Genomic DNA, 57,671 nt, shown 5'->3' with positions numbered 1-57,671 from the left:
TTTTCGCCCCGCGGAAGAGGAAGTCCAACCGTTCGCGCAGATTGCCCGATTCCACGACTCTTCTGAGGCTCTCGAAGGACATCCCGACCGCCCCGACTTCCGTCGGAAGATCGCTACCGAACTTCCGGTAGTCCGCGCCGTTGTGCAGGGCAAGGACCCAGTACGCCTGCACCACCCTCGCGAACTCCGCGTTGATCCGCTCGTCGGCCGCCAGGTATGTGGCCAGCCGCTGCTCGTAGTCGAGGGCTTCCTCGGCATAGCGGATACGCGCCATGTCCCAGGGCGACGCGGGGGACGCCTCGGCCGGCACGGGCTCCTCGGACTCCTCGGGCGCGGAAGGCATCCCGGCGTTCAGGAACGACTCGAAGTCCGGGAACGACGCCGGGTCCGGGAACAACACGAGCGGCGCCACAGGGGCGGTCGTCGCCTCCGGCTTCTCACCCGCCGGTGTGGCGGAGGAGGCGGCAGCGAGCCCTGACGGAGCTGCCGAGCCCAGAGCCGTCGGTCTGGTCGTCGTGGCCGTGGCCGTAGTGGGCGGAGCCGTCGTGGAAGCAGCAGGCCCCAGGAGCCTGGAGCCCGGGAGCGGGTACGGCTGCGGGATGGGGCGCGGGGCGTTGGAGACGGGCGGCTGCGGGGCCTCCACCTCCGCCTTCTGCCAGACGGCGTCGGAGGCGGCGAGCACGGTGAGCACCGACCGGTTCTGATCATCCGTGCCGGACAGGTCCGTCGGGGTGTCGGTCCAACCCACTTCACGGCCCACCCGCTGCGCCAGCCGCCTGGCCACCTCGCCGATGCCGGGAGCCGGCCAGGCGTGCGACAAGACGATCAGGGTGTCCTCTTCCTTGTCGGTCAGGGTGAGGTCGTTCGCCAACAGCTCCAGGAACTCACGGACCGGCATCTGGAGCATGCTATCGCCGATGATCAGCTGGATGCTGTCGGGATCCAGCTCGTCCAGTTCGATCCGCACCAGGTAAGGGGCCGGCTCGGTCGCCTGCTGGTTCGGGCCCACGTGCCGCCACGGCGCGTCCTTCAGACCGCCGGGCGCAAGGATCTGCGCCAGGCTCACCACCCCTGACCGCGGCTGCCCCGTGAAGTCACGACCGCTCCCCCGGGCCCCGTCCTGGACCGTGTGCAAGCCGGTGCCCGTGAACGCCCCGTACTCCTCCTCCAGGTCGTATGCGGCCGCCACGTCCGGGTCGGACGCGTCCCGCCCCATCGCGAACGCCTGGGTGAGCCTGACCCGCAGGCGCTCGCGATGGTGCGGCTCGGCGTCGAAGTCCGGGTCCAGGTGGAGCACCCGCACGGCCAGCTTGTTCACTTCATCCACGTCCATGCCGGGTGCGCTCAGCAGATCCATGGTCTTCACCCACGCCCAGAACATCCGCGACCGCTCCACCTCGCCCAACTGCCGCTCCGGGCCGGATAGCTTCAGGGCGTCGACGGCCTCGGACTGCGCACCACCCCCGTTCAGCCACCCCGCGGCCAGCCATACCACCGGCAGCTCCACGAAGTCCCGGAACGGCACCCCCGCCTTCCCCGCCGTCGCCGCCGCGGCCAGCACCCGGCGAACGACGTCCTGATCCACCATGACCCCGGGCCCGGCATGTGCCGCGATCACCCGCCGCAGCAGATCCAGCGTCAGCGGACCCGCCTGCTTGAAGTCGTCGTCCGCCAGCCACATCGACTCCACCGCCGCCACCCCCCGAAGCAGCTCCCCGAAGTCGGCACGGTCCTGCGCATGGACCCCGAACATCGACTTCAGCGCCCGCAACCCATGCAGCGTCCGCTCCAGCACCTCCGCCGGCACCGCGCCAGGCCCCGAGTGCAACTCGGCCACCCGCGCCAGCCGCTCCAACTCCGCACCCTCCGGCTCCGGCCGCAGCAGATCCCACCCCCGGGCCCGCCCCTGGGGGTCGGCGAACAGGGCCCGCATGTACGTGCCGTTCTCCTTCCCGAACCCCTGCGGGCCGTGGGAGACACGCGCCCAGCGCCGCGCCCCGTTCACGATGTGCTGCCCCACGGACACCACCCGCAACGGATCGGCCACGAACACCTCGGGAGCGAAGTAGCCCCTCGCGGCGGGACCCGGCCTGTTGCTGTCCTTGGGGGACCCGATCCAGCAGCAGGAGATGTCCAGCCAGCGGTCCTTGGGCAGCCGGGACACCAGCCACGTCACCCACGCCACCGCCTCACCCCCGCCGACGAAGCGTTCGACCACGCCGCTCCCGCTCGACACCGTCAGCACCATGTAGCCCGGAATGCCATGCAGGGTGATGCGGTACGCGTCGGCCTCCGGGAACGGACTGCCCTCGGGACCCGGACGCGGCAGCTCCAACTCCGGCCCCAGATCGCCCAAGACGAAGTGGTAGTCGAAGTACGTCGTCATCTGGTCGCTGTGGCGGCCCGGCTTCTCGAAGTCCTCCGCGTACTCGGCGGGGTCGAACGAGGCGTCGCCGATCCGCTCTCCGCTCGCCTCGCTGACCGTCGGCAACATCACCACGTCGGGGTACCAGTCGGGCTCGCTGCCATCGAGAACCGGCCCCTGGCCCGGCCGGAGCGGGAACCAGTCGCCCGTGGGAACCCCCGGCCGCCCGGCAACCGTGTCGATACCGCCCCGCTGGGAGACCTTCACCTCACCGCTGTGCGGCCACACCACCAGACCCGTACGGTCCGCAAGCCTCTGCAACAGCGCACTGTGACGGCCCAGGAAGGGAACGGCCACCACGATCGGGGTGCCCGGCGCCAGCCCCGCCCGCGCCACGTCCGCCGCCACCAGCTCCACGAACTCCTCGACGTCCACGTCCCGCGTCGAACCGTCCGGCAGCCGCACCACCACCTTCTTCTTGTCCTCGCGCCAGTCGGCCCCGACGACGTACGGCCACTTCCCCTTCGGCCACGGTGTCTCCCGCCTGGGGCGGCCGATGGGGGCCATGGAACCGTCAGGCCGCGGCGTCAGGACCTCGCTGAAGTCCGTGTCCAGCTCCAAGGCGTCCGACCCCAGCCAGTTCAGACCCGGAACCCCGCGCCCCCACAGCGTGAAGTGGCCACTCCGGACCGACCCGGTCGCCCCCAGCCTCTCCAGATGGAACGCCCCCAGCTCCGCCAGACTCCCCACACGGCCATCCGCCTCCGCATCCCGCACCAGCCCGAACAGCTCCGCACGCACCGTCTGGTCCACCGGCGCGCCCTTCGGCAGCCGCAGCACATGACGGGCCAGCACGTCCACGTCGAACGGACCGCTCCGGAACCGCCGGTCCCGCCCGTGCACAGCCTCCAACAGCCGCTCTGCCGCCGCTTCGTCCGGGGACTGCGACGCGGCGGCTGTCTCCGGGGCGAGCGGGGCTGGGGACTCGGCCGTCTGCGGGGCGACCGGCGCGACGAACACCCGCGAAACGGAGTCCCCCGGCGCGGATGTGGACGGCCCCGACGGCGCCCGCTCCGGGCGGGCTCCGCCGGCGGGCGGTGCACTCTTGGTGGGCACACCGCGGGACGTCGTCGTCCCACCCGCGCCCGCCAGGGCCGCGGGCGCGGTCGCGCCGCCCACGTCGGACTTGGGGAGCGGGCGCGGGACAGGGTACGGGGCGTCCTCGGCGAACTGCGGCGCAGGAGGAGCCTCCTCCCGCCAGCCTCCGTCAGGGGCGGATCCGGCGGGCGCGGTGAGCACCGGAAGTCCCTCGTCGCCCATCTCGGACAGGCTCGTCGGCACATCGGTCCACCACACGTGACGGCCCAGCCGCCGCGCCAGCCGCCGCGCCAGGGCGCCCATGCCGGGCCCCGGTTCGGAGAACGAAAGGACGACCCGAGTAGCCAGGGCACGGGACATCAGGTCGCGGTCGTTCGCCATCACCTCCAGGAACTCAAAGACCGACATCTCCTCTGTCCGGTCCCCGAAGGTCACCTCAAGACGGTCCGGGTCCTGCCCGTCCGGCTTGACGCTCACCAGATAGGGGACCGAGGCGTCCTCCCGCCACGGCGCGTCCACCAGACCAGCGGACGTGTGGATCTCCGCCAGATTCACGTCCTCCGGCCGCTCACCCGTGAAGTCGCGGCCGCCCCCCGGGTCCCCGTCCATGTCCGTGTCCACGGCGGTGACTTCGAAGACCTCGTGCTCCTCCAGGTCGTACGCGGCCGCCACGTCCGGGTCGGACGCGTCCCGCCCCGCCGCGAACGCCCGGGTGAGCAGCAGCCGCAGGTCGTCACGTTCCGACGGGTCGACGTCGAAGTCCGGGTCCAGATGGAGCACCCGCACGGCGAGTTCGTCCACGTCCGCACCGGGCTCGTCCAGCACCTCCCCGGCCTTGACGCGCGCCCAGAACATCCGCGACCGCTCCGCCTCACGCACCTCGCCGGGACCGGAGAGCCGCAAGGCGTCGACGGCCGCGGCCTTCGCGTCGGGAGAGCGCACCCACGTGGCAGCCTCCTGGAGCGCGGGCAGCGTCACGAACTCGCTCAACCGGGCCCCGCGCAGCCCGGCATCGCGCCGTGTGGCCCGCTCTTCCGCCGCCTTGGCCAGCACCCGGCGGGCGGTCTCCTGGTCCACTCCGGCCCAGGGCTCCGCATGCGCCGCCACCACCCCCGTCAACAGATCCAGCGTCAGCGGACCCGCCTGCTCGAACTCCGGATCAGCCCGCCACATCTCGTCCACCGCCGCCACCCCACGCAGCAGCTCCCCGAAATCCGCACGGTCCTCCACATGGACCCCGAACATCGACTTCAGCGCCCGCACCAGCCGCAGCGTCCGCGCCCGCACCTCCGCCGGCGCCTCGCCACCGCCCGAGTGCAGCCCGGCCACCCGCGCCAGCACATCCAGCTCCGCACCCTGCGGCTCCGGCCGGAACAGAACCCACGCCCGGTACCGCCCCTGGGGGTCGGCCGTCAGGGCCCGTACGTACTTGCCGCCGACCGTGTCCATCCCCTGCGGGCCGTCGGAGGCGCGCACCCAGCGTCGCGTCCCGTTCGCGATGTGCTGCCCCAAAGCGACCTCGTCCAGCGGATCGGGCACGAACACGCCGGGCAGGGCCTCACTCGCCGTGTTGGGGTTCGGCACGGCACGGTTCTTGGGAGACCCGACCCAGCAGCAGGGGAGGTCGATCCAGTGGTCCTTGGGCAGTCGGGACGTCATCCAGATCGCCCACCGGACTGCCTCGTCCTCGCCGACGAGGCGAGTGCCGAGCTCGCCAGTGGCCCTGTCCCGCACCACCAGCGAGAGGTAACCCGGTATGCCGTGCGAGGTCAGACGGTACGCCTTGTCCTCGGGGAACGGATGGGCCTCAGGACCCGGGCGCGGCAGCGCGCGCTCCGAGGTGACCGCGTGCAGGGCACGGTTGTAGTGGACGAACGTCGTCGCCTCGTCGAGGTGGCGGTCGCTCGCCTCGAAGTCCTCCGCGTACTGGGCGGGCTCGAACGAGGCGTGGCCGATCAGCTCGCCCGTCGACGCGCTGACGACGGGCTGGATCACCACATCGCGGTACCAGTCGGGCGCGTCATCGTCGAGCACCGGCGTCTGCCCCGGCCGGTACGAGACCCAGGCACCCATGCGAGCGCCAGGCCGTATCACCGTGTCGATCGTGCTCGGCCTGTCGCGGTGCGGGCTGATCGTCACCTCGCCGCTGTGCGCCCGCACCACCAGACCGGTACGGTCCGCGAGCCTCTGCGGCAGGTCTCCGTACTGGCCGTCGGGGAAGGAACCGGCCAGCACGATCAGGGTGTCCGGCGGCAGACCCTCCCGCTCCACGTCCGCCGCCACCAGCTCCACGAACTCCTCGGCACCCACCTCCCGCGTCGAACCGTCCGGCAGCCGCACCACCAGCGCGTCGCGAAGCCCGGAGGTCGCCACGACGTACGGCACCGTCCCCTTCGGCCACGGCGGCTCCTGCGCGTCATCGAAGCCGAGCGAACCATCCGGCTGCGGCACAAGGACCTGACTCCAGGTGGTGTCCAGATCGACAGCCGCCGGTCCGACCCAGTTCAGACCCGGAACGGGGCGACCGTGAACCGTGAAGTGGTCACGCCGGCCCGGACCGATCACCCCCAACTCGGCGAGGTGAAACACCCCCAGCTCTGCCAGGCTCCGTGCCCGGCCGGCGTCCTCGGCGTCCCGCACCAGTTCGAGCAACCGCGCCCGCGCGGCCTGGTCCACCGGCACGCCCTCCGGCAGACCCAGAACATGACGGGCCAGCGCGTCCACGTCGAGCGGACCGTTCCGGAACCGCCGGTCGCGCCCCCGCAGCACGTCCAGCTTCTCCAGCGCCGCCGCGTCCTCGGACAGGGTCACCCCCACCGTCGCCCGCCGCACCAGGTCCTCTTGTGGCACACCGGCGAGTTCGGCCGCCTCCTCGGACGGCCACCCGGAAGCCTGCACGGAGAACGCGAAGTCCCGTACGTCCAGTCGATGTTCGCCCTCGGGCAGCCCCTGCTGAAGAGTGCGCAGCGCGTCGTCCAGGAAGCCGGTGAACGCCCGGTGCGCGGCCCGCGCACGCGCCTCGTCCTCACTGCCGGTGCCGTACCCGGTGATGTCGATCCGCGGCAGCGCGACGCCCGCCCGCCAGTTCCGCATACCGGCCAGCGCCACCTCGAACGCCAGCCCCCTGAGAGTCTCCCGCTGCTCCCCGAGCAGATGCTCCGTTCCCTGGGCCCAGAACACCACCGGGGTCAGCACCGGCAGCGCCCGAAGCGGCCCGTCCACCCGCGACGCGACCGACGGTGGGTCAACCGGTGCGGTGAACACCCGCCGCGGGGCGGACTCCTCCAGACTGGGCATCTCCTGCCCCGACGACGCCCGCGCCACCGGCCGCGCCTCGCCCGCGTCCCTCAGCGGCTCCCACGCCGCCACCTCGTCCGGCAGAGTCGGCATAGCCGTCGTGGCCGGAGTCGTCGCGGGAGCGGCAGGCGCGGGGGGCCTGGGGTTCGGGAGCGGGTACGGCCGCGGGGCCGGGAGCGGGGCGTCCTGGACGACTGGCGGGCTCTCCACCTCCGCCCGGTGCCAGACGGCGCCGGAGGCGCCGAGCACGGTGAGCACCGGCGCGCCCTGATCGTCCGTGCCGGACAGGTCCGTCGGGGTCTCGGTCCACCACACAGGACGGCCCAACCGCGTCAGCCGCCTGGCCACCGCGCCGATACCGGGAGCGGGCCGGGCGTGCGAAAGGACGACGGTGCTGCCCGGCCCCTTGTTCATCAGGGTGGGGTCGTTCGCCATCAGCTCCACGAACTCACCGACCGGCATCCGGAACACGCGGCTGCCGATGAACAGCGTGATGATGTCCGGGTCCCGCTCGTCCAGTTCGATCCGCACCAGGTCGGGGACCGGAACGGTCGCCTGCTGGTTGCGGCCCTGGGGTGGACGCTGGTGCCGCCACGGCGTGTCCTCCAGACCGTCGGGCGTACGGATCCGCGCCAGGTTCACCTTCTTGCTCGGCTTCGGCTCCCCCGTGAAGTCACGACCGCTCCCCTCGACTCCGTCCAAGGCCGTGTCCATGGCGGTGTCATCGAACGCCCCGTACTCCTCGACGTCGTACGCGGCCGCCGCGTCCGGGTCGGACGCGTCCCGCCCCACGGCGAACGCCCGGGTGAGCACGACCCGCAAGCGCTCACGTTCCCGCGGGTCGACGTCGAAGGCCGGGTCCAGGTGGAGCACCCGCACGGCCAACGCGTCGCGCTTGGTCTCGTCCATACCGGGCGCGTCCAGCACCTCCCCGGCCTTGACCCGCGCCCAGAACATCCGCGACCGCTCCGCCTCCCGCACCTGACCGGGGCTGGACAGCTTCAGGGCGTCGACGGTCTCGGACCGCGCACCATCCCCGTTCAGCCACCCCGCGGCCTCCCGCACCACCGGCAGGACCACGAAGTCCCCGAACGGCACCCCCGCCGCCCACGCCGTCGCCGCCTCGGCCAGCACCCGGCGGACCACATCCTGGTCCACCCCGACCCCGGGCCCCGCACGCTCAGCGATCACCCGTCCCAGCAGATCCAGCGTCAGCGGACCCGCCCGCTCGAAGTCGTCGTCGGCCCGCCACATCGAATCCACCGCCGCCACACCGCGCAGCAGCTCCCCGAGGTCGGCGCGGTCCTCCGCATAGATCCCGAACATCGACTTCAGCGCCCGCAACGCATCCAGCGTCCGCACCAGCACCGCCGGCGGCACCGCGCCGGGGCCCGAGTGCAGCCTGGCGACCCGCGCCAGCCGGTCCAGCTCCGCACCCTCCGGCTCCGGCCGCTCCAGGGCGAACTCCCGCGGCCGCCCCCGGGCATCGGTGGTCAGGCTGCGCATGTATTTGCCGTTCTTCCGCCCCTTCCCCTGCGGGCCGTAGGAGACGCGCGCCCAGTGCCGCGTCGCGTTCACGATGCGCTGTCCCACAGACACCTCCCGCAGCGGATTGGCCACGAACACATCGGGAGCGAAGACGTCCCTCCCGGCGGGCCCCGGCCTGTTGCTGTCCTCGGGAGACCCGATCCAGCACGCGGGGAGGTCCAGCCAGCGGTCCTTGGGCAGCCGGGACACCAGCCACGTCACCCACGCCACCGCCTCACCCCCGCCGACGAAGCGGTTGACCACGCCGTTCCCGCTCCACACCGACAGCACCATGTAGCCCGGCACGCCATGCATGAAGATGCGGTACGCGTCAGCCTCAGGGAACGGACTGCCCTCGGGGCCCGGGCGCGGCAGCTCCAACTCCCGCCCAGCGGCGCGCAGGGTGAAATAGTCGTTGACGTACGTCGTCATCTGGTCGACGTGGCGATCCGTCTCCTCGAAGTCCCGCGCGTACTCGGCGGGGGCGAACGAGGCGTCGCCGATCTGCTCCCCGGTCGCCTCACTGACGATCGGCCACAGCACCACGTCGGGGTACCAGCCGGGCACGCTGTCATCGAGAACCGGCCCCTGGCCCGGCCGAAGCGGGAACCACGCACCCTCGGGAACCCCCGGCCGCCCGACGACCAAGTCGATGCCGCCCTTGTCGTCAGGCCGCGGGCTGACCTTCACCTCACCGCTGTGCGGCCACACCACCAGACCCGTACGGTCCGCCAGCTTCTGCAACAGCAGACTGTGACGGCCCAGGAAGGGAACGGCCAGCACGATCGGGGTGCCCGCCGGCAGCCCCGCCCGCGCCACGTCCGCCGCCACCAGCTCCACGAACTCCTCGATGCCCGCGTCCCGCGTCGAACCGTCCGGCAGCCGCGCCACCAACCTGCCGTTACTGCCGTGCTTGCCGTCCCGCCAGTCGGCCCCGACGACATACGGCACCCACTCCTTCGGCCACGGCGTCTCCCGCCTGGGAGCGCCGCCCATGGCCAGGGAACCGTCCGGCCGCGGCATCAGGACGTCGCTGAAGTCCATGTCCAGCTCCAGGGCGTCCAGGGCCCCCAGGGCCTCCGGCCCCAGCCAGTTCAGACCCGGAACCCGGTGGCCCCCCACCGTGAAGTAGCCGCTCTGATCCGGCCCGGTCGCCCTCAGCCGTTCGAGATGGAACGCCCCCAGCGCGGCCAGACTCCCCGCCCGCCCAGCCTCCTCGGCCGCCCGCACCAGCCCCAGCAGCTCCGCGCGCACCGCCTGGTCCACCGGTGCACCCCCCGGCAGGTGCAGCACCTGACGGGCCACCGCGTCCGCGTCGAACGGGCGGCTCCGCAGTCCCCGGTCCTTCCTCTGCAGAGCCTCCAGTCGCTCCGCCGCCGCCGCGTCCGGAGAAAGGGTGAACCCGACCGTCGCCTGCCGCTCCAGCACCGCACGCGGCACACCGGCGAGCGCGACCGCCTCCTCCGAGGGCCCCTCGGGAGCCCACCGCACGGAGAGCGGGAAGTCCTCCGCGGCCAACCGCCCCGCCCCCTCGGGCAGGCTCCGCTGAAGGATGTCCAGCACCTGGTTCAGATGCCCGGTGAACGCCGCGCGCAGAGCCCCCGCGCGCCACTCGCCACCATCAGCGACGCCGGCGCCGTACCCGATGATGTCGGTCCGCGGCAGCGCGGCGCCCGCCGGCCGGTTCCGCAGACCGGCGGTCGCCACCTTGACCGCCAGCGTCCTGATGGCCATCTGCCCGTCCGGGGACGGGCCCGTCTCACCCGGCCCGAACTCCACCACGCTCAGCGTCGGCAACTCGGAAGAAGGCGCGGCCGTCCGCGGGGCGGGGGGCGCGGCCGTCGGCGGGGCGACCGGCCCGATGAACACCCGCGAGCCGGATTCCCCCCGGACGGATGCCGACGGCCCCGACGGCGCCCGCGACCCGGCGCCGTCCGCGCCGGAAACCCCGGCCGCCTCCGGGGCGGCACCCGCCCGGTCCGCCGCCGGGGACTCCGGAGCCTGCTCCCACGCCCGCTCGGCGGCGTACCGCGGCGTCAGGTCGAGACCGGTCAGCCCCAGGTCCGTCTCGGTCTCGTCCGCGGCCCACTCCAGGAGCACCGGCAGTGCCTGTGCCAGTGGCGGGGCCGACTGCCCGAGGGAGACGAAGTGCTCGTCGGTCAGGGCCAGCAGACGGCTCCAGGTCAGCGGGGAGTCATCGCCCTGGTCCGCGCGCCACTGGTCCAGCGCCTGGAAACCACGCAGCAGGGCCTCGAACGCCGACTCGTCGTCCTCCTCGGACATCGACTCGTCGTCCTCCTCGGACATCGGCTCGTCGTCCTCCAGCAGCGGCCCGTACACCAGCCGGACCGCCCGCCACCACCGCGCCACATCCCCAGCCCGGTCCCGGTCACCGGTCACCCGCTCGGCCCACGCGGCCAGTTGGACCGACGACGGCTCCCGGCGGAACCCCGCCAGCCAGTCACCCTCCGCCAGCTGAAGCCGCACCACCCGCTTCTGCCGGACCACGCCGTCCTCGTCCGCCACCTCCTCGACATCCGAGGCGAACCCGAACTCCAGGCCCTGGGCGGAGGTCCACACCCACCGGTCGAAGCCCGTACCGTTGGCCAGCACCTGACCCGCCAGCGGCCACTCCAGCGGATCACGGCCACGCGCATGCGGACCCGCCACATCCGCGCCCGCCACCAGCACAGCCGTATCCCACGGCGCCGCCGTCAACTCCGGTGCGCGCGCGAAGAGATAATCCACCACCCGCGGGTAGCCGACTGCCACGCCCGAACCGTCCCGGACCCGCAATTCCGCCGCGGTCCCGTCCCCGTCCATACCGACCAGGAACACCTTGTCGAACGGCGCATCCTCCCGCGGGCCCTCCGCCACCGCCGCCGGAGTCCCGGCCGCGCCCTCGGGCGCCGGCCCCCGCCGCACCCGCGTGACGTACTCCACCTCAGGCAGCAGACCGTAGGACCCCTGTCGATACAGCCACGGTCCGGCTACTACGCCACCCCGCAGCGACACCCCCACCTGCACACCCGACGCATTCAGATGCTGCACGTGCGACACCCGGTCCACCGGAACCCGGGTCCCGTCCAGCGCCTCGATCTCCGCCTTCCACTCGATCGCGGGCGGCGGCGGCCCCTCGCGGACAGCCGTCAGCACCCGCTCCGCGCTCCTGACGGCCCCCTCGACACGCGCACGCAGCCCGGCGGGAACGGTCCCGCTGCCCAGGAGAGCGGACGCCCGCCCCACCGCCGTGGCCATCAGCCGATACGCCTGGCTGTCCGCGGGCAGCCGGATGTGCCCCAGGGCGTAGCGGGCCAACGCCTTGGCCACGGTCATCCCCTCCGCCGCCGTCAGCAGCGGCTGGGGCGGGCCGTCCGCCCGCGGCACCCCATTGGCGGCCAGCCACATGAGCGGGAGGGATCCCCGGACCACCGGATGGTTCACGATCCGTTCCAGCGACCGGATCAGCACCTCGGGCGACAGCGGGACCCGGGCCGCCACCGCCTCCTGGTACATCTGCCGACCGAGTTCCGCCAGTTCGGCGCCGGCCCGCTCGATCTCCTCCTCGGTCATCGTCCTGCCATCGAACCCGTACCCCCGCAGCTCGTCCACCGCCAGCGGGACCGCCAGCGTGCCGTTGCCGGTGTCCAGGCCCGGGAGTTCCTCCATGCCGACCGACTCGTACTGGCCGATCCGCCTCCCCTGGGACGTCAGTCCCGTCAGAGCGGCGGTCAGATGCTCGCGAGGGGGCGGCACTTCGTCGGCGTCGAAGAACCCGTACGGGACGGCCTCGCCCGGCCGGTGGCGCGCGAAGGTGCGCTCTATCTCCTTCGTCAGCGCGGCGTGGGCGATCGCGCTGAGCTGGTCATGACGCTTGTCGAGGAAGTCCCGCGAGTCAGGCCGCAGAGCCCGCCTGACGCTGTCGAGCGCGGACCGGGACACCACCGCCAACCGGTTCTTGAGCAGGTCCGAGGTATCCGTGAACGCGTCGTTGACCGGTCCGGTGGCGACCTGGTTGAACGCCATCCACGCGTATCCCCAGACCTCGTTCACATCCGGAATGGCCGCCAGGAACGGCAGAAGGTCCGCGACCGCCGGGTCGCGGTAGCCGAGCCGGCCCACCAGTTCCTGGGCGGCCTGCCCCCCGAAACGCCTCCCCGCGACGAACAGGGGAAGCGTGTCCTTGCGCCACAGCCGGCCGATGGCGTGATCCCAGAGCATCATGCGGCCCACCGCGGGGGGACCCAGGGAGAACTGCGCGTAGGGGCGGCCGTCGTAGTCCAGAGCGAGGGGATGGACGGTGGTCGCCTGGCCGAGCTCGGTGATCTCCCACCCCGGAAGATCCCCCAGAAGCTCCACCAGCGGCATCGGACGCCCGCCCTGCTCGGCCGTGCCCGTCCGCGCCAGGCGGTCACGGACCAGCTTCCGCTTGGCCTCCGCCGCCGCCCAGGACTGCCGCCGCTCCCCCGGAATCACGGCCGCCGGATCGGTGTCGACCTCCGGGATGAAATGCACGACCCCCTCGAACCTCACCCCCGGGGGCTGTTGCGCCGTCGGATCGAAGAGCCGGTCCGTGGCGCGGTCGAGCCAGAACTCCGTCGCATCGACGGTGACCCTGATTCCGGGGCCATGCGCCAGCACCTCCTTCCGCAGATCGGGCCGCTCCCCCAGGCGCTCCGGGATGCCGAGCCTCCGCAGAAGGTCGGGGGTGACGGAGATGTCGAGCGGATAGCGGTACTCGATCTCCGGGCCGAGGGCCCCGTACTCATCACGCACCGCCCCGTCCAGCACCGCATGCGCCACCGACGACGACTCCACGAACGGCTCCAGCGCGTCCGCCACCACCCGCCCGGACGGACCGACCACCACCGCCCGCGCGTCAAACAACAGCGCCACATCCGGGGGATCCATCGACACCCGGTGCCCCTTGCGCATCGACGCGTCCACCCACACCACACCATCCGCCGTGTGATACGCCGCAAACGCATGCCCCAGCCCGTCCTCCGGCCGCCGCGCCAACACCAACGCCACCGAACCCGGCCCCGCGAGCCGCGCCTTCTCCAGCGCCTCCTCCACCGCACCCCACGACCCCACCCGACCCCACCCAGGACCCACCACCAAACGGGACGCCGCACCCGGCCGATCCAGCACCGAGTCATCCACCACACCCCCGGCCCGCACACCCGAAGGAAGCAACACACCCGGATGCAACTCATCCCGCAACGCACCCAACAACTCCAGACACCGCCGCTCCGACACACCACCCGACGGCAGCCCCACCGCCACACCATCCACAAGGGCCGTCAGCTCCCCACGGGTCAGCACCCGGGGAGCGGAGTCCGGGGCAGCGGCCTGGCCGCCGTGAAGCGCCGCCATCCCCGCCGCCTCCGCCCCGTACCGAGCCACAGGGGGCAGAGTCGTAGTCGTCGTGGGGAGCGGGAGCGGGAGCGGCCGTGGGACCGGCCGCGGGGCGTGCTGGACATTCGGTGGCGGGAGCTCCACCGCCGCCTTCTGCCAGACGGCGCCGGAGGCCGCTCCGGCGGACACGGTGAGCACCGGATTGCCCTGGTCGTCCTTGCCGGACAGGTCCGTCGGGGCGTCGATCCACCACACGGGAGCGCCCAGCCGCTGCGCCAGCGCCCACGCCACCTCGCCGGCGTCGGTACCCAGCCCGGCGTGCGAAAAGACGACCTCGGTGCCCCTTTCCTTGGCTGTCAGAGTGGGGTCGCTCGCCACCACCTCCAGGAACTCACCGATCGGCCCCCGGAAGCCACTGCCTCCGATGGTCATCAGGATGGTGTCCGGGTCCTGCGGATCCAGTTCGGCCCGCACCAGGTGGGGAACGCTCGCGGCCGCCTGCTGGTTCGGATCCTGGTTACGCCATGGCGCGTCCACCAGATCGGGCGTACGGACCTGCGCCAGGTTCACCCTCTTCTGCGGGCGCGGCTCCCCCGTGACGTCACGACCGCTCCCCTTGGCCCCGTCCAGGACCGTGTCCAGGCCGGTGGCGGTGTCATCGAACGCCCCGTACACCTCCAGGTTGAACGCGGCCGCCACGTCCGTGTCGAACGCGTCCCGCCCCGCGGCGAACGCGTGGGTGAGCACGGCCCGCAGCTCGTTGAGGTCCGACTCGTCCACGTCGAAGTCCGGGTCCATGTGGAGCACCTGCCGGGCGAGGTCGTCCATCTCCATCTCGGTTGTGCTCAGCAGTTCCATGGTCTTGACCCGCGCCCAGAGCATCCGCGACCGCTCCGCCTCAGCCATCGGACGGGTGCCGGGCAGCTTCAGGACGGTGACGGCCTCGGCCTCCGCCTCATCGCCGTCCAGCCACTGGGCGGCCTCCCGCACCACCGGCAGGTCCACGAAGTGCCGCAACGGCAGCTCCGCGCGCTCCCCCCGCGGGCCACGGGGCCGTGTCTCCCACGCCGTCGCCGCCGCGGCGAACACCCGGCGGGCGACGTCCTGGTCCACCCCGGACGCGGCCTCCGGACGCGCCGCGATCACCTGCCGCAGCAGATCCAGCATCAGCGGACCCGCCCGCCGGAAGTCCGGGTCGGCCAGCCACATCGAATCCACCGCCGCCACCCCCCGCAGCAGCTCCCCGAAATCGGCACGGTCCTCCACATGGACCCCGAACATCGACTTCAGCGCCCGCACCGCTATCAGCGTCCGCTCCAGCACCTCCGCCGGCACCGGGCCATCCCCCGAGTGCAGCCCGGCCACCACCGCAAGCCGGTCCAGCTCCGCACCCTCCGGCTCCGGCCGGTCCAGGTCGAACTCCCGCAGCCGCCCCTGGGGATCGACGAGCAGGGACCGCACGTACCTGCCGTCCATCACTCCCAGCCCCTGCGGGCCGTAGGAAACTCGCCCCCAGAGTCGCGTCGCGTTCACGATGCGCTGCGCCAGAGAGATCTGCCGCAGCGGATCGGCCACGAACACCTCGGGGGCGAAGACGCTCCTGTGGACGGGACCCGTGCTGTTGCTGTCCTTGGGCGACGCGATCCAGCAGCAGGGGAGGTCGAGCCAGCGGTCCTTGGGCAGCCGGGACACCAGCCACTTGACCCATGCCACCGCCTCATCCTCGCCGAGGAAGCGTTCGACCACGCCGTTCCCGTCCCACAGCGTCAGAACCACGTAGCCCGGCAAGCCATGCATGGTGATGCGGTACGCACCGCTCTCGGGGAACGGACTGCCCTCGGGACCCGGACGCGGCAGCTCCCGCTCCAGGCCATGGGCGTTCAAGGCGCTGTGGTAGTGGGTGAACGTCGTTATCCGGTCCGCGTGTCGGCTCGGCTCCTCGAAGTCCTTCGCGTACTCGCCGGCCCCGAACGAGGTGTAACCGATCTGTTCTCCGATCGCCTCGCTGACGACCGGCCACATCACCACGTCGTGGTACCAGTCGGGCACGCTGTCATCGAGAACGGGCCCCTGACCCGGCCGGAGCGGAACCCAGTCGCCCTTGGGGACTCCCGGCCGTCCGGTGACCGTGTCGATGCCGCCCGTCCCGTAGGTCCGCGGACTGACCTTCACCTCACCGCTGTGCGCCCGCACCACCAAACCGGTACGGTCCGCGAGCTTCTGCAACAGCGCGCTGTGGCGGCCCAGGAAAGGAACGGCCAGCACGATCGGGGTGCCCGGCGGCAGACCCGCCCGCGCCACGTCCGCCGCCACCAGCTCGATGAACTCCTCGACGTCCACGTCCACCGCCCAACCGTCCGGCAGCCGCGCCACCACCTTGCCGTCCCGCCAGTCGGCCCCGACGACGTACAGCCGCGTCCCCTTCGGCCACGGCGTCTGCCGCCCGGGGCCGCCGAGGGCCAGGGAACCGTCCGCCTGCGGCGTAAGGACATCGCTCCAGTCCGTGTCCAGCTCCAGGCCGTCCATCGGCCCCATAACGTCCGGTCCCAGCCAGTTGAGACCCGGCACCCGGTGTCCATCCACCGTGAAGTAGCCGCTCTGGGCCGGCCCGGTCGCCCCCAGCCTCTCGAGGTGGAACGCGCGCAGCGCCGCCAGGCTCCCCGCCCGCCCGGCCGCCCCGGCATCCACCACCAGCCCGAGCAGCCCCGCACGCACCGCCTGGTCCACCGGCGCACCCTCCGGCAGGTGCAGCACACGACGGGCCACCACGTCCACATCGAACGGATCGCCCCGCAGCGCCCGGTCCCGCCGGTGCAGAGCCTCCAGCCGCTCCGCCGCCGCCGCGTCCGGGGGGAGGGCGAACCCGACCGTCGCCTGCCGCCCCAGCACCTCACGCGGCACACCGGCAAGCGCGACCACCTCGTCCGAGGGTTCCCCGGGAGCCCACTGTACGAAGAACGGGAAGTCCTCCGCGGCCAGCCGCTCCTCCCCCTCGGACACCACCTGAAGGATGTCCAGCACCTGCTTCAGATGGCCCATGAACACCGCGTACGCAGCCCGCGCCCGCCACTCGCCACCGCCGGCGACGTCGGCACCGTACCCGGTGATGACAATCCGCGGCAGCGCCGCGCCCGCCTCCCGGTTCCGCAGACCGGCGGACGCCAGCTTCAGCGCGAGCGCCCTGATGGCCCGCTGTCCGTCCCCGGACGGGCCGGTCCAGTCCGGCGCGAACTCCACCACGCTCAACGGCCGAAACTCGGGAGGCAACACGGCCGGCTGCGGAGCGAGCGGAGCAACCGGGGCGGGCGCCTGCGGAGCGAGCGCGGCGGGAGGCGCGGGTAGCGCGGCCGGCTGCGGAGCGAGCGGGGCGGGCGGCTCGGACGTCTGCGGGGCGACCGGCGCGGCCAGCACTCGGTCGGCGAAGTCGGTCGCCTCCCCGGTGAGTGGCCGGGCGGCGGGGAGCTGTGCGACTCCCCTGGCAGCCCCGGGCTCGGACCGCGGCGGGAGGGCTGGTGTGGGCGGTGCGTCCGTCAGCGGGATACGGACCGCTGTGGCACCGGTTTCCCGCTCGTCGGGCACCAGCAGCAGACCCGAGGAATCCGCGGACAGCGTGTACGGCACCGTCGGGAAAGCCTCCAGCACCTCGGCCGCGTTGGCCGCACGCCCGATCCACCCGCTGTCCCCGTACAGCAGCGCACCACTGGGCTCATGCAGGAAATCGGCACCGAACCGCCGCCAGCCCTCCGGCTCCAGCACCCGCCCCACACCATCAGGACCACCGGGAAGCCGGACCCGGCCCGCGTCACTGACCTCGTAACCCAACGGCTCAGAACGAGAATCCGCCCGACGCTCGAAACCAAACCACTCCTCCCGGCCCTTCCCCTTGCCCGCGGACACCCCAGCAGACGCCTCAGCGGACGCCTCGGCGGCAGGCACCTCCACCAGCGCGGCAAACCGCGGCCCCGCCACCGTCACCACACGCCCGATCGGCCAGTGCGCCGCCAGCGGATCCACACCCGCATCCGGCGAACCGCCCCGCAAGCCCCCCAGACGCGAACCCAGCCGCCGCACATCCGACCACCGTGGAAGGCCACGGCGCCCGGGGCCTCCCGGCCCACCGGCGGTACCCGCCCGGCCCGCCACCGAGGACTCCGGGGCCTCCTCCCACGCCCGCCGGGGTTCATACCGCGGCGTCAGATCGAGGCCAAGGAGGTCCAGGTCCATCCCGACCTCGTCCGCGGCCCACTCCAGGAACTGCGGCAACGCCTGTGCCAGTGGCGGGGCCGACTGCCCGGAGGAGACGAAGTGCTCGTCGGTCAGGGCCCGCAGACGGCGCCAGGTCAGCGGGGAAGCGTCACGCCGACGCGCCCGCCACTCATCCAGCGCGCGGAAACCACGCAGCACAGCGTCAAACGCCGCCCCGTCGTTCTCCAGCAACGGCCCGTACACCAGCCGGACCGCCCGCCACCACCGCTGCACATCCCCAGCCCGCCTCCGATCACCGGTCACCCGCTCGGCCCACACCGCCAACTGCACCGACGACGGCTCCCGACGGAACCCCACCAGCCGGTCGCCCTCCGCCAATTGAAGCCGCACCACCGGCACCTGCCGGGTGACACCGTCCTCGCCCACCACCTCCTCGACACCCGAGGCGAACCCGAACTCCAGACCCAGGGCGGAAGCCCACACCCCCCGGTCAAAACCGGTGCCATTGGCCAGCGCCTGACCGGCCAGCGGCCACTCCAGCGGATCACGACCAGCCGCATACGGGCCCGCCACATCCGCACCCGCCACCAGCACATCCGTGTCCCACGACGTCTCCGTCAACTCCGGGGCACGCGCGAAGAGATAATCGATCACCCCCTTGTAGGCGAACGCCACACCCGAAACACCCGAACCGTCCTCGGACCGCACCGGCAACCACGCCGCGGTCCCGTCCCCGTCCAAACCGACCAGGAACAGCCTGCCGAACGGCGCCTTCTCCCATGGGCCCTCCGACACCACCACCGGCGTCTCCGCGCTGCCGTCCGGCTGCTCCCACCGGACCTCCGTGACGTGGCCCACCTCCGGCAGCAGGCCGTAGGACTCCTGCCGCCCCAGCCACACCCCGCCCCCGCGCAGCGACACCCCCACCGGCGCGCCCGAACGGTTCGAGTGCTTCACGTGCCACACCCGGGCCGCGGGAACCCTGGACCCGTCCAGCGCCACGATCTCCGCCTCCGCCAGCCACCCGATCGCGGGCGGCGTCGGCGCCTCGCGGAGAACCTTCAGCGCCTTCTCCGCACCCCTGACAGCCTTGCTGACGTCCTCGCGCTCGCTGGCGGGCACGGTCCAGTTCGCCAGGAAAGCGGACGCCTCCCCCACCACCTCGGCCAGCAGCCGATACAACGGATCGGCTGTGGGCAACGGGGTGCCCAGGGCATAAAGACCCAGCGCCTCGGCCGATTCCTGCCCGCCCCTCACGGTCAGCAGCCGCCGCGGCGCGCCGTCCACGTGCGGCACGCCCTCGACGGCCAGCCGCAGGAACCGGGAGAAGTCCCGCACCACCCGGTTGTCCAGAATCCGTTGCACCGACCGGCGCAGCTCCTCGGGGGGCAGCGGGACCGAGGCCGCCACCGCCCGCCGGTACAACCGCTCACCGAGGGCCGCCAGTTCGGCGTCGGTCTGCTCGATCTGCTCCTCGGTCATCAAGGGTTCGCCGTCCACCGCCAGCGCCCGGAACTCGCCCAGCAGCAGCGCGACCGACAGCCGGGCGCTGTCGGTGTCCAGTGGGAACTCCGCCATGCCGAGCGTCTCGAACGGGGTGGTCTGCCTCCCCTGGGACGTACGCCCCGTCAGCGCGGCCGTCACCTGCTCACGTGGGGAGGGCGCGTCGCCGACCGCCCTGTCGAAGAACCCGTCCGGGACGGCTTCGCCCGGCTTGTACCGCCGGAAATAACGCCTCATCAGCGCCGTCAGCTCGTCGTGAACCAGCTTGCTGAGCGCGTCGTGATCCTCGTCGAGAAAACCTCGCGTGTCCGGCCGCAGTGCCCGGCGGGCGCTGTCGAGCGCGTGCCGCAGCGGCAGCGGCAGCAGGTTCTTGAACAGCTGCGGGGGCTTGCTCGCCGGCTGGGCAGCGGCCTGGTTGAACATCTGCCAGGCGTATCCCCAGACCTCGTCCACATCCGGGATGACCGACAGGAACGGCAGGAACCTCGCCGGTACCTTGTCGCCACCCATGATCCGGGTCACGAGTCGCCGGGCGGACCGCTGCCCGGCCTGCCGCCCCGCCACGAACAGATCCAGCTGATACGGCGCCAACAGCCGCCCAAGAGCGTGGTCCTGGGCCGCCCTGAACCCGAACGCCGGGGTGCCCAGAGTGGGCTGGTGGTAGGAGCGGCCGTCATACCCCAGACCGGGAGGATCAACGATGACTCCCTGGCCGAGTTCGGCGATCTCCCACCCCGGAAGGTCTTCCAGAAGCTCCCGTAGCGGTATCGGACCGCCCCGCTCGGCCGTGCGCGCCAGCCGGTCACGGATCAGCTTCCGCTTGGCCTCCGCCTCCGCCAGGGTCTGCCGTCGCTCACCCGGAATCGAGACCGCCGGATCAACGACGACCTCCGGGATATACCTGGTGACGAGTTCACTCCCCGGGGGCACTTGAGGCGCACCGATGTCATAGAGCCGCTGGGTGGCGGGGTCGCGCCAGAAGGGCGTCGTATCGAGGGCGATCTTGATGCCGGGACCTTCGGCGATGACCTCCCCCCGCATATCGGGCGCCTCTCCGGGGTCCTCCGGGATGAGGACGCCAAGCCTCCGCAGGAGGTCGGGGAGGAGGGGGACGGTGAGCGGATAGCGGTACTCGGTCTCGGTGCCGAGGGCCCCGTACTCATCGCGAACCGCCCCGTCCAGCAACGCGTGCGCCACCGACGACGACTCCACGAACGGCTCCAGCGCGTCCGCCACCACCCGCCCGGACGGACCCACCACCACCGCTTGCGCGTCAAACAACAGCCCCACATCCGGCGGATCCGTCGACACCCGGCGCCCCTTGAGCTTCGACGCGTCAACCCACACCACACCGCCATCCGCCGTGTGATACGCCGCGAACGCATGCCCCAGCCCATCCTCCGGCCGCCGCCCCCGCACCAACGACACCGACCCCGGCCGCCGCGCCAACACCAACGCCACCGAACCCGGCCCCGCGAGCCGCGCTTTCTCCAGCGCCTCCTCCACCGCGTTCCATGAACCCACCCGGCCCCACCCAGGACCCACCACCAGACCAGACGCCGCACCCGGCCGGTCCAGCACCGAGTCATCCACCACGCCCCCGACCCGCACACCCGAAGGAAGCAACACACCCGGATGCAACTCATCCCGCAACGCACCCAACAACTCCAGACACCGCCGCTCCGACACACCACCCGACGGCAGCCCCACCGCCACACCATCCACAAGGGCCGTCAGCGCCTCACGGCTCAGCACCCGGGACGCGGAGTCCGGGGCGGCGGCCTGGCCGCCGTGGGGCGCCACCGTCCCCTCCGCGCCCGCCCCGTAGCGAGCCCCCACGGCCAAAGCCGCCGAGGGCGGAGCCGATGTCGTCGCAGTCGAGGTCGTCGCGGGAGCAGCAGCCACGGCGGACTTGGGCAGCGGCTCCGGGACCGGGCGCGGGGCGGGCGGGACGGGCGGCGCCGGGAGCTTCGGCACCGCCTCCTGCCAGACGGGGCCGGAGGCCGCACCGGCGGACGCGGTGAGCACCGGCGCGCCCTGGTCGTCCTTGCCGGACAGGTCCGTCGGGTCGTCGGTCCACCGCACAGGACGGCCCAGCCACTGCGCCAGCCGCCTCGCCACCTCGCCGATGCCGGGAGCCGGGCGGGCGTGCGAAAAGACGACTTCGGTGCGCTCTCCCTTGGCTGTCAGGATGGGGTCGTTCGCCATCAGCTCCAGGAACTCACTGACCGGTATCCGGAACACATCGCCGTCGAAGTCCAGCTGGATGGTGTGCGGGTCCTGCGGGTCCAGTTCGATCCGCACCAGGTAGGGGAACGGCACGGCCGCCTGCCGCTTCCGGTTCCGGTTCCGCCACGGCGCGTCCACCAGCCCGCCGGACGTACGGATCTGCGCGAGGTTCACCCGCGGCCACGACTCCCCCGTGAAGTCACGACCGCTCCCCCGGATCCCGTCCAGGAGAGTGTCCCTGTCGGTGACGGCCAACGCCCATTTCACCTCCAGGTGGTACGCGGCCGCCACGTCCGTGTCGAACGCGTCCCGCCCCACGGCGAACGCCCGGGTGAGCAGGGTCCGCAGGTCCTCACGCTCCGACCGGCCAACGGCGAGGCTCGGGTCCAGGTGGAGCACCCGCACGGCGAGCACGTCCACGTCCACACCGGGTGTGCTCAGCAGGTCCATGGTCCTGACCCACGCCCACAGCATCCGCAACCGCTCCGCCTCACCCAACGGACCGGAACTGGACAGGCTCAGGGCGGCGGCGGCCTCGAACCTCGCCTCACCCCCCCGCACCCACTGCGCGCCCATACGCACCACCGGCAGATCCACGAAGTCCCACCGCATGTCCACGCGCCCGCCCTGCGGACCACGAGGCCGTGCCTCCCACCACGCCGCCGCCTCGGCCAGCACCCGGCGGACGACCTCCTGATCCACCCCGGACGCCGCCTCCGGACGCACCTCGACCACCTGCGGCAACAGATCCACCGTCAGCGGACCCACCCGCCGGAACTCCGGATCGGCCAGCCACATCTCGTCCACCGCCGCCACCCCCCGCAGCAGCTCCCCGAAGTCGGCACGGTCCTCCACATGGACCCCGAACATCGACTTCAGCGCCCGCGCCGCTATCAGCGTCCGCTCCAGCACCTCCGCCGGCACCGGGCCACTCCCCGAGTGCAGCCTGGCCACCACCGCAAGCCGGTCCAGCTCCGCACCCTCCGGCTCCGGCCGCGCCAGCTCCCAATCCCGGGCCCGCCCCTGGGGATCGGTGAACAGGGCCCGCACGTACTTGCCGTTCGCCGGCAGCTTTATCTCCGACTGCGGGCCGTAGGAGACCCGCGCCCAGCGCCGCGCCCCGTTCACGATGTGCTGTCCCAGAGAGATCTCCCGCAGCGGATCGGCCACGAACACCTCGCGGTCGAAGAGGGATCCCTGGAGAGGACCCGGCGTGTCGCTGTCCTTGGGGGACGCGATCCAGCAGCAGGGGATGTCGATCCAGCGGTTCGCGGGCAGCCGGGACACCAGCCACTTCACCCAGGCCACCGCCTCACTCTCATCGATGAGGCGGTTGTACACGCGGTCCCCGCTCCGCACCACCAGCACCATGTAGCCCGGTACGCCATGCAGGCTGATGCGGTACGCGTCGGCCTCGGGGAACGGACTGCCCTCGGGACCCGGACGCGGCAACTCCACCTCCGGCGAAATGGTCTTCAAGGGGAATGTGTAGTCGACGTACGTCGTCATCTGGTCGAGACGGCGGTCGCCCTCCTCGAAGCGCTGCGCGTACTCGGCGGGTTCGAACGAGGCGTCGCCCATCCGCTCCCCGGTCGCCTCGCTGACGATCGGGAACATCACCACGTCGGGGTACCAGTCGGGCACGCTGTCGTCGAGAACCGGCCCCTGGCCCGGCCGGAGCGGAATCCAGGCACCCTTGGGAACTCCCGGCCGCCCGACAACCGTGTCGATACTGCCCTTCCCGCCGGCCAGCGTGCTGACCTTCACCTCACCGCTGTGCGGCCACACCACCAGACCCGTACGATCCGCCAGCTCCTGCAACCACGGGCCATACCGGCCCAGGAAGGGAACGGCCACCACGATCGGGGTGCCCGGCGGCAGACCCGCACGCGCCACATCCGCCGCCACCAGCTCCACGAACTCCTCGACGTCCACGTCCCGCGTCGAACCGTCCGGAAGCCGCACCACCACCTTCTTCTTGTTCACGCGCGAGTCGGCCCCGACGACGTACGGCCACTCCCTCTTCGGCCACGGCGTCATCCCCCCGGGGCCACCGAACGCCAGGGAACCGCCCGCCTGCGGCGTAAGGACACCGCTCCAGTCCGTGTTCAGCTTCAGGGCGTCCGCCCCCAGCCAGTTCAGACCCGGAACCCGGTGTCCCCCCCGCGTGAAGTGGCCACTCTGGGCCGACCCGCTCGCCCCCAGCCTCTCCAGCTGGAACGCGCCCAGCGCCGCCAGACTCCCCGCACGCCCCTTCGCCTTGGCGTCCCTCACCAACCCGAACAACTCCGCACGCACCGCCTGATCCACCGGCGCGTCCTTCGGCAGGTGAAGCACATGACGGGCCACCACGTCCACGTCGAACCGGCCGCGCCGGAACCGCCGGTCCCGCCCGTGCAGAGCCTCCAACAGCCGCTCCGCCGGAGACACGGCGGTCCGCACGGCGAGCGGAACGGGTCGCGCGGCCGTCTGCGGGTCAACCGGCGCGGTGAACCGCGAAATGCAGCCCCCCCGCATGGACATCACCCGCTTCGGCGCCAATGCCCACGATCCGGCACCGTCCACACCGGAAACCCCGACCGCACCCCGGGCCGCGACCCCGCCGGAACCCTCGGCCGCCTCCGGGGCGGCGGCCCGGCCGCCGTGGAGCGCCACCGTCCCGTCCTCGTCCGCCCCGTACGGAGCCCGCACGGCCGAGGCCGAAACCGCCGAGGGCAGAGCCGGGGTAGCCGAGGTCGTCGTGGGAGCGGCAGGCCCGGTGGACCCGGGGAGCGGGTACGGCCGCGGGACCGGGTGCGGGGCGGGCGGGACGGGTGCCGCCGGGGCCTCCGGCACCGCCAGGTGCCAGACGGGGCCGGAGTCCGCACTGGCGAACGCGGTGAGCACCGGCGCGCCCTGGTCGTCCGTGTCGGACAGGTCCGTCGGGTCCTCGGTCCACCACACAGGGCGGCCCAGCCGCTGCGCCAGCCGCTTCGCCACCGCGCCGACGTCGGGAGCCCAGTCGGCGTGCGAGAAGATGACCTCGGCGCCGTTCATCCGCTTTGTCAGTACGGGGTCTACCGCTGTCAGCTCCGAGAACTCACCCACCGGCAGCTCGAACACCTGGTCGTGAATGGTCAGCCGCATGGTGTCCGGATCCCGTTGGTCCAGATCGGCCCGCAGCAGGTAGGGGAGGAACGCGGCCGCCCGCCGGTTCCCGTTCCGGTTCCGGTTCCGCCACGGCGCGTCCACCAGCCCGCCCGGCGTATGGATCTGCGCCAGGTTCACCCCCGGCCACGACTCCCCCGTGAAGTCACGGCCGTGCCCCTGGACCCCGTCCAGGACCGTGGCGCTGCCGGTGTCGTCGAACGCCCCGAACACCTCCCGGTCGTACGCGGCCGCAACGTCCGTGTCGGACGCGTCCCGCCCCACGGCGAACGCCCGGGTGAGCGTCTCCCGCAGTTCCGCACGTTCCGTCGGGTCGACGTCGAAGTCCGGGTCCAGGTGGAGCACCCGCCGGGCGAGCGTGTCCACGTCCACACCGGGTGCGGTCAGCAGGTCCACGGCCTTGACCCACGCCCACAGCATCCGCAACCGCTCCGCCTCACCCAACGGACCGGAACCGGACAGGTTCAGGGCGGTGGCGGCCTCGGACCTCGCCTCATCCCCCAGCACCCACTGCACGCCCAGCCGCACCACCGGCAGGTCCACGAAGTCCCACGGCGTGTCCATGCGTTCGCCCCACGGGCCACGGGGCCGTGCTCCCCACGCTGCCGCCGCCGCGACCAACGCCCGGCGGGCGACCTCCTGATCCACCTCGACCCCGGCCCCCGCATGCGCCGCGATCACCCGCCGCAGCAGATCCAGCGTCAGCGGGCCCACCTGCCGGAACTCCGGATCGGCCAGCCACATCTCGTCCACCGCCGCCACCCCACGCAGCAGCTCCCCGAAGTCCGCACGGTCCTCCGCCCAGACCCCGAACATCAACTTCAGCGCCCGCACCGCCAGCAGCGTCCGCTCCCGCTCCTCCGCCGGCACCTCGCCATTCCCCGTGTACAGCCCGGCCACCACCGCAAGCCGGTCCAGCTCCGCGCCCTCCGGATCCGGCCGCTCCAGGACAAACTCCCGGGGCCGCCCCTGAGAATCGGAGTACAGCGCCCACCTGGGCCTGTTGGTCCCGGGCCGCTTCCCATCCGACAGCTGGGCGTTGGAGGCACGCGTCCAGCGTCGCGTCGAGTTCGCGATGCGATGCGCCACAGAGATCTCCCGCAGCGGATCGGCCACGAACACCTCGGGGTCGAAGACGCTCCTCATGGTGGGACCCCGGCTGTCGCTGTCCTTGGGGGAGCCGAGCCAGCAGTCGGAGAGGTCGATCCAGCGGACCTTGGGCCGCCGGGACACCAGCCACTTCACCCACGGCACCACCTGACCCTCGTCGACGAAGCGGTTGACCACGCCGTTCCCGCTCCGCATCGCCAGCATCATGTAGCCCGGGACGGCATGCGCGCTGAGGCGGAACCCGTCGGCCTCGGGGAACGGACTGGCTTCGGGACCCGGACGCGGCAGCTCGAACTCCGGCCCCTCGGTGCCGGTGGGGAAGCCGTAGTGGATGAACGTCGTCATCTGGTCGCTGACGCGCTCCGTCTTCTCGAAAGCCCTCGCGTATTCCTCGGGTTTGAACGAGGCGTAGCCGGTCTCCTCTCCGGTCGCTTCGCTGACCACCGGCCACATGACCACATCGCGGTACCAGTCGGGCACGCTCTCGTCGAGAACGGGCCCCTGGCCCGGCCGGAACGAGGCCCAGTCGCCCGTGGGAACTCCGGGCCGTCCGGCAACCGTGTCGATGCTGCCCGTCCCATCGGACCACGCGCTGACCGTCACCTCACCGCTGTGCGCCCACACCTCCAGACCGGTACGGTCCGCGAACTGCTGGAGGACCACGCCGTACTGCCCCACGAAGGGAACGACCAGCACGATCGCGGTGCCCGGCGGCAGACCCGCCCGCGCCACCGCGACCGTCACCAGCTCGATGAACTCCTCGACACCCGCGTCCCGCGTCGAATCGTCCGGCAGCCGCACCACCACCATGTCGCCACGCCGGTCGCCCCCGACGACGTACGGCACCGTCCCCTTCGGCCACGGCGTCTTCCGCCGGGGACCGCCGGCCGCCAGGGAACCATCCGGCTGCGGGACAAGGACATCGCTCCGGTCCATGTTCAGCTCGAGGGCGCCCACCGCCCCCATGACGTCAGGACCCAGCCAGCTGACACCCGGGATCTGGCTCCACTCCATCGTGAAGTAGCTGCTGTGGCCCGGCCCGACCGCTCCCAACAGGTCGAGGTGGAACGCGCCCAGCGCCACCATGCTGTCCGCTCGCCCGGCCGCCTCGGCGGCCCACACCAGCCCGAACAGCTCCGCACGCACCGCCTGGTCCACCGGCGCATTCGCCGGCAGGTGCAGCACACGACGAGCCGCCGCATCCACATCGAACGGGCTCTCCCGCAGCCTGCGGTCCCGGTCGTGCAGAGCCGCCAGCCGCTCCATGGCCACCGCGTCCCGGGAGAGGGTGATCCCGACCGTCGCCTGCCGTGCCAGCTCCGCACGCTCCACACCGGCGAGCGCGACCACCTCGTCGGAGGGTCCCTCGGGAGCCCACCGCAGGGACACCGCGAAGTCCTGCGCGGTGAGTCGCGCCTTCCCCGCGACCGGGGCCCCCTGAAGGAGGTCCAGCGCCTGGTTGAGCCGGCCGGTGAACGGCGCGTACACGGCCCGCGCACGTCCCTCGCCGCCGTCGGCGACGTCGGCGCCGTACCCGGTGATGTCGAGCGCCGGCGGCGCGACGCCCACATCCCGGTTCCGCAGACCGGCGGCCGCCACCTTGAGCGCCAGTTCCCACATGGACTGCCGCCCGTTCCCGGAAGGGCCCGTCCCGTCCGGCGTGAACTCCACCACGCTCAGCGACGGCAGCCCGGGAGCCGGCGCTGCCGCAGGCGGGGCGGGCGTCTGCGGGGCGAGCGGGGCAGTCGAGGCCGGCGCCCGCGAGGCGACCGGCGCGGCGAACACCTGCGACGCGGAGTCCCCCGACGCGGACGCGGATGGCACCGACAGCGCCCGCGCCGACGCCCGCGACCCTGCACCGTCCGCACCGGACACCCCGGGCGCGCCCGTGGCCGCGGCCTCGCCGGAGCCCTCGGCCGCCTCCGGGGCCGCCGAGGCGGGCACGTCCCAGCGCTGCCGCAGGCCCAGGTCGAGCCGCAGGATGTCGGCCAGCTCCGCCGCGGACCGCAGCGCGGCCTCCGTGTCCGGTCCCCAGATCAGCAGGTGCCCGGCGACCTGGCGCACCGCGCCGCGGAAGCCGTCCCCGGCGTACCGGGAGTCGGCGAGCACCGCGTGCGGCTCCACCGGCAGCACCAAGGAGACGGCGGCAGCCCAGGCCCGGGCGACGTCCGTCTCCATGGCACCGTCGGGTGCCGCACCCGCGAAGTCCGCGTACGCCGACGCCCACAGCCGCCGCGACGCGTTCGCCGCCACGTTGTCCAGCACGTCCGTCCAGGGGCCGGGCCGCACCATCAGCACCCGGGCCAGCTCCACCGGCGGCAGCGCGTCCGCCGACACCTGGTTACCGCCACCGAGCACCATCCCGATCTCGGCCTGCTGGTGGTGGGCCAGCGTGACGCCCGCGGCGCGTACGTCGGCCTTGTCCAGGCCGGTGGGGGCGCTCGCGACGAGCAGCGCCTGAACGGGCGCCACGTCCGCCTCGGTCAACTCCCCCGCGAGCCAGCGGCGCTGGGCATCGTCCCTCGGTACGACCGGGGCCTCGGCGGCCTCGACGGCACCGGCAGCCCGCGCCCCGGCCAGGACGTCCAGCGGGACGCCCAGGGCCCGCAGCCGCGCCTCGGCGTTCTCCAGCCGCTCGCGCGCCCGCTCGACCCCGGTCCAGGCATCCTCCATCCCCACGCCGCCATCGCCCGACTGCCCGGTCCGCTCCGCCGCCGCGGCCCCGGCGGCGGCCTCGGCGAACGCGGTCCACGCCCCCGCGTGCGCGTCCCACGCGGGGACGAAGGCCATGTCGGCGGCATCGTCGACGTCCATGTCGAGGGGTTCGACGGGCCGGGAGGGCTCCGGCGCCTGCTCCCACGCCCGCTCAGCGACATACCGCGGCGTCAGATCGAAGCGGGACAGCTCCAGCTCCACCCCGATCTCGCCCGCGGCCGACACCAGAGCGAACGGCAGCGCCTGCCACCACACCAGCGGGGCCTGCCCGGACTCGGAGACGTGCGCGTTGACCGCCTCCATGTACGGGTTGACCACATCCAGCAGACCACTCCAGGTCAGCGGGGAAGCGTCCCCCCTGCGCGCCCGCCACTGATCCAACGCGTGGAAACCACGCAGCAGAGCCTCGAACGCCGCCTCGTCGTCCTCCAGCACCGGCCCGTACACCAGCCGGACCGCCCGCCACCACCGCGCCACATCTCCAGCCCGCCCCCGATCACCGGTCACCCGCTCGGCCCACACGGCCAGCTGAACCGCCGACGGCTCCGGACGGAACCCCGCCGGCGAGTCACCCTCCTCCAGCCGGAGCCACGTGACCTGCTTCTGCCCACCGGCCCCGTCCGTCTCCCTACGCGTGGCGAACCCGGGCTCCCCACCCAGAGCAGAGGTCCACAACCACCGGTCAAAGCGATTGGACAGCACCTGACCCGCCACCGGCCACTGAAGCGGATCACGACCACGCGCATACGGACCCGCCACATCCGCACCCGCCCACCACACAGCCGTATTCCTCGACGCCGCCGTCAACGCCGGGACACGCGCGAAGAGATAGTCCACCACCCTTTCGTAGCCGAACGGCACAATCGACCCACCCTGGATCGGCAACTGTGCCGCGTTCCCGTCCCCGTCCACACCGACCAGGAACACCTTGCGGAACGGCGCCTCCTTCCGCGGGCCCTCCGCCTCCACCGCCGATGCCCGGTCCCATCTGCCCTCCGGCGGCGCCCACCGCACCTCCGTATAGTGCTCCACCTCCGGCAGCAGACCGTAGGAACCCTGCCGACGCGGCCACGATGCGGCTGCTCCACCCTCCCGCAGCGACACCCCCACCTGCACACCCGACGCATTCAGGTGCTGCACCTGCGACACCTGATCCACCGGAACCCGGGTCCCGTCCAGCGCCTCGATCTCGGCCGGCCACTCGATCACGGCCGGTGCCGGCAACTCGCGGATGGCCGTCAACGCCCCCTCCGCGCTCCTGATCGCCTCCTCGACGCGCGCACGCTCCCCGACAGGCACGGTCCCGGTCGTCAGGAGAGCGGCCACCTTCTCCACCGCCTCGGCCGCCAGCCGATACGCCGGACTGTCCGGGGACAACCGGACGTGTCCCAGGGCATAACGGCCCAGGGCGCCGACCACGGCCATCCCGTTCACCATGGTCAGCACGCGCTGATTCGGGCCCTCCACCTGCGGGACGCCGCCGAAGAGCAGGGACACGAACGGGGCGAACCCCTGGACCACCGGATCGTCCAGAATCCGCTCCACCGACCGGCTCAGCACGTCGGGAGACAGCGGAACCGAGGCCGCCACCGCCCGCTCGTACATCGCCCTGCCGAGTTCCGCCACCTCGGCGTCTGCCTCCTCGATCTGCTCCTCGGTCATGGTCCTGTCGTCGAACCCGTACCCCCGCAACTCGTTCACCATCAGCGCGACCAGCAGCCGGCCGCCGCTGGTGTCCAGGGCCGGGAACTCGTCCATGCCGACCGACTCGAGCGAGCCGATCCGCCTCCCCTGGGACGTACGCCCCGTCAGCGCGGCGGTCAGCTGCTCGCGCGGGGACGGCACATCGCCGGTCTCCCCGCTATCGCGGACCACGAAGTCGAAGAACCCGTCCGAAACGACTCCGCCCGGGCTGAAGAGCCGGAAATGGCGTTCCATTTCGACCTTCAGCATGTCGTGGGCGACCGCGCTGAGCCCGTCATGACGCTCTTCAAGGAAGCCCCGCGTACCAGGCCGCAGAGCCCGCCGGTCACTGTCGAACCCGTGCCGCGACGCCACCGCCAGCCAGTTCTTGAGCAGTTGCGGCTGCGTGACGGTGAGCGGCCTGGCGGCGACGTGGGTGAAGGCCCGCCACGCGTACCCCCAGACCTCGTCCACATCCGGAATGGCCGACAAGAACGCGACCAGCTCCACCGGCACCTCACCACGGCCGGCGACCTCGCTCGCGAACTTCCCCGCGACCCACTGCCCGAAGTCCCTCCCCGTCGTGGTCAGAAGGAGCAGTTCTCTGGGCCATGCCCGATCCAGGGCGTGGTCATGGAGCATCCTGAGGCCCACCGCGGGGGTACCCAGGGAGAACTGCGCGTAGGAGCGGCCGTTGTGGCCCCGGGCAAGGGGATAGATCGTGGTCGCCCGGCCGACCTCGGTGATCTCCCACCCGGGAAGGTCACCCAGAAGCTTCACCAGCGGTACCGGCCGCCCGCCCCGGTCGATTGTGCCCAGCCGCGCCAGCCGGTCACGCACCAGCCTCCGCCGGGCCCTCGCCTCCTCCAGCGACTGCCACCGCTCACCCGGGACCAAGGCCGCCGGATCACCGACGACCTCCGTGATGGTGCCAGAGCCCCGTACGCTCCGCGGGGGCACTTGGGCCGCCATGTCAAAGGGCATCGGGAAGTCGGGGTGGCTCCACAGGGGGGCCTTGTCGACGACGATCTTGATCCCAGGGCCGTACGCCAGCACCACCTTCATGAGATCGGGCCTGCCCGTGGCCTCCGAGACGGGGATGTTGAGCCTCCGCATAAGTTCAGCGGGGAGGGGGGCGATAGAGAGCGGATAGCGGTACTCGATCTCAGGGCCACTGGCCCCGTACTCATCACGCACCGCCCCGTCCAGCATCGCGTGCGCCACCGACGACGACTCCGCGAACGGTTGCAGCGCGTCCACCACCACCCGCCCGGACGGACCCACCACCACCGCCCGCGCGTCAAACAACAGCCCCACCTTCGGCGGAACATCCGACACCCGGCTCCCCTCGGGCTTCGACGGATCCACCCACACCACACCATCCGCCGTGTGATACGCCGCGAACGCATGCCCCAGCCCGTCCTCCGGCCGCCGCCCCCGCTCCAACGACACCGACCCCGGCCGCCGTGCCAGCACCAACGCCACCGAACCCGGCCCCGCGAGCCGCGCCTTCTCCAGCGCCTCCTCCACCGCACCCCACGACCCCACCCGACCCCACCCAGGACCCCGCACCAGACGGGAGCGCGGGCCCTGGTCCAGCACCGACTCATCCACCACACCCCCGGCCCGCACACCCGACGGAAGCAACACGTCCGGATGCAACTCATCCCGCAACGCGCCCAACAACTCCAGACACCGCCGCTCCGACACGCCCCCGGGCGGCAGCCCCTCCGCCATGCCATCCACAAGGACCGTCAGTTCCGCGCGGCTCCACACCCGGGGCGCGGGCGCCGGGGCGGGGTGCGTGACCGGCGCGATGGAGACCCAGTCGTCGGCCGTATGCGGCCGACCCGCCGCGTCCCGCCCCAGGGCGAGGGTGAGCTTGCCGGTGTCCCGGTCCTGGTGGATGTCGGCCTCGCCGTACGCGGTCCGCGCCAGGTGGCCCGTCGCGAGGCTGGTCGCGAGGAGAAGGCCGTCAACGGCGTCCCCTGCCTCGGCGGGATCCGCGTCCGGGAGCAGCCAGACGATCTCGGCGCCCGGCGGCAGCGCGCGCACCTGGGGGTCGTGGGAGAGCAGGGCGGCGGCGTCCTCCGCCGGCACCACTCCGGACAGCAGGTCCAAGCCGAGGTCGCCGCGCGCCCGGATCACCCAGGGCGCCGGGCCGCCGGGCCGGTGCCAGGGCGCGGGCGCGGAGCCCAGGGAGGCGTGGTCGATCGTGCCGTCGGGCCGGTGCCGGACCAGGGTGACCCGGCTCGGGTCGAAGTCCAGTCCGTCCCTGCCCGGTCCGTCCAGGTGACGGCCGAACGCCCGGTCCCCGGTGTCCCGCAGGAGGGTGTGCGAGCCCAGCATCCCTTCGCGTTCCAGATGGAACGCGCCCAGCTCCACGGTGCTGCCGATGTCGCGGCCGGCGTCCCGTGCCCGGTTCACCAGCCGGTACAGCTCCCCGCGGCGCTCGGGGTCGGGGCGGTCCAGATGCAGGACGCGGGCGGCGAAGGCGTCGGCGTCGCCGCCGTGGTCCCAGACGCCCAGGACACCCTGGCGCGCGAGGTGGAGCCCGGCCAGCACCGCGAGGCTGGGCGTGTTGTCCGCCGCGTCCAGTGCCAGGCGGAACAGCTCGGCGCGCTCGTCGGCGGTCACGGGCCCGTACCCGTCCGGGTCCAGCACGTGACGGGTGAGCGCGTCCAGGTCCAGCGGCCCGCCGGCCAGTTCCGGGACGTCCGCCCGCAGGGTGTCCAGCCTGCGCAGGACCTCCCGTGCGGTGTCAGGACCCTGTGCGGCGTACGGGTCGGACAGGCCGTGCAGGCGGGACAGGGCGTCGAACTCGGCAAGGGCGGCGGCGTACGGGTCGCCGTCGTGCGGAGCGCTGTCGCCGTCGTAGAGGTTGTCGTCGCGTGCCGGGTCCTCGGCCGGTGCCGGGGGGCCGTCCGGCGGCCGCACCGCCGCGGGCCCGACGGGCTCTGCGGGCTCGCCGGACCGGGCAGGCTGGGCAGCGGTGTCCTGGACGGGAGGGATCTCGTTCCGGGGGCCGAGGGCGTCGTCGGCCGGCGGCGCCTTCGGCTCGCCCTTCGCGCCCTCCGGCCCGTCCGGCGCGAGGACCACGATCGCCGGGGGCGTGTTCCTGCGGGGCGGCTGCGGGGGCCTGGTGGTGCGGTGGTTGCGCGGGGCGCCGGGGTTGCGGTCGCCCTCGGGCAGCGCGGCGAGGTACTCGTCGCCGCGCTCGTACACCGTCACGGCGTTCCTGGCGTTCTCACCGAGCGCCACCCCGAAGGTGTCGATCGTGCCGTTCTCGTGCACCAGGGTCAGGTGGAGGTCCGCGTGGCGGGGGAGGAGTTCCGCCGCGAGCAGGGCGGTGGGGCGGTTCCACCGCCGGGCCGCGAACAGCTGGGCCCTGATGAGGCCTTCCTCCTGCCGCCGGGTCAGCGGCAGAGGCAGCAGGGGTAGCCGGCCGCCGCCGCGCTCGAACTCGCGCCGCTGGGCGTCCGTCAGCGCGATCCCGGCTCCCTCGATCCCGGCCCCCGCCAGCTCCTCGGCGCGGAAGGTCGCCCGCGGGTCGAGCCGCGCCGTGCTGGGCAGCGGCAGGTAGGCCGACCAGGACAGGTGGTCGGGTTGGTACTCGCCGCCGTCGGGGAGGCGCAGCCCGGCCGCGTTCATGGCCATGGCCAGGGCGGCGTAGAAGCGGTTTCCGTCGCCGGGTGGCACGACGAGCCGGTGCGCGTAACCGTCGGGGTCCGTCAGCCGGTTGAGGTCCGATGCCGCGTCGTACTTGGGCTCCGGCTCGGACTCGTCGTCGGTCAGGCCCTCCCAGGTCCACGGGCGGTGGGCGTGGGCGGGCAGCGCGTCGTCCGCCGGGGGCTCGTCGGGGGTGGCCGGGGCGGGGGCGGCCGGTCCCGCTTCCACCTCGTCCGGCAGTACGGCGCGGAAGCGCTCGTCGGCGAAGTGGAGTACGACGCCGGGGGCGTCGTCGGGCAGGGGTTCGGGGTCCGGGGGGTAGTCGAGGAAGCTGCCGTCCTCGCGGACGACGCGGACGACGGTGCCATGGATCCGGGCCGCGAGCGCGGGCAGCAGGTCGGCGGCGGCGTTGTCCCAGGTCTGCTTGTCGACGTGGGCGGCCAGGCGACGCAGTTGCGCGGCCGCCAGGCCGCGGCGCTGGGCCGGGGTCAGCGGCTGGTGGCGCCGGTCGGGGGTGGGCAGGTCCCCGGCCGAGTGCGGGATCACGCCGAAGGCGTCGAACTCGCGGCGCTCGGGGGTGTCGGTGCCCAGGTCGAGCCCGGCGGCCTCGACCTCGGCCGCGCTGAAGGTGTCCTTCTCGTCCGGGACGAGGTAGGCCAGCAGCGGGGAGTCGTCGGGGAGGGCTGCGAGCGCTGCGGCGAACCGGCCTCGGAGGGCGTCGGCGCCCTCGGTGATCCCGCCATGGGCTGCGATGAACGCGTGGTAGAAGGACTTTCCGTCCTCGGGCACGTCGCGCAGCGGGTGAGTGGTGCCCTCGGGCGAGGTCAGGGCGGGCGAGCCGTCCGCAAGGACGGTGGCGGGGGTGTAGACCGGGGATTCCTCGGATTCCTCGGTGACCGTCTCCAGGGATGCGGTCCCTGTCCCGCCCGTCAGCTCTCCGCCGGTCAGGTCTCCGCTCGTGAGCCGGGGTTCGGGCACCCCGGCGCGGGTGCGAACCGCGCCCTCCTCGCCGCTGCCCTCCTCGCCGCTGCCCGGGTCGTCGGGCAGCTGGTGCCAGCGGGTCAGCCGGATGGTCTCGCCGTGCAGACGGTGCAGGGTGTCGGCGGCGGTCTCGGCGGTCGTGCGCTGCTTGGCCAGCTCCGCCAGCCGGGTGTCCCGGGCGCGTTCGGCCGTGCGCAGGGTGTGGTGGGCGGCCTGGACGGCGTCGTCAGCGCTCACCACGCGCCGGGCCGCCCCGCCGGTGACCTCGTCGTGCACCCGCCGCGCCTCGGTGACGAGCCGGTCCCGCTCGTCCTGCCGGATGCGGGCAACGAGGCGGTCGGCGGCGGCCTGCTCCTCGCGGGCCTCGGCGAGTCGCTGGTCCGCGGCGGTCCACCGCTCCTCGGTCTGCTCGGCCTCCGGCTGCGTCTGCCCGGTCTCCGGCTGCCCGGCGGTGGTCTCCAGGAGTTGTGCCCACCGGGCGTCGCGGACGGCCCGGGCCTTCGCCGCCGCCTCCTCCTCGGCGGCCAGGAGGCGGTCCCGGACACCCTCGCGGAACTCCGCCGCGGGCCCCCTCGCCGCCTCGTCCGCGGCCGCCTCGGCGGCGCGGTAGTGGTGGCGGGCGCTGCGCTTGGCGGCCCGCTCGGCGCGCTCGGCCGCGGAGCGGTTCCGCCGGGCCCGGGCGTACTCCGCCTCGGCCTCGTTCACGGCCTTGTCCAGGTCGGGGACGTCCCGGCGCAGGCGCCAGTACTCCTGGTCCGCCTCGGTCAGGGCCTTCGCCGCCTCGCTGACCGTGTCCCACGCCGTGGCGACCTGCTCGGGGAAGTTCTCGTCGGTGATCAGTCCGAGGTGGCGTGCGATGTCCTCGCGTACCCAGGCGATGATCTGGGTCTGGGTCTCGACGGCCTGGATGCCCGGCTTGACCCCGCCGAACGGGCCCATCAGGTGCTCACGGACCCAGGCGGCGGTTGGGCTGTCCTTGAGCTGCCGGTCGACCTCGGCGACGGTCAGCCAGGCCGTGGGGATGGCGAACGCGAACATCCGGCCCGTGGTGGGCTTCACCTTCGTCTGGTGCACCTGCTCGTTGGTGATGGCCTGGCCGTCGGAGTCCTGCGCGTTGGCGCCGGTGCCGCTCACACCCAGGTTGACCGTACCGAGCGGCTGGGTCTTGATCAGCGGGAAGCCGCCGATGGCGGTGTCCGTGACGCCGCCGTAGTTGGTGTTCGCGGTGTCGTTGTGGGTGTGCTGCTGCGCGGCTTCCATGTCGCTGCCGTCGGCCACCGTCAGCAGCTGGGCGCCACTGAGGTCCGGCCGCATGTAGCGGGCGAGGTTGCCGGTCGCGGAGTCCAGGATGTTGTTCTCCGTGATACCCGCGGTGTGGTAGCCGCTGTCCCCCGTCGCGTCCTCGGCGAACGTGCTGAGCGCCACGTTGCCGGAGGAGTCCTCCAGCACCTGCGCCGCGCCGGTGCCCTCGGCGGTGAGCGGGGTCAGCCGGGCCCAGCGCAGGGCCTCTTCGAGCGCCTCACCGGTCAGCTGCCCCGACACCTGGGCGAGCCGGTTGTCGTACGCCTTGGCCAGGGCGAGGAGCCCCGCCGCCTCGACCCCCTCGGCGCCGATGACGGCACGGACGTCGAAGCCGTTGGACGGCATCTCGAACGGCGCCTCGCCGCCGTCGGGTTGCGGGACGGAGCGCCAGGCGCGCACCCGGTCCCACAGCTCCTCGGACGGGATACGGCTGGTGGCCGACGTCAGCACGTTCACCGCGGGCGGCTCGTTCACCGGCTCCGGCGGGCGCAACGGGTCCGGTGCGGCGCCGGGTTGGCCGTCGTCGGCGGGGTCGGGCCGCAGCAGGCTGAGCGGGATGATGTCCTTCAGCGTGCCGACGCCCTGCTCGTGGGAGATCCGGGAGGCGTCCGAGTCGCGCGGCATGTCCCCGCGGGTGCGCCCGATCTCCAGGGTGAGCTCGAGCCGGTAGCGGGTGGTGAACTGGGCGTGCGGCCCCTTGGTGGTCGCCTTCCGCGACCGGGTGAGGGAGATGCCCGAGGAGCCGGAGATGATCTGGCGGTTGGAGCCGAACTCGGCGAGGGACGGGCCCGCCGTCGGCACGGACGGGTTGTCGGTGCGCACGCCCTCGGTGATGGTCGTGCCCGCGTCGGAGCCGCGGCCCTGCTCGAACGCGCGGGTACGGGTCTCCACGGCCGTACGGGACTCCCCCAGCTCGGCGCCGGGCCACAGCCGGTCGAAGTCCTGCCCGTCCTCGACCGGTATGAGCCGGGCCCGTACCCGTACGTCCCGCTTGCCGATCCGGACCTTCTTCCACCCCGGGCCGCCGATCCTGGCGGGGAGTGCGGAGCCGGTTCCGGTCATCTCCCGGCGCAGTGCGCGCGCGACGCGGCCCGACACCAGCCGGCGGACCGCCTCCCGGCCGGCACTGTCGAGGTCGTGGCCGAGGTCGTCCAGCTTCTGGTCGAAGGCGGTCAGGGCTTCGGTGACGTTCAGGGAGTCGACGGGGTACTGGGCGAACGGGTGGCGGCGCAGCCAGCCGGGCAGGGACCACGTCCGGTCCGCGTACATCGGCCCGGCGCCGAGGCCGTCGCGGATCAGGCCCATCTCGGCGGCGGTCCGCTCCGGGATGTGGCCGAGCCAGCCGCCCGTGATCCGCTGCCACCGTCCGGCCCGGTGGCGTCCCTTCTGCAGCAGGAGCCTGCCGACCGGCTTCAGCAGACCGATGGAGCGTACATAGGCCGCGACCTGGTGCTCGGCGTCGCCCGCGGTGAGCACCTGGTAGTCGGAGTTCGACCAGGAGGTGTCGGTGGTGACGGTCCGGGTGACGGTCTCCGTCTCGCTCTCCGAGCGCACCCACGGGCGCCAGACCGCCCCGTAGTTGCCGGTGAGGCCCGGCCCCGCGGAGTGGGACTGGCCGTAGACGAAGCTGACACCGGCGGAATGGCTGGAGGACTTGGTCTGGGTGCCGGTCATCGCGGTGCTTGCGCCGACCGTCACCGAGGCCTTCACCGGCTCGGGCCGTCCCAGGGCGCGCAGCCCGGTGACCCGGATCCGGTGGACGACCGTCGCCAGCCAGTCCAGGTAAGGACCCTTGCTGAACAGGCCCGTGGCGCGGAGCCCCAGCGGTGTCGCGGTCTGGTCGAAGTTGGCCGTCAGAAGCTGCGGCTGGTGCGTGCGGACCGCGGCGTCGTGCGCGGGCGCCCCCTCGTAGGTCAGGTGCCACCGCCCCTGGGACGCCTCCTCCAGGACGGCGTCCATGATGCCCGCGCCGTGCGGCGGCGCCAGGACGGAGACGGTCTGGTGCGGCTGCCCGTCCAGCGGCCCCGGCTCCTGGGAGTGGACGGGGGCGGTGGGCGCGCGGTCCACCAGGTCCCTGGTCTCGCGGACGGACAGCGGGCCCTGGGTGACCCGGTCGGGGCCCCGGTAGGGGTTGTCCGCGCCCGGGGCGTGCGGGTCGGTGTCCGGGCTGTGCTCGGCGGGGACGGCCAGCAGCACCTTGGCGCGCAGGGCGACCGGGTCGCCGTCGCCGTCCGTCATGCCGACGCGCGGGGCGCGGAAGACGAACAGCTGGGTGCCCAGCAGGCCGAGCGAGGTGACGCCGCGCAGCAGGCTGCGGAACCGCCAGTAGCCGCCGGTGCTCACCGTGACGGACAGGTCGTAGCTGTAGAGGTGCGCGGGTTTGGCGGTGTCCGCCGACGGTTCGGCGGACGCGGTGGAACCGAAGGGGGTCTCCGCCCGTTCCTGCCAGTTCCGCCGGTAGCCGAACTGTGCGGTGACGGCATGCGCGGGGGCGCCGCGCTCGTCGGTGGCGCCGGCGTCGATGGTCGAGAACAGGGCCTCGAACGTGGCCTCCGTGCTCTGCGTTCCGTACCGTCCGCCGTCGGCGTTGGTGACGCCGGGGGAGCTGTGTGACAGCAGGTTGTCGGTGGTGCCCTCGAATTGGCGGCCGGTCATTCCGGCGTCGAGCCAGATGTAGCGGTAGCCGCGGGTGAACCGGCCCGGGTCCTGAAGGGGGACGCGCAGGCCGGTGGTTCTCATCGATTCCAGGTTCCCGGCCATGGCGTGGTGGGACAGCGCGTTGTACACCGTCAGAACGTTGTGCAGAACCATCTGGTAGTGCGCGTGGCTGCGCCACCTGGAGTCGTTGGGATCGCCGAGGTCTTCGAGGGGGGCGATCATCTGGGGGTACTTGCGGGCGAGCGCCGCCACCACCTGCCGGGTGAACGTGGCCAGCGTGGTGGGCGCGGGGCTGTCGCCCGGCGCGGGGGTGCGGGTGTACCGGCCGTTGGGGTACAGGAACTGCACCACCCGGCTCATGCCGAGGGTCGGCGGGTTGTCCTCGGTCAGATAGGCCGGGGCGTACGGCTCCCGGCCGTCGCGCCGGGCGAGGGTGGTGCCGTCGTCCAGGCCGGCCAGACGGCGCGCTTCCCGGTGCGTCATCCAGTCCAGGCTCCAGGTGCGGAACGCGGTCGGCTCGGTGTCCCCTGTCTTGAGCACGTACACGGTCTTCTCGACGCGGTACAGATCGGTGGTGGTCTTCGTGCTCTGGATGGCGGACTTGACCGCGCCGGATCCGCCGACCGTCATGTACCGGCCGCGGGTGTGTCCCCGGCGCCCGCCCGGGCCGAACTGGAGGCGCGGCTTGATCTTCTCCATGAACCCGGGGATCACGTTCAGCACGTCCACCACCGGCAGGTTGAACGTCGGCCCCACGACGCCGAAGAACTCCAGGGTGTGCGCCCTCGTCTGCTTGCGGGTGTTCTGCTTCGTCAGCTGCCCGGTCTGGGCCAGCTTGGCCTTGTCGCTCTCGTTGGCCAGGACGGCCCTCCCCGGCACGACCCGCGGGATGACGAACGCGCCCAGTGGGGTGCGCTTCTTGTCGTCGGCGAAAAGCGGCTTGCCCGGCACCATGGACCGGGAGAGCCGTTCCGCCATCTGGTCGAAGTTGCCGGAGGAGAAGAACGCGGACAGTTCGTCGTGGGCGGTGGTGCCTGGTTCGGCGCCGACCCGGTTCGCCGCCCAGTCCCGGATCTCCTCCACGGGCCCGTAGCCCTGGGTGGTGACGAGCCGGTAGTCGGACTCGGGGCCCAGTTGCATCCGCCGCGGGGTGCGGACCGTCTCGTGCGTCTCGGTGAGAGTGTCCGCCAGCCGCAGCCCGAGCCCGTCGCGCAGGGACACGCCGGAGGCGAAGTCCGGGGCGCTGGTCCTGGCGGGCTCGGCGCGCCACCGGGTGCCGAGGACGCCCTTTTTGGCGGGACGCGGGGGCAGGGCGTCGGTGACGGTCACCTCGTAGTACACGTCGTCGATGTGGACGTGTGAGTGGTCGTCGGCCTTGTTCTCCCCCTGGCTCACCACCTCGTCCTGCCCGGTGTAGACGGTGTCGTTGGAGCGGGCGAACCGCACCCCCAGCCGGCCGAAGGCGGCGAAGGCGAACGGCAGCGGGCCGATCGGCACGGCCGGGCCGATCTGCCGAGTGGTGCTGAGGACCTTGCTGCCGCCGATGGTGGTCTTGGCGCGGTACTGGTTGTCGATCTTGGTCGGCCCGGTGCTGTCGGCGAACCTCTCCCAGGCGCCGTAGTTGCGGATCCGTACGCGCAGCGTGCGCAGCCGCCCGGACTCGGCGCGGTAGTTGAACTCCCGGCCGTCCCCGGCGAAGGTGCGCGCATCTTCCCGCATGGCCCGCAGCAGCCGGTGCTCGACGCCCACGCCGATGTCGTCGGAGCGCGCCGGGTGGCGCGGCGCCGGGGTGTCCGCGGGGTCGGCGGGGCGGGTCTCCTCGTCCTCGCCGCGCAGCAGGTCGGTGACGGCCCGCGCGGCGGTGTCGTGGCCGCGCAGGTAGGGGTGGCCCTGGCCGAAGGTGAGCAGGGCGTCCTCGGCCTGCTCCGGTGTGCCGTCGGTGGAGAACGGCAGCAGGCCGTCGACGTACGCGGGCATGCGGCTGTCGTCGGCGAAGTTGCTGACCCGCTGGACGACCGGAGGGGGCAGCAGGGCGTGGTCCACCCGCGGCGGGCGGCGGTCCGTCAGCTCGTTGTCGATCTCCGCCCCGGGGAACGGGGGCGTCGGCTGCTGGACATGGGCCAGTCCGGCCCGTTGGCTGGAAGAGCCGGAGAGGGAGGATCCGGAGGTCACGCGCGTCAGACCCTCGCGGGCCTGGTCGCTCCCGGGGGGCGGGGAGGGCACCGAATCCCTCGTCGGGGACGTGGCGGAGCCGGGGCGCCCGAAGACCCCGAAGGTGTCGATCCGCCGCAGCGGGTTCCGCCATCTCCCCGCGTCCCGGTCCTCCTTGACGTGCGACGGGCCCTGGTTGGTGGGGAAGGTCATCGCGTTACGGAGGGCGGGCATCGTCGCGGAGCGGCGGCGTCCGGCGGGCCGGTCTCCCTCGACGGCCGACTTGTGGGGCGACGGCGTGTCGAGAAACAGCTCGGACTGCCGGGGCGGGCGGGCGGTGGAGGGCCCGGCCCGCCGGGCGGCCTTCGGGGCGACTGCCGGGGTGGACGACGGGGTGGACGGCGGGGTCACTTCCGGGGTGGACGACGGGGAGGACGGCGCCGTGAGCGCACCGGGCAGCGGCAGGCGCTCCGGGCCGCGGGGCGTGCGCACGGTCGTCTGATGGCCGGGACCGTCGGAGAGGGGCACCGGGTCGATGGGCCGGCCGTCGGGGCCGACCTCGATCGACAGGAAGGTGTGGCCCTCGTAAAGGGGGCGGTCGCTCACGCGCCCGTACTGGCCGTCGACCCAGTCGATGCGGCCCTCGTGGTTGAAGGCGTTGACCGCGTGGACGGTGCCGTTCGGCCGCTGGAAGCGGAGGATCGCCGCCGAGCCGTGGCGGTCGGCGTCGCCCCGGCCGAGCCGCCGCTCGACGGCGCGGACGGCGTTCGCGGTGGCCGTGTGGGCGCTGGTGCCCGGGTCCTCGGCGTGGTGCCGCCATCCGGTGCCCAGCCAGCGCGCGGTCCGCTGCATGCTGTCCCGCTCGACCTCAAGCCCGCGTCCGGGCCCCGGGGCCTGGACGGGCGCGGCCGCGGTGGGCCGGCCGAACCAGGACACCAGTGCCGAGCGGGCCACGTCGAGGCAGTTGAGCTGGCGCGCCGGGTCGGCCCAGCCGCCGTTGAGGCGCCGCACCCACGGTGCGCCACCGGCGTCGGTGAACAGGGTGTTGTAGGGGAGCCTGCGGTTCAGCTTGCGGACGGGCGCGGCCAGCCCGAAGTGGGCGCCGCGCGGGTCGGGGAAGCGCTGGTACGCGCCGTCGAGATCGACCGGGAAGACGTCGTGCAGCCGCCGCTCGTCGGCCTCCGACGGCCGGTCGAGGCCGCCCGACTCCCGGTCGTACGGGCGGATCGCGCGCAGGCTGTCCGTCGACGGGCCGGTGAGAACGGACGTGGACCCGGGCCGGTCGCCGTCCGGAACCAGGGCCGGAGCCGGGGCCGGAGCCAGGGCCGGGGCGGGGGCCGGAGCCGGGGCCGGGGGGACGGCGTCCGCAGCGCTCATGCCCGGGCGGCCGGGGCCGCGGGTGGCCACCTGGCGCGGGCCGCCGCGCCGGTCGTCGAGCGTGAGGGTCAGCGTGTCCAGGCCCGGTCCGCTACCGGACCGGCCGCCCCGGTGCTCGACGACCTCGACGGTGAAGTCGTCGGCGGTGATGTGCTGTCCCGGCGAACCCTCCTGGAGCCGTTCCAACTCCGCGTCCAGATGGCTCCTGTACAACGCCTCGATCGCCGCGGCGCGCGCCTTCCCGGCCTTGACGGACCCGCGGCCGCCCCTCTCGTAGGTGATCTCCAGCCTCGGCAGCGGCAGTTGGTGATCGGTGTTCCACACCCCGGCCCTTGCCGCCACGCTCGCCGGGTACCTGACGATGTTGGCGGCGTCGGCGGGTGCCTCCGTGACCCCACTGGCGAAGGTGATGGGTACCGGGTCTGTTTCGTGGCCGCGGAGCACCACGCCGGTGATCGGGTTGACCATCCGCGAGGGGGCCTCGCTCAACAGGCCCGCGTAGACGTCATGCACGGACTCGCCGGGACGCTGTGCGTACATCCGCATGTACCACTGGCGCTCGCCGGGGATGACCGGTTCGACCTTCCCGAGCCAGAACGCCGCCCTGTTGATGGCGACTTCCAGCGCCAGCTCCGCACGCGCGCGCTCCTCAGAGCCCTCGGGCGCCGCGCTCACCGTTTCCTGGGCCTGCTCCGCCCCGATCAGGGCCAGCGTCAGATCACGGTAGTCGCGCACCTCGGCGAGGTACTCGTCGATACCGGCGGCCTCCTGCCGCTCGATCTCCTGGCGCAGTTCCGCCGCCGTCTCCCGCAGCTTGTCAGGACCCAGGTTGTTGAGGTTCGCCGCGATGGCCGCGCGGCGCCGGTCCGCCCGCGCCGACCTCCGTGCGCGGTTCTCCAGAGAGATCTGGTGGGTGCCGTCCTCGCTGGCGAGGACCACGCTCAGGAAGTGGTAGCCGAAACGGCCGCCGCCGGGCTGTTCGCCGGGTTTGGCGTGGTTGTGCTCCAGGCTCGGCCGGCCGTCTGCCCCGGGCGCGGCGATGGACTGCACCACATACCCGTCGCCGACATCGGCCCAGGCGTGCTCGTTGACCCCGATACGCCGTCCGGCGTCCGACAGGGCATCCCGCCGCGGGTCCGCGGGCTCGGCAAGACTCAGCGCGCTGCCGTACGACTGACCGGGCAGCGGACCGTCGTACCCGCCCATGGGCCGGTCGTCCCGGCGCAGCAGGCCGGCCGCCCACTCCGGACGCACCGCGTCCGGCGGGGTCTCGCCGTCCGCCACCCGTGCCAGGGCTTCGGCGAGGTGGTGGGTCCCGGTGGTCTCCCCGGCGTCGGAGGCATCGACCGGAGCGGTGGCCACCTCACCGCTCCGGGGATCCGAGAGGACCAGATGCGATGTGGGGTGACCACCGGACACCTGGTCGGCGAAGTCCCGGCACACCTCCTTGGTGGACTCCCCGGACTCCCCGGTGCGGGTCATGAACACGGGGGTGACCCGGAACAGTTGCCTGCTTCCCCCGTCGGGGGTGGGGAGGACGATGCTCAGGTTCTCGTCGGTCTCCAGCCGTACCCCGCTGCCCGCGCGGGCCAGTTTGACCGAGGAGCGGGCGACGGCCTCGGCCGTCGCGAAGACCTGCTGTCCCAGCGCGCCGTCCTCCACGGCGAGCGTACGGTCGGCGGAGATCCGCAGGGCGGGCCGCTCGGTGGCGAGGATCTCGGCGTGGTCCTGCACCGACACCGCGAACTCCGGGGGATCCGCTCGCCGGTCGAACGCGCGGGGCGTGCGCCAGTCCCCCCGGGTCTCCCCGGGCTTGCGGAACAGCACGCCGTCGCCGCGGTTGTCCACGACGGTGTAGTCCCTGATCGTCAGCGGCCTGGCCCGGCGCGCGTCGATCCCGTCGCGGGGAGCGGGGTCCTCGATGTCCGCGTCGCTGTTCCTGTCGCCATCCGCGTCGCTGTCACTGTCGCTGTCCGGCGCCGCGTCCATGTCCGCCCGGAACGACGCCAGGGCCGCTTCACTGGTGAGCTGGTCCGGGGGGACGGCGAGGGCCAGCGAGCCGAGGCGGCGGAGGTGCCCGACGTCCACCTCGCTGTCGGCACCGAGGTCCAGGACCCGCCGGGCCAGGCCGTGGATTCTGTTGAGCGGGTCGGGGGACGTGCCCGGCCGCTCCGCGCCCGCCAGGGCGAGCCGCCGCAGCGCCCCGGTCGCGGCCATGAGTGTGTCGAACGAGTGGTGGTCCATCGCGCCGGTCCCGAAGAACAGGTGCAGCGACCACAGGTCCTCGACGTCCTGCGCCGGGGCCGGGGGCGGGGGCAACGGCACGCCCCCCTCGCGGGACGTGTCGCTGGACATGTCGGTGTCGCTGGTGTCGGACTCCGTGTCCGGCTCCAGGTCCGGCCGATCGCCGTCGGGTGCCGGGGTGGTGGCGACGTGCTGGGCCAACGGTGCCACCGGGGCCAGGGCGTGCGCCTGCGGCCGGTACGTCCCCTCCGCCTGGTCCCAGAAGGCGCGGAACCCCTCCCACAGCCGCTCCTCCCGCGTGTACTCCACCGGGTTCGCCGGACCCGGATCCCGCGGATCCCGGCCGAACAGCCGCTCCAGAACCGGCAGCAGCGCCGGCTCGTGCTCCCGCGCCCAGGCCACTCCGTTGTTCCGCGGCCGACCGGTGTACATGTCCGTCCCCGCGTTCACCCCCAGATACGCGCAGACAGCCTGAGCGAAATACTCGAACTCGTTCGTCGAGGAATAGTTTTCGGCCGGTGCACCATTCAGGTCCCGCCGTATCCCGTCCGGCCACTCCACATCGAACGGATCGACGCCCGGCGGCGGGTTCAGCTTGGCCTCATAGGCCATCTTGATGACCTTCCGGTCAAAATCATCAAGCGCCTTCTCGTGGAGCGTGTGCGCGAATTCGTGATCGGATGTGGAGTAGCCGTCCTCATAAATACCCGCACCCGGCACACTCGTGGCCTCACCCACGAGGTTCTCCTCCGCCACCGCCGTGTCAAGAACACCGCCCGCGCCCCGTACGGTGTCCCAGGTACGCCGGTCGTTCGGGGCGGCCGACGCACCCGCAAGACGCCGGAACGGGCCCAGCGCGGTCACCGCCACGTCCTTGGGCACCACCACAACCCGCACATCACTCTTCAGCAGCGCTGCCGCCGCCCCGGGATCGCCCAGCATGCGTGCGATGCGCTTCCGCGCCAGGTCCTCCACCGTCTCCGGCCGGAACGGCCACACCGGCCGATCCATCCCGGGCTGCACCACGACCATCAACTGAGCCGCCGTCTCGGCGAACTCCACGGCGGGCAGGCCCCGCCGCAACGCGTCCACCAGCGCCGGATCAGCCATCAACTTCTGCCGCTTATCAAGCGACAGCAACGACAACGCCCGGAACCGGTCCTCCGCCGACATCCCCAGCAGACGCGACCCGAACTCCCCCACCGGGCCGGCCGACACCCCACCGAACACCACCTCGCGCGGCAGGCCCCGGACCGCGGCACCGGGCAGGGGCAACCCCTGCAGACCCGAAGCCGGCGAATCCGGAGCCGCCGAATCCGAAGCCGGCGGAGCCGCGTGCGCCCCATCAGACGACTGCTCCGCGGCCCGGTACGCCTCCAGCAACTGGTTCAGCAGATTCGGGGTCAGCGTCGGGTCCCAGCCCATCTGCCCGGCATAGCCCGCCGCGACCCGCTCCAGCTCGGCCCACGTCAACGGCCCCATGCCGCGCGCCAGCGCCTGCCGCTCCAGCGCCCCGAAACCCTGAAGCAGCCACTCGAACTCCCCGGCCAGCGCGGGATTGCTGTCGATATCGATGCCGTGGATCTGCCGCATCGCCCGCACCCACCGCAGCACCCGCGCCGCCCGGTCCGCCACGTCCCCCGGCAGCCCCGCCCGGTCCGCCCACGCCGACAAGGTCTCCGCCAACGGCTCCGGGGGGAGTTCCTGCCACTGGAACACCGGGGCGTCCGGATCATCCGCCTTGGCCAGAGCCGGCGGATTCCCGTTCCCGAACACGTCCAGTCGCGCGTCCGAGCTGAACGCCGTCCGCCGGGACCTGGTCGCCACGACCTGCGCGCCCGACACATACGCCAGCCGGTCGGCGCCCACCGGCAGCCTCCCCAGCCCACACCCCACCAGCCACACCGGCCAGTCCGCCGGAATGGACATCGTCGCCATCTGGCGTTTGAGGAAGCTGCTCAGCGCCGCGCTCCACACCATGTGGTTCTGTCCCGTGCTCGCCAGGGGGAACGCCGCCTGGGTACCGAGGCTGTGCACCACCACGACGAACGCGTCGTTCAGCCCCCGTGGCAGACGCCGCACGGCACCGTTACGGTGCCCGCCGGTCCCGAGCACGTGCTCGTTGTGATCGAAGTAGTGCTCGATCTGCGACACATTCCGCAGTTGCTCCTCGCGTTGTGCCATCTCCCTGGGGTTGAACAACGCGACCCCGATCAGCCGCTGCCCGTCCGACCTGGGCAGCGCGAACGTATGCACGTCGGTGTCCAGGAACTTCGTACCGTCCGCCGCCGCCAGCTCCCGCGGACCGTCCAGAAGCTGACCCGGATCGCTCGGAATCCATGCCCCCACGGGCGCCGACCACGGACGCGTGGCCGCGAGCACCACGCGCTGCCTGGACGTGCCGTCGCCCACCGGCTCCCACCGGAAACCGCCGTACGTGGACCACACCCGCCCCCCGATCCAGTCGGCCATCAGCCGGGGCAGCCGCCTCATACCCGCGCCCGCCTCCGGCATCAGCAACACCACCGGAGCGCCCACCGGCCGCCGGGGGTCATACTTCACCAGCTCGGCCAGTTCCACGTATGTCACCTCGGACGGGTTGCCCTGCCCGTCGCGCACCACGACCATGCCCGCCTCGCCACCGGGCTCCACCACCACCACGTACGGCGAACCCTGCCACGGGGGCAGTGTCCAGCTCAGACCGCCATGACCCTGCCGCCCCACATGGTCCAGCAGCAGATCCAGAGGCTGCCCGGTGAAGTTCCGCCCCAGGAACCGGCCGTCCGGGCCGACCAGCGCACTCGTATCCCCCAGCACCCCCGTCCCCTGCAGCCGGTACGCCGCTGCCGCGGCCAGACTCCCCGCGCGCCCGTCCCGGTGCGCGGCGGCCACCACCGACAGCGCCTCGAAATACCGCCCACGCGTCATCGAATCCGAAGGACCCAGCCGCAGAATCCCCCGCGCGATCCGATCCAGATCGGCTTCCCCGATGCCGGACCGCGGACTCCCCGCCTCCAACACCTCCAACCCACGCACCATCACCTCGTACCGCGGGTCCTCCGCCACCCGCGCCCCGAACACCGCACTCAACACCTGCGGCACACCCGACGCCCCCCGCCGCGCACGCGAAGACCCCTCTCCCGGCGGCGCGGGCAACGGCCCGACATCCTCAGCGGAACCCGAACGCCGCCCGGGCGCCGGGGTGGTGGCGGCCTCCTGGGCCGCCGGTGCCGCCGGTGCCATCGGGGGCGCCGTGGCCAGGGCGTGCGGCTGCGGCCGGTACACCCCCTCCACCTCGTCCCAGAAGGCGCGGAAGGTCTCCCACAGTTCGTTCTCCGCCCGCGTTTCCTCCCTCGGGTTCGCCGGACCCGGACCCTGCGGATCCCGGCCGAACAGCCGCTCCAGAATCGGCAGCAGCGCCGGCTCGTGCCTCCGCACCCAGGCCGCCCCGTTGTTCCGCGACCGCCCGGTGTAGCCGTCCGTCCCCGCGTTCAACCCCAGATACGCGTTCACCGCCTGCGCGAAATACGCGGACTCGCCCGTGGAGGAATAGTTGTCGGTCGGGTTGCCGGCCAGGTCCCGCCGAATCCCGTCCGGCCACCGCACATGGAGCGGATCGAAGCCCCCCGGCGGGTTCAGCTTGGCCCGGTAGGCGTCCTGGACAACCTTCCGCTCAGCATCGTCAAGCAGATTCTCGTAGTGGCCGAACAGCCGCCGCAGAATCGGCATCAGCGCCGGCTCGTGCTCCTGCACCCAGGCCGCCCCATTGTTCCGCGGCCGACCGGTGTACGGGTCCGTCCCGGTGTTCACCCCCAGATACGCGTTCACCGCCTGCGCGAAATACTCGTACTCGTCCTTCGAGGAATGGTTGTCGACCGGATCGCCATCCAGGTCCCGCCGAATCCCGTCCGGCCACTCCACATCAAACGGATCGACGCCCCGCCGCGGGTTCAGCTTGGCCTGATAGGAATTCTTGATGGCCTTCCGGTCGGAATCACCCAGCGCGTGCACATGGAGCGCGTGCGTGAACTCGTGATCGGGCGTGCCGTAACCGTCCGCATGATTTTTCGCATCCGGCACACTCGTGGCCCCACCGAGAAGATTCTCCTCCGGCACCGCCACGGCACTCGCGTCCATGACGCCCCGTCGGGTGTCCCAGCCAGGCTGCCCAGCGAAACCCCGGAACCGCTTCAGCCGGGTCATCGCCACGTCCTTGGGCACCACCAGAACCCGCACAGCGCCCTTCAGCAGCGCGACCGCCATCTTCGGATTGACCAGCATCCGCGCGGCCCGCGCCCGCGCGACCCGCCCCGCCGACACCGGCTGATCCGCCATCGGCTCACCCGGACCGTCCTGCACCACCACCATCAACTGGGCCGCCGTCTCGGCGAACTCCATACCTGGCAGAGCCCGCCGCAATTCGTCCACCCACACCGAATTCGACGCCAGCTTCCGCCGCTTGTCAGGCGACAGCAGCGACAACTCCCGGAACCGGTCCTCCGCCGACATCCCCAGCAGACGCGACTCGAACTCCCGCACCGGACCGAACGCCACCCCACCTTCCTGGGACCCCAGCCCCAGCACACGGGACGCGTCCTGGGGCCCCATCCCCAGCACACCGGACATGTCCTCGCTCTCGGCACCGGGCTGGGGGGGCTCCCCGGTCGCCAGAGCCTCCGCCGCCCGGTACGCCTCCAGCAGTTGGGCCAGCAGATACGGGCTCAGCGTCGGATCCCAGCCCCCCTGCCCGGCGAAGTCCTCCGCGGTCTGTTCGAGCCCCGCCCACGTCAACGGCCCCACACCCTGCGCCAGCGACTGCCGCTCCAACGCCCCGAAACCCAGGAGCAGCCGCTGGAACTCCCCGGCCAGCCTGGGATTGGTGTCGATGTCGACGCCGTAAACCTCCCGCAGCGCCCGCACCCACCGCAGCACCCGCTCCTCCCGGTCCGGCACGTCCCACGGCAGCCCCGCCACGTCCGCCCACATCGACAGTGCGGGCGGCCACGGCTCCGGAGGGAACTCCCGGTACCCGAGCGCTGGATTGTCCGCATCGTACGCATTGGCCAGATACGGCGGATTCGCGTCCCCCACCACACGCTGCTTCGCGTCCGAGGCGAACGCCGTCCGCCCCAGCCTGGTCGCCACATCCTGCGCGCCCGGCACGTACTCCAGCCGGTCGGCGCCCTCCGGCAGCCTCGCCAGCCCAGGCCCCACCAGCCACACCGGCCAATGCGCCGGAACGGACGCGGCGATCTGGCGCCACAGGAACGCGGACAGTTCCCCGCTCGTCACCATGTGGCTCCGCCCCGTGCTCTTCCGGGGCAGCCCCGCCTCGCCGTCCCCCACCACGACGATCGCGTCGGTCAGCCCCCGCGGCAGGGGCAGGAGGGGACCCGTCGTGCTGATCCCCTCGTACTCGATCCGGTCGGCGTAGTGCCGAATCCGCGACACGTTCCGCAGATCACTCTCACCGGCGGCCATATCCCTGACGTTCAGCAACGCCAGTCCGGTCAGCCGCTGCCCGTCGGACGTGGGCAGCGCGAACATCTCCACGTCACTGTCCGGGAACGTCGAACCGTCCGCCGCCGTCACCTCCCACGGACCGTCCGGAAGCTGGCCCGGATCGCTCGGCACCCACGCCCCCACGGGCGCCGATCCCGGACTCACCGACGCGAGCACCACGCGCCGCCTGGACGTGCCGTCACCCACCGGCTCGAACCGGAGACCGCCGTACGTGGACCACACCCGCTCCCCGAGCCAAGCGGCCATCAGCCTGGGCAACGCCCTCATGCCCACGCCCGCCTCCGGCATCAGCAGCACCACCGGAGCGCCCGCGGACCGCCGGGGGTCGTGCGCCACCAGCTCCGCCAGTTCCTCGTACGGCACCTCGGTCGAGTTGCCCTGCCCGTCGCGCAGCACGACCAGGCCCTCCTCGGAACCGGGCTCCACCACCACCACGTACGGCGGGCCCTGCCCCGGGAACGGCGACAACTTCAGACCGTCAGGGTCCTGCCGCCCCACGTAGTCCAGCAGCAGGTCCAAAGCCTGCCCGGTGAAGTTCCGCCCCTGGAACCAGTCGTCAGGACCGGTCAGCGCACTCGCGTCACCCAACACCCCCGCCTTCGTGTGCAACCAATACGCCGCCACCGCGGCCAGACTCCCCGCACGCCTGTCCCGGTACGCGGTCGCCGCCACCGACAACGCCTCGAAATACCGCCCACGCGTCATCGGCTCCGAAGGACCCAGGTGCAGGATCCCCGGCGCGATCCGCTCCAGATCGAGGCCCCCAGTGCCGAACCGCGCATCCCCCCTGCGCGCCAGCTCCAGCGCGGCCAGCCCGCGCATCATCACCCCGTACCGCGGGTCCTGCGCCACCTGCGCACCGAACGCCAGGCTCAACACCTGCGGCACATGCGGCACACGCGACGGCCCCGGAGTCGGCGGCGGCCCGACCTCCTCAACGTCACGCCGGTCGGTCGGTGCCTCGTCCGGGCGCACGTCACCGGTCATCGCCTGCCGCTTGGCCGGCCGGTCGGCGGGTTCGGACTCGCCGGACACCGACGGCACCGGCGCCGGAGCCACCGGGCCGGGCTCCGGAGCCGACGTCGCCGTGGTGGCCGGTGTTCCCCCGCTGGAGGTGGTGGGGACGCGGGACGCGGGCGGCGGCGAGGCGGGCGGGTCGGAGGGCGGGTTGGGGGGCGGCGTGGGGGCGCCGCCGCGCACACGGTGCCGCAACCCCAGCCCCGCGCGGAGGGTGTCGGCCAGGGCGATGCCCGACGCCGCGTCGGGGCCGTGCGCCAGCAGATGCTCGGCGACCCGGCGCACCGCGTCGCGGAAGTCGCGCCCGGCGTGCCGCGAGTCCGCGAGCACCGGGTGCAGCTCCAGCGGCAGCACCAGGGTGACGGCCTTGTCCCAGGCGCGGCCGACAGCCAGCCGCTCCGGTCCGTCGTCCGGTATCGCGCCCGCGAAGTCCGCGTACGCCGACTGCCAGATGCGTCGGGTGGCGTTGGCCGCAGTTTCGTCGAGCGGGGCGGGCCAGGAATCGGACCGCACCATCTGGAGCTTGACGTGGTCCACCGGGGCCAGATCGCTGTCGCGCACCGAGAACCGGTCCATGCCGAGGGCCTCGGCGGTCTGCTGCTTGGGTCCTGGCGTGACACCCGCGTCGTTCAGCTCGACGATGGCCACATCGTCGTCCGGATCGAGCAGAGGGGGGTTCTCCGGCAGGTCGTCCGGGGTGACCTGCTGGGCGATCCACTGGCGCTGCGCGTCGTCGCGGTGGACGACGGGCACCTGCCGCGACCTCTCGTCGCTCCGGGTGCCCTCCTGGCCCGGGGTGTACGGGTCGCCGTGCGGGTCGATGCCGAGGCTCCGCAGCCGCGCCGCCGCGTCGAGCATCCGCCCGCGCGCCTGCTCGGCCCGGTGCCCGGCGTCCTGGTGCGCGGCGGCGTCGGAGCTGGTGCCGACCCCGCTGTCCAGCCGCTCGCCGATGGTGTCCACGGCGGTCGCGGCGGAGGTGAAGGAGTTCAGCGCGTCCTCGTAGTCCTGCCGGGCGCGGTCGATCTCCTCCTGGTCCGGGGGCGCCGGGGTGGCCGGAGCCTTGCCCCGGTCGGCGGGGTCCGTGCCGGGCTGAGTGTCGGTGTCGGTGTGGGTGTCGGGGGTGCTGGCCGTGTCGGTGTCCGCGTCGATGGCGGGGTCGGCCGACGGGCCGCCGGACCTGTCAGTGTCCGGGCGCGGCTGCTGCCCCTGGCCCGGCTGGGGGGTGCCCGAGGGCTGCCCGGCCGACGGCGTGTGCGGGGTGGTGGCCGGGGTCTGCCCGCCGCTGTGGGAGACGGGGGGCGGGACCGTGCCCGTGTTCTGGCCTGCGGGGCCGTTCTGGCCCGTGGGGGTGTTCTGGCCGTTCTCGCCGAAAGCCCCGTCGAACTCCGCCTCCGGGTTCGAGACCGTGGGGGTACGCCCCGCCGGTGACGCCGGGAGGCCCGAGGTACCCGGCAGGCTCGACGAGTTCGGCAGACCGGAGGTGTTCGGGGAACCCGAGGTGGCCGGGGAACCCGAGGTGGCCGGGAGGCCATCGGGGCCCGTCTGGAGCTCCTTGTTCCCCTTGAAGTCCTCGACGCCCCCGGGTGTTGTGAGAGCGGACCCTGCGGAGTAGGAGCCCGTCGGCGGCGGGATCCTCCCGGCCGAGCCAGGCTGGTTCAGCGGCAGGCTCTGCGGCGCGGTCTGGAACCCCTTGTCGGCCGGGAAGTTCGCGTGGGACGCATACGACGACGAGGAGCCCCCGCCGGTCGGCACCGAGTTGATGGAGTTGAGGGAGTTGATGGAACTGACGGAGTTGATGGACGCGGTGTCGCCGAAGAGGGAGCCGGCCGAGGAGTTGGAGGAGCCGTACGAGTCCACCGAGTAGGTGTCGGAGTCGCGGTACTTGGGCGTGAACGACCTGTTGTCCTCGTACAACGAACTGTTGTCCCGGTACGACGAGCTGTTGTTCCCGTAGTTGGGGATGTCCGCGGACGATGTGGTGGGGGGCGGGGACGGAGGACCCACGGGGAGGGAGGACTTCGGGATGTTCCGGACCGCGTCGGAGCCGGAAGCGTCCGGGGAATCGTTCCCCGCCCCGTCCGGGAGATCATCCCTCGCATAGCTGTTGTTGATGAAGTTGGTGAAAATGTTCCCGTTGGGGAAGGCCTTGCCGTGCAGCCAGCCGGCGCCGGACCCCAGTGCCATCCCCGCGGCCATGTCCGCCATGCCGCTGGTGCCGGAGAAGACGAACGTCTCCCACTTGAACGCCCAGTTGCCGTGGAGCAGCCCCTGGACGACCACCTCGGCGAAGCCCTCGCCCAGACCGCTGGAGGCAAACGTCGCCGGGAAGTCGTAGGCCATGTTGTTGAACGTTTTGTCGGGCTTCTTGAAAATGTGATCAAGGTTCGGCGGGTTGAAGTCGACGTCCTTGAAGATGTTTCCGAAGTCGTTGTCGAATTTGCCGAAGATGTCCTTGTCGAGATTCTTCTTGAAGAAGTTCGAGATGCTCTTCTTGAAGTAGTTCCCCGCGCCCTGGAAGAAGTCCGTGAAGAGACCGGCCATGAAGCCGAAGAAGCCACTGTCCCTGACGTTGTCCCAGTCGATGCCCTTCGCCCTGCGATTCGGGGGAGGGATGGTGAGCTGCGCCAGGTTGACCGCGAGGGCCTGGATCATCTCCTGGACCGCCTCCAGCAGGGCCCCCGCGATGGGGAAGAAGTTGAGCAGGCGCTGCATCGCCATCAGGATGCCGAGCGCCGCCCGTGCCCTCACCAGTGCGGCTGTGGACAGCGAAAGACCGCCGGTGAAGAAGGACATCGCCGTGAGCGCGGCCAGCTCGATGAGCATCATCGTGATCTCGGCGATGATCTCCCACTTCGCCTGCTGGATCTTGATCGACTGGTTGCCCCGCTCGTTGGGCAGGTCCATCCGGAGCCGCTTGAGCAGATCCCCGATGCCGTTCGGTCCGCTGGAGTCGAGCAGTGGATCCATGGCCTTGGTGATCGCGTCCCCGACCTGCTTCGGAAACGCGCGGGAGACATCCGCCAAGGCGTCCCGGAGGTTGTCCAGGAGCGCGGTCAGCTTGTCGGCGAGATCGGGGTACTGGTCCTGGCTGTCCCACGCCAGGTTCTCCCTGGCGCCGATCGGCTTTTCACCGATGAGGACCAGGATCCAGTACCGCTCCGAGGGGCTGAAATTGATCTCCTGCATGGAGTCAGTGCTTTCCGCCGGACTGGTTGTCGTCGCCGCTGTCGAAGTCGGCGATACGTCCCTGCTGCTCGATCAACTCCGTCACGTCGGCATGAACGGCCTTGACGCTGTTGAGACTCTCCAGCAGTCCGGACCTCAACGCCGTTACCGCCAATCCGAGGCTCTCGATCGCTCCGGTGAGCGTCCGCACCGTCTTCTCGTCGTCGGGCTGGGTCTTCGTGTAGTAGTCGTCCGATGCGTCTTTGTCGCCGTTCCAGCCCTTGTACCTCTCATAGTCGGCCAGGTAGTCCCCCTTCAGCGCCATGACCTGGTCCTCCACACCGCCCAGGCCGTCGAGCGCTCGCCGCACCTTGCCCAGGTCCAGGTCATAGGTGTCGTCGCTCATGGCTTTCCTCCGGGAACATCCGGGTCCTCGTGGATCTCGTCGCGCAACCGGTCGCTGGACGACCTGCCGCCACCCGCCCGTCGGCCGCCTTCGAACGCCGACCCGAAGAGCCGGTCCCAGTCGACGTCGATGTCCCGGGACCCGGGAACATCGGGGTTCGCCGCCATCAGCGGGCGGAAGGTGTCCATCACCCGCTGGGCGACCTGCTGACGCCCCCGCTGGGCCGCCTCCAGCACCGAGGCGGCCAGTTGCGGTCCGGTCATGTTCAGGTACTTGTTGTCCACGAACGTCAGCCCGGTCAGCTCTCCCTGCGGGCCGACGGTGACCTCGACCGCGCGGTCCCGCGAACGGGCCGTCACCTTGTTGTCCGCGAGGTCCTGCTCGGCGCGGGCGATGGCGGCCCTGGTGGCTTCGAGGTGGGCCCTGGCCTGATGGATGCGCTCCGCGTACGGATCGTTCAACTCGCTCAACGGGTGCTCCTCTGGATGGCTGTGCTGGTCGGGCCGGCTGCTCGGTTTGCCGGAACGACGGCGCGGCGGGGGATCATCGGCCGATCACGGCCGGCGAGCCGCCTTCGTCGCTGCCCCACACGTCCTCGTCCTCCGGCACCCACGCCTCACGCTCGCGGTCGTCGGTCTGGGTCGCCACCTGGCCCGGTGTCCCAGCTCCGCCCGCGCCGGCCATCGGCGGCAGAAACGGGGTGCCGCCGCTCGTGATCACGTTCTCTCGCTCGTCGAGGCGTCCGCCACCGGGGCGGCCGGGCCGGGGGGCCGCCCGGCGGTTGCTGACGACGTCGTCGCTGTCGATCACGTTGCGGACCCGCTCGGTGGGGCCGCCCTCACCGCCGCCGCCGGCACCGCCGCGTCCGGGCAGCGATCCGGGGTTGAGGGGCATGCCGCCGCCCATCGGTGTTCCGGACTGGTTCTGGTTGCCGGCGTTGGCCGCCGCCTGGTTGTTACCGATCTGGTCACCGGGCGACTGGTACGGGTCCTTGTCCCACAGCTCCTCCTCGTACGAGGACGGGTCGTACTGCGAGTAGGAGGAGCCGCCGCCGCCCCCGGTGTTGCCGAAGTTGGATCCGGGGCTCTGGTGCTGGAAGTCCGGGAGTGAGTCGCCGTTCCCGTTCAGGTGCCCCGTGATCGACTTGCCGTCCGGGTCGGTGATCGAGGTAGCGCCGGTGTGCGGATCGACCGTGGCCGTGCTGCCGTCCGGGTACTCCGTGACGATCTGCCCCTGCCGATCGATGTGCGACACGCTGCCGTCGGGGTTGTGGAGGACGTCCCCGGAGTTGAGCGGCCCGGAACTTGTGTGGCCGTCCGGCGTGGTGATGCTGGAAGTCTGGGTGTTCGGATCGATCGTGGTGGTGTGGCCGTCCGGGTACTCCGTGACCACCCGGCCGTGGGAGTCGATGTGCGACTCGCTCCCACCGGGGTTGTGCAGTGAGTCATCGCCGTTCACCGGCCCCGTGATCAGGTCGTGCGAGATCGGCGGCAAGTTATCGCCGTTCAGCGAACCGCCAATGCGGTTGAGCGCCTGCTCCTGCTGTTTCTGGTACTGCTCCTGCTGCTGCTGGTTCTGCTCCTGCTGCTGCTGATACTGCTGTTGTTCCTGCTGGTACCGCTGCTGCTCCTGCTGGTACTGCTGTTGCTGCTGTTGTTCCTGCTGCTGGTACTGCTTGTCCTGGTACTGCTGTTGCCGCTGCTGCTGCTTGTCCTGGTACTCCTGCTGCCGCTGCTGGTACTCCTCCTGCTTCTTCTGCTGCTCCTTCTGGTCGGCCTCGGCCTCCTTCTTCGCCTGCTCCTGCTCCTGCTCCGCCTCCTTCTCCTTCTGCTCCTGCTTGGCCTCCTGCTCCCTCTGCTTGGCCTCGGCCTCCTGCTCTTTTTGCTCCTGCTTGGCCTCCTGCTCCCTCTGCTTGGCCTCGGCCTCCTGCTCTTTTTGCTCCTGCTTGGCCTCCTGCTCCTTCTGCTTCTGCTCCTGCTCCTTCTCGGCCTCGGCCTGCTTCTGCTCCTGCTCCTTCTGGTACTGCTCCTGCTTCTTCTCCTGCTCCTTCTGGTCGGCCTCGGCCTCCTTCTTCGCCTGCTCCTGCTCCTGCTCCGCCTCCTTCTCCTTCTGCTCCTGCTTGGCCTCCTGCTCCTTCTGCTTCTGCTCCTGTTCCTGCTCGGCCTGGGCCTGCTTCTGCTCCTGCTCCTGCTGTTCCTGCTCCTGCTTCTTCTTCGCCTGCTCCTGCTCGGCCTTCTGCTGAGCCACCTGACTGAGCTGGAACTGCTGTTGCTGTTGCTGGTACTCCTCCTGCTTCTTCTGCTGCTCCTCCTGCTTGGCCTCGGCCTCTTTCTGCTTCTGCTCCTGTTCCTGCTCGGCCTGGGCCTGCTTCTGCTCCTGCTCCTTCTCCTTCTGCTCCTGCTTGGCCTCCTGCTCCTTCTCCTTCTGCTCCTGCTTGGCCTCCTGTTCCTTCTGCTCGGCCTCGGCCTCCTTCTTCGCCTGCTCCTGCTCCTGCTTGGCTTCCTGCTCCTTCTGTTCCTGCTTGGCCTCCTGCTCCTTCTGCTTCTGCTCCTGTTCCTGCTCAGCCTGGGCCTGCTTCTGCTCCTGCTCCTTCTCCTTCGCCGCCTGCTTCTGCTCGGCCTCCTTCTCCTTCTGCTCCTGCTCCTCCTTCGCCGCAGACTCCTTGGCCTCCTGCTCCTTCAGGTACTTCTCCTGCTTGTCCTCAGCCTTCTTCTCCTTCTGGTCAGCCTCGGCCTCAGCCTTCTTCTCCTTCTCTTCCTGCTCCTTCCGGTACTTCTCCTCCTTCGCCTCCTGCTCCTTCCGGTACTGCTCCGCCTCCGCCTTGGCCTTCTTCTCCTTCTCCTCCTGCTCCTTCCGGTACTTCTCCTCCTTCGCCTCCTGCTCCTTCCGGTACTGCTCCGCCTCCGCCTTGGCCTTCTTCTCCTTCTCCTCCTGCTCCTT

3 protein-coding genes and 1 pseudogene (1 of these 4 only partly in view) are annotated in these 57,671 nt (G+C 72.1%); all 4 read right to left on the bottom strand.

Annotated features, from left to right (window positions below):
• Positions 1-54,346: the 5' portion of a lonely Cys domain-containing protein gene (locus tag ABTY62_RS00070; protein ID WP_352127015.1), read on the bottom strand. 746 nt of this gene lie to the left of the window's left edge; only the first 54,346 of its 55,092 coding nucleotides appear in the window; the start codon lies at positions 54,344-54,346; the stop codon falls past the left edge of the window.
• 4 nt (positions 54,347-54,350) lie between these two features.
• A complete protein-coding gene (locus ABTY62_RS00065) occupies positions 54,351-54,731 on the bottom strand; it encodes a hypothetical protein (protein ID WP_352127014.1) in 381 nt (126 codons plus the stop codon).
• Complete coding sequence (locus ABTY62_RS00060; protein ID WP_352127013.1) at positions 54,728-55,201, bottom strand: YbaB/EbfC family nucleoid-associated protein; 474 nt, start codon at positions 55,199-55,201, stop codon at positions 54,728-54,730. Before ABTY62_RS00060 ends, ABTY62_RS00065 begins: the two co-directional genes overlap by 4 nt.
• Before the next feature lie 73 nt (positions 55,202-55,274).
• Positions 55,275-57,671 (bottom strand): annotated as a pseudogene (locus ABTY62_RS00055) (hypothetical protein); the annotation flags it as partial.

It is taken from the genome of Streptomyces sp. NPDC097640 (assembly GCF_040302705.1).
Classification (GTDB): Bacteria; Actinomycetota; Actinomycetes; order Streptomycetales; family Streptomycetaceae; genus Streptomyces.
The sequence above is the reverse complement of the archived record's forward strand: the minus strand, read 5'-3'. Positions and strand labels throughout refer to the sequence as shown.

Coding starts and splice junctions, on each gene's coding strand:
- ABTY62_RS00065 (WP_352127014.1), bottom strand. CDS start 54,731: ATGAGCGACGACACCTATGACCTGGACCTGGGCAAGGTGCGGCGAGCG.